The following is a 55,041-nucleotide window of genomic DNA, read 5'->3' on the forward strand; positions in this document are numbered from 1 at the left end:
TCGCCCTGCTTGGCGTCGGCGGGGATGAGCCAGTCGCTTTCCGCCGTGCCGCCGGCGGACCAGCGCAGCGGTAATTGATAGTTCTGGTCGCTGCCCTGGTGCGTGATGACGACGGAGGTGGCGCTGCCGGGACCGTTGTTCTTGTCGACCAGGCCCATGCCTTCGGCCGTGTGCTTGCGGATGAAATGCTTCATGTGCACGGTTTCGCCGGCGCGCAGCAAGGTGCGGTCGAATACCGTGGCCAGCAAGGTGTTGTCGGCGCGCGTGTCATCCGTGGGCAAATTGAAACGCCAGGCTTCGATGCCGCCCACCCAGTCCGACAGGGTGAACGTCATGTCGCCGCCGCTGCGCGCACTGATAAAGTAGCGGCCATTGTTCTTGCAGCTGGAATTGGCCAGCTCGCCGGGAATGTGCGCCACGCCGTCCGCGCCCGTGGCGCCTTGCCACAGCAGCTTGCCGGCGCAGTCGCGCACGGCCACTTGCGCTTTCGCAACAGGCGCGCCCTTGTCCAGCGAGGTCACCCACACGAGCGACGATTGCGCGCCATGCTTGAAGTGGGCGGCCAGGTTCGTCACCAGCGCGGCCGTGCGGATATACGCGGTCGTCGGTTTGCCCAGCAACGCCTTGCCGAGGATGGGGCTGGCCAGCTCGACCACATAAAAGCCCGGCTTCTGCAACGGGATGCCGATCACTTCAAAGGTTTTCCTGCCATCGGGACGCGGCAGGCTGATGGGGCGCGTGCCGGCAGCGCCCGCCAGCACGGATTTGCTCATGTTGCCCGCATACTGGGCATACGGCTGCCAGTACTCTCCCCCGTCGCCATTGCCGGCCAGGCGCTGCATCCACTCGATGATGAACTTGTCGTCATTGTCGGGCACGCGCAAGGTGGCGCCCGTGGCGGCGGCCGAGGCTTGCGCGACTTCCTTGCCCGACAGCACGGGCTCGATATTGCGCACGGTGACGGGCAGCAAGCCGTCGCCCTTCGCTTCGATGATGCCGAACGGGGCCGGGAACTTCAGCAGCGGCGGCTGTTCGCCCGTGCGCACCGTCATGGGGAAGCGCGCGCGGTTGAGCAAGGCGCGGCCCGCATCGTCCTTCAAGCCCGGCGGCAAGTTCAGCACAAAACTGGCCTGCACGGGAAATGGACCATTGAAGGTGGCGCCATACAGGAATTCCGCCTTTTCTTCCTCTTTTGAAATCGTCGGCGCATAGGTCTTGCCGCCGCCCTTCAGGGTCATGGCGCGCACCTGCGCCGCGCTCACGGGCGCGGAAAACTGCACGCGCATGGGCAGGAAGGGAATGCATTGCTCCTTCGGATTGCTGCGCTCGCAGCTGAACTTGGCCGTGAAGTCGGGACGCGTCTTGAACTGCAGGGTTTGCGCCTTGTCCGTGGCGATACCGCCGGCGCTGGCGATGCCCTCGCCCCACACCAGCGACACCTTGGCGTTGGCGGGGAAGCTGCGCTTGCATTGCAGCACGGTGACGGGCAAAGGCGGCGCGCCCTTGCTCGCGACGGGCATGCCCGCTTTCCACACGACGCCCCGCTTCTTGAAGTACACGGTCAGGTAGCGGTCGAGAAAGCTCTTGCGCAAAGTCAATACCTGCTCCAGCTCCTTGCCTACAAGCCGCCGCACGGGAATCTTTTCATTGATGCCATCGGCGCGGCAATACGCATTCGCGGCCACGCTGGCCTCGTTCGGCGCGGCGTCCAGGCCCAGCACGAAGATCTGGTTTTCGTCGATGTAGGGCTGACCGTCATACGGTACGGCCTCGACGATGGCCGGGCCGCCCGTGGAAAAACGGTAGGACGTGCTTCCCTGCAGGGTCTGGCCCGCCAGGTCCTTGAGTCCCGGCTTCAAGGTAAAGCTGCAGGCCACGCCGGCCGGCAAGTCGCGCTCGAAATCGAAGTTCCAGTTGCGCTCGTCGGCCCAGCGCCCCGCGCCCGCCACGACGGCCGGCTCGGCCTTGCCGCAATCGATGGCGAACGGCGCGGGCAAGCCCATGTCGCCGAACGGCACCATCGGCGTGGCGAACTGGGCCCGCACCTGGCGCACGGCCTTGACCGTGCCGCTCGGTGAAAACAGGGACACGCCGCTATCGGCCCAGGCTGGCGCCGCCAGGCCCAGCGACAGCAGCAGGCACAGCGGGCCCAGCTTGCCGGCCAGCGGGGAAGTAAGAACACGGGACAGGTCAGGCACGGATGACTCCTTGAGGAAAAGTGGCGGAGCTGGCTGCGGCGCGCAAAAGTTGCCTGGCGGAAGCCCAGAAAAACAACAGAACGCGGCCGGAATACAACATCAATGTATTATTAGTTATCAAGCTCATCATTGTTGCTAATATACAGTGGCATGCAGGTGACAAGTCGTACGATTGCCTGTCGCTGCGGTGCCAGGAAATGACCGTGCTTGTAAAAGTTTCACCAATAACATTAGTTTTTTTCAACACCACAATCTTTGTCGTGAATCTGCAACACTATTGATATACCGCAATGCTTTGTGCGCCAGCGCACCGACCACCAGAACCTGCAATCGTATTCTCTAGTCCAACAGCAGTGCATTTATCACAAGAATGCGCACCTGGAAGTGTGGTCTATATCTAGCAATAGCACGTGTAGCAAGATGTGTCTTTGATGCCGTAGAGAAAATCTCTTATCAACGTTGGGAGTTACTTGTGAATAATCTAAAAAAAATCGCCGTTGCCGCCGCAGTCCTGTGCTCCGCCCTCGGCGCACAGGCCCAGGAAATCAATCCCTCCTGGTATATTCAACCTAGCATCAACGCACTCAAGCCAGATTCCGACTTCGCCACGGATAAAACCGGTTATGGCGCAGGCTTGCGTTTCGGTAAGCCTGTTTCCCAGGACTGGGATATCCAGCTGGGCACCACGTATGCCCGTTCCAAGGATGGCGGTCAGCGCTACCAGCAAAATACGCTGGGCGTCGACGGCTTGTACATGTTCTCGCGCAAAGCCTTCCGTCCTTTCCTGCTGGTCGGTGCCGGCATGCAGCGCGACAAGGACACCAGCTTCGCCTTCGGTGAACGCACGAAGAGCTCGCCATACGCGAGCGTGGGCCTGGGTTTCCAGTCCAGCATCACCGAGCAGCTGTCCCTGCAGGCTGACGTGCGCAATGTGCACGGTTTCCTGCGCGGCAATACGTTCGACCCGAGCAGCAAGTCCAACAACTACTACGTCACCGTGGGCCTGAACTACGCGTTCGACAAACCGCCTGCACCGCCGCCACCACCGCCACCGCCGCCAGTGCGTGAAGAAGTCGTCGTGGTCGTGCCGCCACCACCACCGCCACCGCCGCCACGCTTTGAAAAAGTGACGATGTCGGCAACGGAACTGTTCGCGTTCGACAGCGCCAAGCTGGGCCCGACGCAAACCAAGCTCGACGAAATCGCACGCGTGCTGAACGCAGCGCCGGACGTCAACAACGTCGTCATCAGTGGTTATGCCGACCGCATCGGTTCGCCCAAGTACAACCTGAAACTGTCGCAGCAGCGTGCTGACGCAGTCAAGGAATACCTGGTCGCCCACGGTGTTGCCGCCAACCGCCTGACGGCTGAAGGCAAGGGTTCGACCAATCCGGTCGTGGAGTGCAACAACAAGAAACGTGCCGACCTGATCAAGTGCCTGGAACCTAACCGCCGCGTTGAAGTGGAACAAATCACCATCGAACGCCGCGTGCAGTAAGCTCGACAGTGGTACGCCACTTGTGAATTAAAAAAAAGGGGCTCGCGCCCCTTTTTTGCATTGAAAGCCATCATGAATTTCTTTACCCGCTATCCCAGACTGGCCGGTCTCGCGCCGTTAAGCAAGCAGATGCGCAGCGTCGTCTACTGCTCCGTCACCGAATGGCTGGAACACCGCGCCTCGAGCAAGGGCGCCGCCCTCGCCTATTACACCCTGTTTTCCATCGCCCCCATCCTCGTACTGGTGATCGCCATCGCCGGCTTTTTCTATGGTCCGGCCGCCGCGCGCGGCGAGCTGATGGGGCAACTGCAGGGCTTGCTGGGCACGCAGGGCGCCGAAGCCATCCAGCTCGTGCTGGCCGGCGCGAAAAACCATGAACAGGGCCGCATCGCCACCCTCATCGCCAGCGCCCTGCTGCTGTTTGGCGCCACCAGCGTATTTGCCGAACTGAAAGCCAGCCTTGATGAAATCTGGCAAGTGCCACCCTTGAAGGAAGCGGGCGCCTGGGACATGGTGCGCACGCGCTTGCTGTCGTTTGGCCTGGTACTGGTGCTGGCCTTCCTGCTGATGGTGTCGCTGGTGGTCAACGCCGCCATGGCCATCCTCGCCAACTTTTGGGAAGGCGTGTGGAAAGACACTGCCGTGCTGTTTACCATCCTGTCGAACCTGATCGGCTTTGCCGTCATCGCCAGCCTGTTTGCCGTCATCTATAAAATGCTGCCGCGCGTGCGCCTGTCCTGGCGCGACGTGCTGATCGGCGCCATCGGCACGGCCTTCATGTTTTCACTAGGGAAATATGCGATTGGCGTGTATATCGGCAATAGCGGCGTGGCCAGCAGCTATGGCGCCGCCGGTTCGCTGGTCGCCCTGCTGCTGTGGGTGTATTACTCGGCGCAAATCTTCTTCCTGGGCGCCGAATTTACACGCCAGTTCGCCTTGCAGCTGGGCAGCATGAAGGATATGCCGAAGACGGAAGACGGCGACGTGCAAGTGAAGATACTGAAACGCCACCAGTCGTAAGGTGTCGCTCCGGATGCAGCAACGGCGCCCGCGGGCGCCGTTGTTCTTGGCCTTGCCGCAAGCTATTCGCCCAGCAGTTCCGCCACCACTTCCATGCCTTGCACGCGCTCGGCCACGACCTTCACCATGACGATGATGGGCACGCCCAGCAGCAATCCCCAGACGCCCCACAGCCAGCCCCAGAACAGCAGGCTGACGAACACGGCAGTAGGATTCATGCGCGCGATACGCCCCGTCATCCAGGTGGTGACAAAGGTGCCCACCAGGGTGGCGATGGCCATCGACGTGCCCGTCACCAGCAAGACCATTTCCAGCGATTCGAACTGCAGGAAGGCGACCAGGCCCGTGGCGATGGTGATGAGCAAGGGGCCGAAATACGGCATGATGTGCAGCAAGCCGGCCACGATGGCCCAGGCGCCCGCGTTTTCCAGCCCGATCACGCGCAGGGCGATCCACATCAGGACGGCCAGCAAGACATTCGTGACGAGCAGCATGAACATATAGTTCTGGATTGAAGTGTTGATGTCTTCCAGGATGTGCACGGTGACCTTCTTGCGGCTCAGCGACGGTCCCGTCAGCTTGACGAGCTTGCGCTTGAAGGTGTCGCCCGACAGCAGCAGGAAGAATACGAGGAAGATGACCATGGTGGCCTGGCTGAGGAAGCCCACCAGGCCCAGCGAACCGGCCCAGACCCAGTCCATGATCTTGAAGTTGGGCGCCTCGGCCGCGGCGGCGCGGCGGTTGTTGCGGCGCGCTTCGGCGCCGGCGGCCACTTGCTCGATTTCATTGGCCACGGCCTGCATCTTCTGGAAGGTGCTGTTCTTGCCGCCCGTATTGGCGGCGATCAGCCGCGACAGTTTATGCGTGGCGGCCGGCAACTCTTCAACGATGGATTCGAATTCGCCCTGCACGCGCTCGACCACGACGATGGAGCCGAACAGGATCAGGGCCGTGACGGCCGTGGCGCCGATGGCGCGCGGCAGGCGCAGCTTTTCCAGCCAGGCGACAACGGGATTGAGGGTGTAGGCAATGAAAATGCCGAAGATGACGGGAATGAGGAATTTCTGTGCCCACTGCAGCGCATAAATAAAGCTGACGGTGGCGATGATGCCCAAGGCCATGCCACGCGCATTGACATGCAGCGGCAAGCGCAAGGTTGAGTCTGGCTGCTCCACGGGCGCGCCGGGAGGTGGCCCGGCAGGCTCGGTGGAGGCAGCCGCCACCGGATCGGGCGGGGTATCTGAAGGCTGGGTATGCATGCGATTCCCGCGACGGTCGGTGGAAGGCCACAGGGCCAGCCGTGAGGCTGGCCGCTGCGGCAGGTCAGGCCATTACTTGACGCGGATGTCGTTTTTCACCGACTTCACGCCCTTGACGCCACGGGCAACTTCACCCGCTTTGGCGGCATCGGCTGGCTGGGCAACGAAGCCGCTCAGCTGAACCACGCCCTTGAAGGTTTCAACGTTGATTTCCGTCGATTTCAGGGTAGGCTCATTGAAGATGCTGGCTTTCACTTTGGTGGTGATCGCGGCGTCGTCGAGGTATTCGCCCGTGCCTTCCTTGGTTGGGGTCGAAGCGCAGCCTGCAACGGCGAACAGGGAAGCGACGAAAAGGCCAGTAGCGATAGATTTAGTGAATTTCATGGTTTTTTCCTTAGGAGTGGTCAATCAATGTGCTCACAATGAGCTTCTTATACCAGTGTGGTGACTGCGCGCCGGAGGGAGCTCAGTAGCCAAACTGGGTTTTTGCAGCCTTGATACAGTCATCCTTGGCTGCGCCGGCCAATGCATCGCATTTTTCTGTCGCGACCTTGTACTCGGCTTTTCTTTTTGCTTCACGCGCATCGCTGCGCGCTTCGATGACTTTCTTGTCCGCCTTGGCGTCGGCCAGGGCCGCCACCTTGGTGGACTTGGCCAGCTTGACGCAGACATCCTTGTCGTTGCCCGTCAGCGCATTGCAGCGGGCCAGATCGACATCGTAATTGGCATCGGCAATCTTGATGCGCGCCTTCGTGTAGGCACGCAGCGTATTCGTGTATTGCGCCTGGGCCACGGCTTCATCGTAGGTGCGCACGGCCTTCGCTTCGGCGATGCAGACATCCTTGGGGTTGCCCGTGATTTTTTCGCACTCGGCATGCGCCAGTTTGTAATTCAGGCCAGCCTGTTCATTGGCCGCCTTGTACGCTGCTTTTGCTTCCGGCGTGGCCGCCACTGCCTGGCCGCCCCATGCGGCGCATGCCAGGCTGACGACGATGGCGGTGAAAAGCTTATTCTTGTTCATGTTGTATTTCTCCCTGGTGGTAGCAAGCATGTCTGCTTGGCATGACTACCGTTTTACGTGGATAGTCGCCGCTCTTCTGTACGCTGCCGTACACAAGTAATTTATTTTGAAAGTGGAAGGGCAATATGGAGAAATAACAACGTTTTTGCCGGATCGCTCCAGCCCGCACTACCCTTTTCGACTGCAAATAAGTACGTGCGGCAGCGTACAGACCGGGGACAGGGGCATGACTAAGATGGCTCTACACCCTCACCTCGTCAGGAGAATAAAATGAAAACCAACGCCACCTTGGCTGCACTGATGCTCGCCGCCACCGCCGTACTGAGCGGTTGTGCCACCGGCCCTACCCAGTCGCAACAATATTACCCGGCCAACCAGCCTGAGTCCGCCATGTACGGCACCGTCGACTCCATCCAGATCGTGCAGGGTGGCGGTCAAACCAGCGGCGCCGGCGCCGTGGTCGGCGGCATCGCCGGCGCCCTGCTGGGCAATACCATCGGTTCGGGCAGCGGACGCACGGCCGCCACCGTGGCGGGCGCCGTCGCCGGCGGCGTCGTGGGCAACCAGGTCGAAGGCCGCAGGCAGCAGGCGCAGGCCTACCAGATCAGCGTGCGTCTCGACAACGGCGAATACCGTACCGTAGTGCAGGACAACGCGAATGATTTGCGCCCGGGCAACCGCGTGCGCGTCGTCGACGGCCGCGTCTACCGCTATTAATTCTCGGCGGAGCTTGTCAGCAGGCATCCGCCATCTCGCATGAGTCGTACCATAACAAGGAGTTGCCATGGGCACCATCATTCTGATCATCTTGATCCTGGCCCTGGTCGGCGTCCTGCCTACCTGGCCGCATAGCCGCAACTGGGGTTACGGCCCCAGCGGCATCGCCGGCCTGGTCGTAGTGATACTGATCCTGCTATTACTGACGGGCAGGTTGTAAAAAAAGGCGCTACGGCGCCTTTTTTATTTCAAGGAGGAAATATCATGACTATCCACAATACACTCTTGGCCACCCTGCTCGCCTGCAGCCTGGCGCCGATGGCACTGGCGCAGACGGCCTCGCCGCAGCCGGGCGACCCGCAACGCTGGTACCAGGAGGACAGCACGGCGCAAGCCCAGCTGCGCACTTTGCGCAAGGAAATCGCCGCCGCCCTGGCCGAGGCCAAAAAAGCGTGCCGCCTGGAGCCATCCGCCACGCGCGCCAGCTGCCTGAAGGACGCGCAGGATACTTACCGGCAAGACATGGCGAATGCGGAAAAACTGCGTGCAGCGGCGCATCCGCAGTGATGCGCCGTGCTGTTGCGACGCTGAACAACATTGCAACACCTGACAAAACCGTCGCGAGCGGAAGGGAGAGGTGGCTAAGAAGCGCAACCGTACGGAAGGTACGGTGAGCATCGCAGGCCGCCTATACCGACGCGCAGCAGGTTTTGACAGGCGTCACTAAGCCGCATCGCGCTCATAGGGCGGGAGTTCGTGCACCACGAGCGGCGTGTCTTCCGTGACGAAGGCCAGCCAGCCGGCCGCCTTGATCGCGCGCAAGCCATCCTGGTAGCCCTGCTCCCAGCGCCACTCGATGGAGCCCTTGGAGAAATTGATATCCTTGGCCGCCATGTGCCAGTCGCGCCCCGCATACGGCAGGCGCACGATGTGCATGGTGCTGTCGCAGCCCAGCGCTACCAGCTCTTCCGTCTGCTGGCGGTTGTGCTTTGTGTCGGGCAGGCCGGCGTACAGCTCGCGCAATTTGCGCTGCAAGGTGTGCGTATTGACATAGTCGGCGATATGGCGTTTCGAGCGCGAGGCGAAGGTGACGTCCTTTTGCCGCGTCTGCACTTCGTCGAGGGTGGTCGGTTCCGGCCCTTCCGAGCTCCACAGGTCGACCATGAAGACCAGGGTGTCGACGTGGGGCGTGTCGTCGAGCACGGTTTCCAGCGGCGTGTTCGAGTACAGGCCGCCATCCCAATATAAATCGCCATCGACACGCACGCCGGCAAAGCCGGGCGGCAAGGCGCCGCTGGCGCGGATATGGTCCGCCGTCAGGGGCTGCTGCTGGCTGTCGAAACTGGTGAGGCTGCCGCATTTGACGCGCAGGGCGTTGACCGTCAGGCGCATGCCGCCGGGCTGGTTCAGGTAATCGAAATCGACCAGTTCCTCGAGGGTGCTGGCCAGCTCACTGGTGTCATAAAAGCTGGCCTCTTCCGGCTTGACGGCGATTCCTGCGGAGAACAGGCTGAAAATGCGCGGCTTGAAGAAGCCGGGCACGCCGCGCAGCACCGTATCGAGCGTGGCCAGCCAGATGTTCGAGCGGCGCTGCTGGTCCGAAACGAGATTCATGTCGACGCTGTCGCGGTGCGCCACGCGCTGCCAGAACTGTTTTAAACGCACGAGCCTGTCCTCGTGCTTGTTGCCGGCCAAAATGGCGGCATTGATGGCGCCGATCGAGGTGCCCACCACCCAGTCGGGTGCCAGGCCATGTTCGTGCAGCGCATGGTAAACGCCGGCCTGGTAGGCGCCCAGTGCGCCGCCGCCCTGCAGCACCAGCACGATGCGCAGGCGCGAGGGATTTAACTGATTGATCGGTGTCTTCGAATTCGTCATCAAGATGGCCCCTCTGTGCGCCGCGCAAAATGCGGCGTGAATCATTGTAAGGGATTGCGCCTGCCCGTGCCGGACGTTGGGTACGGGCAAAAAAAAACGCCGTCAATGACGGCGTTCCTGTGCAACACGGCTGGCGTTCAGCGCTTGCGGCGCAGCCAGCTGGCGGCCACGGCGGCCACGGCCACGAGGACCAGGGCCGGCTTGACCAGCTTCTTGCGCCCGATAAACGATAACGCCGTCAGCACGTAGGGCATGGCGCCCTGCAAACGCATGCCGCCCGGCGCCAGCAAGGACTCGACGCGGTGGCCGGCAAAGCCGACCGCCGTTTCGACCACGCCCTGCAGCAGCGATTCGGGACGCAGGGCATAGCCCACATTGGCGCGCGCATGCACGATGCCCACGCGATACATTTCGCCCTGGGCGATCAGCAGGCGCTTGCGGGCGGCTTGCGCCGCCAGTTTGTCGGTTTCCGACATGAATTCTCCTCGTGAGCCCGCTTACATCAGCATGTCGCGGTCGGCCTTCAATTCCGCCATGGTGGCAGGCATGGACAGCTTTCCTTGACGCAGCATGGCGCGCGCATACATGACCAGCGCGATGGCCAGCATTACGAATACGACCGTCATGATCGCCAGGATCTTCCAGCCCAGGCTATCCCAGGCCAGGAAAACGATCAGTACGCTGCCGTAAGCGATGGCAAACAAGCCCGCCACTGTCGCCAGGGCGAAAATGACCACGAGCTGCAGCATGTGATTGCGCACTTCCGACAGTTCGATGGTGGCCAGTTCCAGCCGCGACAACATCAGGCCGACGGCGTTTTTGGCCAGGCCGGCGACCGAGCCGATCAATCCCGGCCCCTGGTGAGACGAAGCAGACTTGTCCATATCGCTCCTGACAATGGATTACTTGCGGCCCAGGATGAAGCCGACCAGTACGCCGACGCCAGCGGCGACGGCTACCGTGCGCCATGGGTTTTCCTTGACATAACCGTCCGCCTGGGAGGCGAGCTGTTTGGTAGCAACGATGGCCGACGCTTGCGCTTCGTGCGCCTTGGCCAGGGCAGCGTCCAGGGTTTTCATGCCCTTGATGCGCACTTCATCGGCTTTTTCACCGGTCAGGGCGGCAGCGGCGCTGAACAGGGCTTGCGCATCCTTGACCAGGGTTTTGACATCGTTATTGACGGTGGTGATATTGTTTTCCAACATGGTTTAGCTCCTTAGCTGTGGATGAATGTAGTTACTATACCTACTTTACTCAAAAACACTATTCCATTAGATCGCGCATGTCATCGGCGTGCTCTTCTTCGACAGCCATGATTTTGATCAACAAATGGCGTGTGGTCGGGTCCTTGTCGCCAATTTTGACGATCATCTGGCGATACGACTCGATCGCTACCCGTTCCGCGATCAGATTGGCACGCACCATGCTTTGCACGTCTTCGGAGTCATCATACTCGGCATGGCTGCGCGCAAGCAATGTTGCAGGATTAAAATCTGGCTTGCCATTGAGTTGCACGATGCGTTCGGCCAGCCAGTCGGCATGTTCCTGCTCCTGTTGCGCATGCTCAAGGAACTCGGCCTTGATGGTGCCATTGTCGCGCCCGCTCACGGTGTAGTAATGGCGTTTATAGCGCGCAATACACACCAGTTCGGTGGCCAGCGCCCCATTCAACAGGGTGATCAACTCCTGGCGGTCGCCCTGGTAGCCGGCCGTCACGGCGCCGTCATCGAGGTTTTTGGCGGCGGCGCGGATGGCGGCCGTATCGATGCCAGCTGGAATCTCAACAGATGTTTGGGTCATAATGCTTCCTTTCAAGTATTACATGGGTATCCACCGGCCAAGTAGCGGCCGGTGCTGCCTACTAATAAATCAAACGCCAGGCAAAAACCGTAGTTTGGCCTGGTGTTTTAACGGCGGGCGGGAATGGCCGTGTTATCTTCCGACAAGACGATTTCCACACGGCGATTCAGCTGGCGGTTTGCCGCAGTATCGTTGCCGGCGGCCGGATAGGCGGCGCCATAGCCTTTCGTGGCGATGCGGTCACGGCTGATGCCTTGCTCCAGCAGCGCATTGCGCACGGATTCGGCGCGGCGTTGCGACAATTCCAGGTTGTGCGCGGAACCACCCGTGCTATCGGTAAAGCCTTCGATCAGCACGGTGCGCTGCGGGTTGTTTTTCAGCACCTCGGCCAGCTTGCGCGCCGTATTCACGCCATCGGCCGTCAGGTTCGCCTTGTCCGTGCCAAACAGCACGTCGCCCAGGGTAATGACCATGCCGCGTTCGGTTTTCTTGGCGGCCAGGTCGGCCAGCTGCGCTTCGAGTCCGGCGGCGCGCGCTTGCGCATCGCGGGCCGATGCTTCGGCAGCCTGAGCCTGGGCCTTGGCCGCTTCCGCATCCGCTTGCGCCGTCTGGGCGCGGGCCGTGGCCTGGTCAGCCTGCTGCGTGCGCGCATCGAGGCGCAACTGGTCGCGCTGCTTGCCCGCGTTGGCGATATCGGCTTCGGCCGCTTTCTGCTTGGCGACTTCTTGCGCCGTGGCTATCTTTTGCTTGGCCAGGTAGGCCAGCTTGTCGACTTTTTCGCTATCTTCCTGGCGCGTGGCGGCGGCGTTTGCCGCTTCCAGCGCAGCGCTCGCTTCGCGGAATTCGCGTGGCGCATAGGTCGATACCATCGGGTTCGATTGCGCCGCCATGTAGTCGCCGCGGGTCTGGTCGAGCAGGCTGGTGGTGGTCGGTGCGGAACTGCAGGCGGCAACGAGGGCGGCCATGGCCAGCAGGCCGGGAATGGTGGTGTAAGTAGCTTTTTTCATGATGGAATCCTGTTCTTATTCTTGGTTATTGTTTCGGGGCTTGCTGATTGGCACGGTCGAGTTCTTCGCGCATGACGCGGATGTTCTCGTTGATTTCATCGGCGGCGCTGGTGGCCTTGGCCGAGTTGGCCTTGCTTTGCGCCAGCTTGGCATCGGCTTGCGCCTGGTCGGCCAGGTCGCGCGCCGTTTTGTAGTCACGGTCTTTCAGGGCCTGGTTAGCCATGCGCATTTTTTCGCGGGCCGAACGCATTTCATCGGGTGCCAGGTCGGCAGCGCCGGCGCTGGCGGCGTTATCGACGGCGGCGCGCGACACGGCGACATCGGCCGTGGCTGGCGTTTTCAGGCTCGAGCAGCCCGTCATCAGGACAACGGCCGTGGCGCAGGCGGCCAGGGCGGCCAGTGGGGAAATCTTGAAATCTCGGTTTGTCATTTTTTTTCTCCTGGAGAATGTGTAAGCGTTAGGGTTCATACGTCGGTGCATCTGGAATCAGGAACGGCGTTTGATGTAGACGTTATAGGCTCCGGCTCCCCGCATATCCGTTCGGTGCCGCACATAGAGTAAGAAATCGACAATACTTGCATCGGCAACGTGCGCCAGCGCACGTGCCGGACCGTAAAAGCGAGAAACGGGCCCGGCTGAGGAGCGATTCCTGTAGCATCGTGAATACTTGTCCAGAAAGAATCGTCTACCATGCAACTGTCCCGCCGTCAGAAAATCTCCCTCGCCAGCGCCGCCGTGCTCATCGCCCTGCCCGTCACCGCCTCCATCGTCCTGATGAATATGGACTGGAACCGCGCCAAGCCCTGGCTCAATGCGCGCGCCAGCGAAGCGCTGGGGAGACCGTTTGCCATCGAAGGCGACCTGACGCTGACGTGGCAGCAGCCCACGACGGGAGGCAAACAAGGCTGGCGCGACTATTTGCCATGGCCGCACCTGCAGGCAAAGGATGTGCGCCTGGGCAACCCAAGCACCATGTCCGGGACGGACGACGGGGCGCAGCTGGCCACCGTCAGCCAGCTGGCGTTCTCGCTCAATCCCCTGGCCCTGCTGGACAAGAAAATCATCATTCCGCAATTGCGCTTCGACACGCCGCAGGTGCGCTTGCTGCGCAACAAGGACGGCAAGAACAACTGGACCTTCGACAAACAGGAGCAGCCATCGCCGTGGCAGCTGGAATTGCAAGGCGTGGTCTTCAGCAAGGGCACCGTGTATCTGGACGATGCTGTCACGAAAACGGCGATGCGCGCCGATGTCGACACCATCGCGAACGATGCGCGCTACGGCATCGCCTGGACGCTGTCGGGAAAATACCATGGCGAAAGCGTCAAGGGCGGCGGCAAGGCCGGCGGCGTGCTGTCGCTGCAGCAGCAAGGCACGCCCTTCCCCATCCAGGCCGACATGCGCGCGGGCGGCAGCAGCATGGCCATCGAAGGCACCCTGACGCGTCCAGCCAAGCTGGCCGCGCTCGACGTGCGCCTGAAGCTATCGGGACCCAGCATGGCGAGCCTGTATCCATTGACGGGCGTGCTGCTGCCGGAAACGCCGCACTTCAGCACGGAAGGCCATTTGACGGGTACCCTGGCGCCGCGCGGCGGTGAATGGGTGTATGACAAGTTCACCGGCAAGGTGGGTTCCAGCGACATCAGTGGCAAGCTGGCCTTTTCCGCCAGCACGCCGCGCAAGCGCCTGACGGGAGAAGTCCACTCGCGCCTGCTGCAATTTTCCGACCTGGGCCCGCTGGTGGGCGCCGATTCCAGCGCCAGCAAGAAGGAACGGGGCGTGGCATCGACGCAGCCGGCCGGCCGCGTGCTGCCGGTGGAAACGTTCAAGACGGAGCGCTGGACCAGCCTGGACGCCGACGTGCGCTACACGGCCGACAAGATCACGCGCGATGCCGAGCTGCCAATCAGCAAGCTCGACACGCATGTGGTGCTGACGGATGGCGTGCTGTCATTGACGCCGCTCAACTTCAACGTGGCGGGCGGCACCCTGACGTCGCAAATCAAGCTCGACGGCAGCGGCAAGGTCATCGCCAACGGCATCGCGGCCGAACTCAAGGCCAGCGCCCGCCACCTGCACATCCAGCAACTGTTTCCCCGCCTGCCCGCCCTGCAAGCGAGCGTGGGCGAAATCAATGGCGACGCTTCGCTGTCGGCCACGGGCAATTCCGTCGCCACCCTGCTGGGCAGCTCGAACGGCGAAGTGCGCGCGCTGATCAACCGGGGCAGCATCAGCAAGCTGCTGCTGGAAGAAATGGGCTTGAATATCGGCAGTGTCGTGCTGGCCAAACTGTCTGGCGACAAGCAGGTCAAGCTGAACTGCATGGCCGCCGATTTCGCCGTCACCAAAGGATTGATGCAGACGCGCCAGTTTATCGTCGACACGGATGATGCCGTCCTGCATATCGATGGCACGGTGAACCTGGCCGATGAACGGCTGGACCTGACCCTGCGGCCGGACAGCAAGGGCTTGCGCGTCTTTTCGCTGCGCTCGCCCCTGTACGTGCATGGCACTTTCAGCAAGCCCGACGTGAGCGTCGACAAGGGCGTGCTGGCCTTGCGCGCCGGCGGCGCACTGGCGCTGGCCGTGGTGGCGCCCGTGGCGGCGCTGCTGCCGCTGGTCAATACCGGCCCCGTCGAAGATAGCGAGTGCGCGGCCCTGCTGGCCCAGGCGCGCGTGAAACCGGTGGCGCCCAAGCCGGGGAAAGCCGTGCGCAAGGGGCGCTGAGCGCGGCGTGGGCGCCTTTACAATTGTTACACCCCTATGTGCGTTGCCGAACAGACCCTGCCTTGCCGCAATCCTATGCTGTGATCGTGCCTGAAACACACGGCGTCACGAAGTCATCCGGCCCATACCATGCCGGCGCCACGAGGTCTGAATTCATAGGAGAACTATCATGCAAATCATTAAAAAAATCGCCGCTACCACTTCCGTTGCCGCCCTGCTGCTGAGCCTGACGGCTTGCGCCAACATGTCCGGCCAGGATAAAAACACCGCCATCGGCGCTGGCGTCGGCGCCGTTGCCGGTTCCGTGCTGACCGGCGGCAGCGCTGTCGGCGCAGTCGGCGGCGCCGCTGTCGGCGGCGTGATCGGTAACCAGGTCAAGCCGAAGTAATTATTGCTCAAGAAAGCGGGGTGGGTGCGCAGGCGCCCGCCCCGCTTTTTTGCGTCTGCGGCACAAGGATAAAAGCAGGCGGGATGAAGGCAAGCCTGATGCAAGGCAAGCGAGGAAAGTCAGACGAAGACGTTTGCCATGCCGATGGTGCCGCTGTCCTTGACCAGCTCGTAGCAGCGGCAGGAGACAGCTTCCAGGCCGGCGGAATCAAGGATTTCTATATTGCCGCGGCTGTAAGTGATGAGTTTTTGCTGTTGCAGCGCGCTCGCTGCCTTGGTCACGCCGACCCGCCGCACACCCAGGGTATGGGCGAGGAATTCATGCGTGAGGTGAAATTTTTCGGATTGCAGGCGGTCGCGCGTGATCAGCAGCGAACGGGCCAGGCGCGCCTCGAGCACGTGGAAGCGGCTGCACACGGCAATCTGGATGGCTTGCGCCAGCAGGGTATCCGTGTAGCGGTACAGCAAGCGCTGCAGGGACTCGAGCTGGGCGAACTCGGCGCAGAAATCGGCCCGCGCGATGCGGCTGGCCATGCCGGAACGTTGCACCACGGCACGCACTTGCGCCAGCTCATGACCGAGCGCGACGGACGCGCCCAGCACGCCTTCGCGGCCGACCGAGCCCACTTCCAGGGTCATGCGGCCTTCCGCCACGGCCAGCAGCGAGATCAGGCAGTCGCGGGGGAAATAAATGTGGCCGATAGGCTGGCCCGGTTCGTACAGCACCTCGCCTACCTCGACCGTGACCGTATCGAACAACGCCGTCAAGTGCCGCAAATCGTGCTCGGGCAGGCTGGCCAGCAAGCGGTTGCCGGCGTCAGGCGCGCCCACGGACGACCCCAGGCCGGATCGGCCTGTATCGCGGGACAGGGTCATGCTGGCGTTCGTTAGTGGCATTGCTTTTCCTTGGTGTCGTTACAACTCGACATAATTTTTACTTAGCCTACGGTGCAGTACCGCCCATGTATGTACGGTGACGCACGGAAGCGAAGCAAGCGGCACAGCACACTGGCAATACACGCGAATCGCACGGATAACACGCACTACCCATTTCATTATTTTAAAAAACAGGAGCTTTCCATGACCACCACCACCAAATCCCTCCATCCTCTGGTACTTGCCGCCGCCGTCGCCGTCCTGCTGTTCTGCGGCGTGGGCACGGCGGCCCTGATGGGCTGGCTGCCTTCGTCCCAGAGCGACAGCCGGCCACTGGCGGCCGGCACTTCGGCCGAACAGATGGCCAACCTGCAGGCGAACCAGCCGCCAGCGAACCTGCAGCCTGCCGGTGCGCAGCCGCTGGCCGCCCTGCCGCCTCAGCAGCAACAGCAGCAACAGCAGCAACAGCAGCAGCCAGTGCGCCAGCCGCAGCCCCAGCAGCAACCACAACAGCAATACGCGGCTGCCCCGACGCCGCAAGTGTGCAGCAACTGCGGCGTGATCGAAGCCATCCATGAAGTCAATACGCGCGCCGAAGGCAGCGGCGTGGGCGCGGCCGGCGGCGCCGTCGTCGGCGGCTTGCTGGGCAACCAGGTCGGCGGCGGCCACGGCAAGCAGCTGGCCACCGTGCTGGGCGCCGTAGGCGGCGCCGTGGCCGGCAATCAGATCGAAGGCAGCGTGCGCGCCACGCGCAGCTACAACATCGTCGTGCGCCTCGATAACGGCAAGACGCGCACCGTGCACCAGAGCGCCGCGCCGAACTGGCGCCAGGGCGACCGCGTGCGCGTCGTCAACGGCGGCTTGCGCGCCATGGGCTAAGCGGAGCGCGGCGGCGCCGCTGCCGCGATGAGTTGCAAATTCAACACACGCCCGGCCTGTCCGGGCGTTTTCTTTTTGACAATGTTCGTTGGCGTACAGATGAGTTTGCCGTCCCGCGAGATGATGCATTCAAGAAAGTTCAACGAATATCTTCAAGGAGGTGCGATGGAAAACGACAAGACAAACAGTCACCGGATCTGGCTCGGCTTTATCGGTGGCGGCATATTGGCCACGGCGCTGGGCTTTTGCGCGCTGGATCTGGCGCCCGTGCAAACAAGCGCGCCCGTGTTTGGCGTCATGCTGCTGTTGACCGGCGGCATGGTCAGCTGCCTGGCCGGCGCCGTCGGCATGGCCGGCATGCTGGCCTGGATACCGGGCATGGCCGATGAACACGCCGACCGCTCCCGCTAGTTGAGCCTTGTGTACGACAGCGTACAGAACACAATGAAAACAAAGTAGACACTTAGTCATGGCATAAGCGTTCAGCGACCCGGTCGCTGCGCAATGACAAAAACTGATGACGGCGCAAGGCCAAGGCAGCCGCCGTCATCCACACATTACTCTCGGAGGACACATCATGCTGTATACAATCGCCGTCGTACTCATTATTCTTTGGCTGCTGGGCCTGGTAACTTCCTATACCATTGGCGGCTTCATTCACATCCTCCTGGTGGTGGCAGTCATCATGATCCTGTTGCGTCTGATCAGCGGGCGCGGTTTATAGAGGCCAATCCATTGGCCAGACAGGGGCGGCGCGCGTGCAAACGGGCGCCGCCCTTTTTCCGCCTTTTGCGTACAGTGCGCGCGCACTGGCACACTGCGGCATTTTGCAGTAACGTGTGCAGGTAATTCCTGGGTATGTCCCAATAACAAAACAAGGAGAAAATCCATGAAAGAAGCATTCAAAAAAGGCCCTGGCACCACATCCCTGATCGGTATGCTGGTGATCGCACTGGCCGCCACCGGCTGCGCGGATATGTCCTCGACGCAACGTGGCACGGCCACGGGCGCCGGCATCGGCGCGGGCCTGGGCGCCTTGATCGGCGGCACCACCGGTGGCGGCAGCAGCGGCCGCACGGCCGGCGGCGCGCTGATCGGTGCCGCAGCTGGCGCCGTGGTCGGCAATATCTGGTCGAACCGCATGGAAAACCAGAAGCGCGCGATGGAGCAAGCGACACAGGGCACCGGCGTGCAAGTGTCGCAAACGGCCGATAACCGCCTGAAAATGGAAATCCCCAGCGACATTTCCTTCGACACCAACCGCGCCGACATCAAGGGCAACTTCCGCCCCATCCTCGACCGCTTTGCCGCCACCCTGAACGAAAACCCGAACACCACGGTCAGCATCATCGGCCATACGGACAGCACGGGCAGCGATTCCATCAACGAACCGCTGTCGGTGGAACGCGCGGCCCACACGCGCGACTACCTGGCCATGCGCGGCGTCTCGCCGACGCGCGTCGTCACGGAAGGCCGCGGCGCCCGCGAGCCGATCGCCTCGAATGCGGATGCGGCCGGACGCGCACGCAATCGCCGCGTGGAGATCTACGTAGCCGAGCTTGCTCCGCGCTAAGCTGACACGCATCAATAAAAAACCCGCTGGCAAGTGACCTTGCCAGCGGGTTTTTTCTATGTGAAACGGATTATTTCGACGTCGTTGCCTTCGCGCCGCTTTCGCCCTCTTTCGCCACCTTGGCAAAGTCGCCCGCCGTCACGATCGAGACGGCCGATGGCTTCAGGTACTCGCGCAGGCCCTGGTTCACTTGCGCCAGCGTCAAGGCGGCCACTTTCGCTTCCAGGTCCTTGTCGTAAGCCATGGTACGGTCTTGCGCCAGGTAGCTGGCGAGGCCGCTGGCCAGAGCGCTGTCCTGCGTGCGGCTTACTTCTTCCGATTGCAGCCAGCCCTTTTTCGCCTCGGCCAGTTCCGCTTCCGAGAACCCGTCGGCCAGCGCCTTGGCGATTTCCTCGCGCAGGGCCGCTTCCACCTTGACCGTGTTTTGCGGCGCGCTGATGGCATACGCCATCCAGTAGCCGGCCGGCTCGCGCGACGGCACGCTCACTTGCGAACCGACGCCGTACGACAGGCCTTCCTTCTGGCGGATGCGGTCGGCCAGGCGGCTGCGCAAGGCGCCGCCACCGAGCATGTGATTGGCGATCAGCAAGGCCGGATAGCTGGCGGCGTCATCCTTGAGGGGAATCGGCTGGATGGCGAACAGCACGCTGTTGGCCTTGTCCGGCGTTTCCAGCGTGACTTTCTCGCCGCTCACAGGCTTAACGGCATCGGGAATGCGCACATACGGCTGCTGCGTCTTCCAGCTGCCGTACAGGCTGGCCACTTGCGCCTTCAGCGCGGCCGGGTCGAAGTCGCCCACGGCGGCAAACGTGGCGTTCGACGCGCCATAATAGGCGCCATGGAAGGCTTTCACATCGGCAACCTTGATGGCTTTCCATTGTGCCAGTTCGGCCGGCAAGGTGGCCACGTGGCGCACATGGCCTTCCGGCGTGGCGTCGAGCAGGCGGCGGAAGGCGTTCACGGCCAGCGGCTGCGGCTCAGGCAATTCCTGCTCGGCGCGGCCGACGCGCTCGCGCTGCAATTCCAGAAATTCCGTTTCGTTCAAGGCCGGCTTTTGCAGCACTTGCGCCAGCAGGTCCATGGCGGCAGGCAACTTCTCGCGCTTGCCCGTCAGCATGGCGGTCACGCCTTCGGCGCCGCCGGAGATGGCTACTTGCATGCCCAGCTGGTCGAACTTGTCCTTTACTTCCTGGCGCGACAGTTTATCCGTGCCGCGCGACAACAGACTGGCCGTGTAGCTGCCCACTTGCCCCTTGCCGCGCAGGCTCTCTTCGCTGCCGAGCTGCAGTTTCAACACGACGCTGACGGTATTGCCCTTGGTTTTCTTCGGCAGCAAGGCGCCCTTCAAGCCGTTCGGCAAGGTAAAGCGCGTGGTGCGCGCTTCGATATTGTCGGGACTGGGGTCGAACGCTTCGCCCTGCGCCACGACGGCGCGGCCCGTGTAGCCGGCCAGTTGCGGCGCCACGTCGGCATAGGCCGGCACAACGGTACGGTCCGGCGCATCGGTGGGGATGAAGCGGCCCAGGGTGCGGTTCGAGCTCTTCAGGTATTTCTCGGCCGCCGCCTGCACCTGCGCCGTCGTCAGCTTGTCGAGCTGGTCGCGCTGCAGGAAGAACAGACGCCAGTCGCCGGCCGCCAGCGACTCCGTCAGGGCGATCGTCATGCGCGCCGTATTCGACGTGATCAGTTCGACCTGCTTGTTCAGCTGCTGTTTCACGCGCGCCACTTCCGCATCCGTGACCGGCTGCGATTTCAGTTCTTCCAGCACTTTCAGCATGGCCGCTTGCGCCGCGTCGAGGTTGCCATCGACGGGCACCAGGGCGCCGAACAGGTTGTAGCCCGGCTCCAGATTGCTCACCGAGTTGTATTCGATCTTGCTGGCCAGCTTGGTTTCCACCAGCGCCTTGTGCAGGCGGCCGGCGGGCGCGTCCGTCAGCACGTGACCGAGCACCTCGATGGCGACAGCGTCCGGGTTGCCGGACGGCGCCACGTGGTAGCCGGCGCCGACGAACTGCGTGCCGCCGCTGCGGCGCACCGTCACGGCGCGCTCGCCATCCTGCACGGGTTCGGCCGTGTAGGTCGGTTCGATCACGCGCGTCGGTTTCGGGATCTTGCCGAACAGTTCATTGATCTGCTTCAACACCTTCGCTTCATCGAAGCGGCCCGCCACCATCAGCACGGCGTTATCCGGCTGATAATATTTATGGTAGAACGCGCGCAGGCGGGGAATGTTGACCTGTTCGATGTCGGAACGGGCGCCGATGGTCGACTTGCCGTAGTTGTGCCAGTCGTAGGCAACGGCCTGGATGCGTTCGCTGGTCACGCCGATCGGGTCGCTCTCGCCCATTTCGAACTCGTTGCGCACGACCGTCATTTCGCCCTTCTGCGTCTTCGGATTCCACAGATCGTTCTGGTCGATGGCCGCGTTGACCATGCGGTCCGCTTCCATGGCCAGCATCTGGCGCAGGTTGTCGTCGTTGGCGGGGAAGGTGGCGTAGTAATTGGTGCGGTCGTACCAGGTGGTGCCGTTGAAATCTGCTCCTGTCGAGTTCAGGATCTCGACGGGAGTTTTCGTGCCCTTCCTGACGCCGAAGTTGGCGCTGGGCTTGAACAGCAAGTGCTCGAGCAAGTGGGCCATGCCCGTTTCGCCATAGTTTTCATGGCGCGAGCCGACCAAGTAGACGATGTTGGTGGTCAGGGTCGGCTTGCTGGCATCGGGAAACAGCAGCACGCGCAAGCCATTGGCCAGGCGGTATTCGGTGATGCCTTCGACGGACGTGACTTTGACGGCGGCGGCACGGTTCGATGCGGCCTTGCCGGTTTTCTGAATCGGCGCGGCTTCGACCGGGGTGGCGGCCAGGATGAACGACGGCGAGAGGATGCCGGCGGCAAGCAGGAGGGCGGTAATTGGTTTCAAATCGGAGTCCTGGTAGCACTACGTTATTAGACAAGCGCAAAAGCGGGCGCAATGGAATACGAATGCAAGAATTGCCATGGACCCGCGCTGCGTCTTCGCTGCCCAGGGAAATCATTGCTCTCGCAATTTACGTCATGCTTGTCAGTTACGCAAGTGCCTGTCATCGGGCTGTTATGTGCGCGTGTTATACTCCACGGTTCCGGAACTATCTGCCTGTATATGAGACGAGCTCTCGTCCTGCTCTGCCTTTTTGTCTTCATTGCCTTACCCCAGGCGTTCGCCAGCATGGCTGACGCCAGCCCTTCCCCATTCCAGCATGCAGTCGCGGCCGGCACTACTGCCACGCCTGCCTTCGTCGCCGATTGCCTTGACCCCGGCGCCCATGCGGGCTTGACCGGCGACAGCTGCGACGCCGACGAATGCGACAACGACCCCATCACGCTCTACCCGACCTCGCGCCAGGGGGCGCCGTTTTGCGCCATCATTTGGCAAGCGGGACCGGGGGCACTTGCCGAAGCGGACGCGCGGCAGGCCACCCGGCCGCCGCGCGTCCGCCGCCACATCACGCACTCGCAACACGATTCCCTGGGGCACTGGCCGCCAGGCAAGCTTGATACTTACTGACTTTACAAGGTTACACACATGGAATGGTTATTTGACCCGACAATCTGGGTCGGCCTGCTGACGCTGGTCGTACTGGAAATCGTACTGGGTATCGACAACCTGATTTTCATCGCCATCCTGGCCGAAAAGCTGCCGCCGCACCAGCGCGACAAGGCCAGGGTGCTGGGCCTGACCCTGGCCCTCGTCATGCGGCTGGGCCTGCTCTCGCTGATTTCCTGGCTCGTCACCCTGACGACGCCATTGTTTTCCATATGGGCCTTCTCGTTTTCGGGGCGCGACCTGATCCTGCTCATCGGCGGCCTGTTCCTGCTGTTCAAGGCCACCAGCGAGCTGCACGAGCGCCTCGAAGGCGTCACGCATGCGCAGACGGGACCGAAAGTCTACGCCGGCTTCGGCCTCGTGGTGGCGCAGATCGTCGTGCTCGACGCCGTCTTTTCGCTCGACGCCGTCATCACGGCCGTCGGCATGGTGGAAAACCTGTACGTGATGATGGCGGCCGTCGTCATTTCCATCGTCGTCATGATGCTGGCCTCAAAGGTGCTGACGCGCTTCGTCAACGCCCATCCCACCGTCGTCGTGCTGTGCCTGAGCTTTTTGCTGATGATCGGCCTGTCCCTGGTGGCCGAAGGCCTGGGCTTCCACATCCCGAAAGGCTATCTGTACGCCGCCATCGGTTTCTCGATCGTCATCGAGTTCTTCAACCAGCTGGCGCGCCGCAACTTCCTCAAGCTGCAGTCGAATGCGCCGCTGCGCGACCGCACGGCGCAAGCCGTGCTGAGCCTGCTGGGCGGGCGCAAGGGCCGCGAAGCCGTGGAAGAGCACGAAGTCAAGGAATTGCCCGACGTCTCCGCCTTCGGCGTGGAAGAGCGCAACATGGTCAGCGGCGTGCTGACCCTGGCCGAACGCTCGATCCGTTCCGTGATGACGCCGCGCGGCGACGTCTCCTGGGTCAACCTGAACGACAGCAGCGAGAAGATGCTGCAATTGCTGCGCGACACGCCGCACAGCATGATTCCTGTCTGTAATGATGACCTCGACAATGTGGTCGGCATCGCGCGCAGCAAGGACCTGATCGAGGACCTCGTCTCGCGCGGCAAGATCGACCCGGCCAGCATGCGCGAAGCCGTCGTCGTGCCGGAAGCGGCCGGCGTGCTGAAAGCCATGGAGACCTTGAAGCGCTCGCGCGGCCAGCTGGTGCTGGTGGTAGACGAGTTCGGCACCGTGCAAGGCGTGCTCACGCCGATCGATATCCTGGAAGCCATCGCCGGCGAATTCCCCGACGAGGACGAGCAGCCGGACGTGGAAGTGCTCGGTCCCGGCCACTGGCGCATCGACGGCGCGACGGACCTGCATTACCTGGAGCAAGTATTCGAGACGGAAACCCTGGTCAGCGAAGACGGCGAGTACAACTCGCTGGCCGGCTTCCTGCTGGCGCATTTCGAAAACATGCCGGCCGTGGGCGAAGTGCTGGAACTCGACGATCTGCGCTATGAGATCCTCGAGGCCGACGAGCGCCGCATCGCCAGCGTGGACGTGCGCCGCATCGAGCCCGATCACAGTTTGTAACACAATGGCAAGCGTGCCCCGCTTGCCATGCCGTATGCTGGGGTCTGCCTTTTCCGGAGACGCCCACATGAAACATTCTTTGCTACGCCTGACCCTGCTCGCTTGCGCCGCCTTCGGCAGCCAGGCCATGGCCGCCGCGCCATCGGCCACCATCAAGCCTGGCCTGTGGCAAGTCGACAGCAAGATGGCGTCGCCCGACGCCGCCACCGACAACGCCATGTCCATGGTGCTGCAGCAACTGGGCAACCTTCCTCCCGATCAACGCAAGCAGCTGGAAAGCATGGCGGCCAGCCGCGGCATGGCCATGCCCACCGTGGGCGCCGACGGCGCCGTGCGCGTGACGGCGTGCGTGACGCCGGACATGGCGGCGCGCAAGCAGATTCCCACGGGCCAGCCCGGCGATTGCACCTCGAAGAACAAGGACATCGCGGGCGGCATGCAGGTGTCGTTCACGTGCGCGAATCCGAAATCGAGCGGCGAAGGCCAGGTGCTGTTCTCGGGCGACCAGGCGTTCAGCATGCAGCTGGCCGTGACGACGAGCGCGCGCGGCACGCCGGAACAGGTGAATGTGACGAGCAACGGCAAGTGGCTGGGAGCAACGTGCCCTGCCCCATCCGCCGCCGCTCAGAAACCGTGACGGAAGCCCATATTAAAAGCCGCGTCGCCGCGCCCCGCATCGCTGGCATTGCCCACCGTGTAGCGGGCGCCGTTCTTGTTGTGGATCTTCGCGTAGGACGCGTAGAAATCGCTGCGTTTTGACAGGGAATACGTGAGGCCGACGGCCACCTGTTTGGCGTCGCGGTTGGCCAGGTCGCGATCATCCTTGCGCACGTACGAGGCCAGCAGCTTGAAGCCGCCCACGGGCACGGACACGCCCAGCAGAGTGTCGCGGCTGTCCGACGACGACATCGACAGGGCCAGCGAGCTGTAGGCATTGTTCGGGTCCCACGGCGAGCTGCCATAGCCCTTGTTCACGCCCACGGCGGCAAAGGCGGTGGCCACTTTCAGGTCGATGTTCGCCGCGATCAGGGTGTTGCGCGACGACATGTCGATGGCGGGCAAGGTGCCGGAGGCGAGGATGAAGTTGTTCTTGCGCTGGTGCGACACGCTGACATTCACGGCGCCGGACGAATAGCCGAGGGTGGCGCCATACGCGCGGTTGTTGGCGCTGCTGTACGGCGACTCGCCGAAGCTGTAGATGGCGCTGGCCGTCACGCCGCGCAAGGCGGGCGTCACGTATTTGACGGTATTGTCGTAGCGTTTCACGCTGTAGCCGGCCAGGTTGCTGGCGCTGCCGGCCATGCCGCCCTTGAACGGGTCGGCCACGTCGGTGAGCGCCAGGTATTGCAGGTTGTACTGGCGCCCCAGGGTCAGCGCGCCCAGGCGGCTGTCCAGGCCCACGTAGGCTTGCCGGCCGAACAGGCGGCCATCTTCCGACTGGCCCGTGTCGTTCTGGACGCCCGCTTCCAGGGTAAACACGGCGGAAACGTCGTTGCCCAGCGCTTCGCGCCCCTGCACGCCCAGGCGCGAGCCGGAGGCGACGCCGCCGGACACCTTGGTGCCGGCGCAACCGGCGGCGCAGCCCTGCTCGGCCACGATGCCCGCGTCGAGCACGCCGTACACGGCAACGTTGGTGGATGCGGCACTGCCCGCGCCATCGGCAGCCTGGGCCGTCGCGCCCAGCGCGAAAGGCCCCATCCCTATCACAGCAAGCGCAAAATACGAGGTCTTCATGATAAATATCTCGGTGACGTGAAAAGTAAACTACCCGGTATTGATCAGGACATGCGCTGTGTGTCTGATCCAAGTGTTACCTTATCCTCGCTTTTTGTCCAGCCATCCGTGCGTTGTACAACAGAAACTTCAGCTTAGTCCCAAGAAACACGTCGCACACTGACAACACGCAAGTTTGACCATGATTGTGGCAATTTGCGGCAAAATGGCGTGAATTGCAGCCCCTGCCGTAAAGCAATGTTCGGTGGCGAACGTTGCGCGATCTGACGCAGGCGGTACACTACTGGTTTTACCGACAGCGGCTCGCCCGTTTTTTCTGCATGCTAGCTATCCTCGAACGCATTGACCCCAACTCCAGCAATATCGACTTGCTGGTGGAATTATTCAACTCATTGCGTCCCAAGCGCCCCCACGACAGCGCTACCGCGATCGCCAACGTGCGCACCCTGCGCCAGCTTCTCAAAGGTAATCCCGCCCAGGCGCGCGCCCTGCACGAATACGTGCTGCGCGTGCTGGCCGCGCGCCGCCACGCCAGCCTGTACACGGATATCGGCGTGCTGTCGAACAGCGGCTTCTTTACAGAATTAAAACGCCGCATCGCCTACCGCATGCTGCCGCCCGCCCTTGGCGATGAATACCTGAACGACGCGCTCGATCAGGTGCTGTACCTGAAGACCGATTATTTGTGGATCAGCAACGTGCCTGCCACGGACTGGCTGGAACTGTTCGACGTGCTCACCAGCGACGAGGTCGAACTGGCCGTCGGCGACGGCAATATCATGTTGCCAGGGATGCTAGACGCCATCCGCACCTTGTCTTACCGCGTCTGCGCCATGGGCCTGGAGCCGGAACTGACGCGTTTCCACAATGAAATCGAAGTGTTCCAGTCGCCGTTCATGGTGCAGAACACGGAAGTGAACGCCTACCTGGATGCCTATTCGAGCCTGCTGCAAGGCGACATCGAGCACATCGAGGACGCGCGCCATTTGCTGGTGATGCTGGACCAGTGCGACGCCGTCATCGCCAAGATCCGCAAGAAGGCGCTGTACCAGGGCACCAGCATTCCCCTCACGTATTTACTGGTGGCGCTGGCGCAGAGCATCGACCGCCTGCGCAAGCTGCTGTTCCTCGTCGACACGAGCGGCGAGCTGCCCGCATCGAACAACGTGGACATTGACGCCATCACGGTCGACGCCACGCAGGACTTGCTGCACCCGCAGCCCGTCAGCCGCCGCCGCGCGGGCGCCGTGGGGCTGGCGCTGGAACTGATACGCGCGCATAACCACAAATACAAGGTCAGCGACCTGTTTTCCGACAATATCAACTTGCTGGCGCGCAATGTGACGGAAAACGCCAGCCGCACGGGCGAGCACTACATCGCGGAAAACCGCCGCGAAATGGGTGCCATGTTCCTCTCGTCCGCAGGCGCGGGCGTGATCATCGGCTTCATGGCCCTGTTCAAGATATTGATGTCGTATTTGCGCTCGGCGCCGCTGGTCGAAGCGTTCATGTTCAGCATGAATTACTCGATCGGCTTCATGTTCATCCACTTGCTGCACTTCACGGTGGCCACCAAGCAGCCGGCCATGACGGCCTCGCGCATCGCCGCCGGCCTGCACAGCAAGGATGGCCGGAATATCGACCTCGACAGCATGGCGGAACTGATCAACAAGGTCTTCCGCACGCAAAACATGGCCGTGCTGGGCAACCTGGCGACGGCCATCCCCACGGCGTGGCTGATCGCGCTCGGCTACAAGGCGATCACCGGGCACAACCTGGTGTCGCCGGAAAAAGCCATGCATCTGCTGCACGATATCGATCCCATCGGCAGCCCCGCCATCTTTTACGCCATGATCGCCGGCGTGTGCCTGTTCGTGGCCGGCCTGATTTCCGGCTACTACGATAACCAGGCGCTGTACACGCGCTGGGCGCAGCGCATCGCGCAATTGCGCGGCCTGGGCCGGGTGATCGGCCAGGAGCGCTTGCAGCGTCTGGGCCTGTACCTGGAAAACAACCTGGGCGGCCTGATGGGTAACTTCTATTTCGGTATTTTGCTGGGCTCCATCGGCACCCTGGGCTTTTTGATCGGCTTGCCCATCGATATCCGCCACATCACCTTCTCGGCCGCCAACTTTGCGACAGCCCTGGTGGGACTCGACCACAACATGAGCTGGCAACTGGCCGTCAAGTCGCTGTCGGGCATCTTCGCCATCGGCACGGCCAACCTGCTGGTCAGCTTCGGCCTGGCCCTGTGGGTGGCCCTGCGTTCGCGCCAGGTACGCTTCAAGCACGGCATGCAGTTGCTGAAGATTCTGGGCAAGCGTTTCCTGCGCTCCCCCATCGTCTTCTTCTTCGGTTCGAAAAACCCGCCGCCACTGGCACTGGCCGATGATACGGCAAACCTGTCACTGACAAACAAGGCTCAAAAATGACCGCTAGGCGCATGCAACCCTGTCTCACCGCCCTCCTGCTGTGCTGGACCCTGGCTGCATGCGCCTCGCTGCCCAATGTCAAGAACCTCAACACCACCCTCGAACCCGTGGCCAAGCCCAAGGTGATCACGGGCAAGGGCGCCGTGCTGAACGTCAACAGCCGGGCCGCCCTGCTCAACAAGCGCTGGGCCAAGTCCGGCATGGACTTGAAGACCCAGGCCGCGCTGGAAGAGGCGGCCACCGGCGTGCCTCTGATCAAGGGCAACAAGGTAACCCTGCTGTTTGACGGCCCGCAAACCATGGCCGCCATGTTCCAGGCCATCAGCGACGCCAAGACCAGCATCAACCTGGAAACGTACATCTTCGACCAGGACCCGCTGGGCCTGAAGTTTGCCGACATGCTGATCGAAAAGCAGCAGGCGGGCGTGACGGTCAACGTCATCTACGATAGCGTGGGCACCATCGGCGTGCCGCAGGCGTTTTTTGAGCGCATGCGCGCGGCCGGCGTGCGCCTGGTGGCCTTCAACCCCGTCAATCCGGCCAAGCTCAAGGGCGACGACTGGAAGATCAACAACCGCGACCACCGCAAGGTGCTGATCGTCGACGGCAAGACAGCGTTTACGGGCGGCATCAATATCAGCGATACCTATGCGAAAAGCTCGCTGTTCCGCTCGAAATCGAAGCCCACCGACAAGAAGGACGTGGGCTGGCGCGACACGCACGTGAAAGTGGAAGGCCCGGCCGTGGCCGCCTTCCAGTGGCTGTTCATCCGCACCTGGGCCCAGCAAGACCAGGCCGACTTGCCGGATGCCAATTATTTCCCCGTGCTGTCCGAAGTGGGCGACAAGCTGGTGCGCGTGGTGGCCAGCGAGCCGGAAGGCGGCTTTGAAATCTACAAGGCCTACATCCTTGCCATCCAGGAAGCAAAGAAATCGATCCACATCACGTCCGCCTATTTCGTGCCCGACCAGCAGACGGTCGACGCGCTGGTCGCGGCCGCCAAGCGGGGCGTAGACGTCACCGTGGTGCTGCCCGGCGTGTCCGACAGCGGCCTCGTGTTCCATGCGGGACACGCGCTGTACGACCAGCTGCTGGCCGGCGGCATCCGCATTTTTCACTTGAAACTGGCCGTGCTGCACGCCAAGACGGCCGTCATCGACGGCGCCTGGTCGACGGTCGGCTCGACCAACATCGACATGCGCAGCTTCCTGCACAACAGCGAGCTGAACGTGATCGTGCTGGGCGACAGCTTCGGCAGGGAAATGGAAAACGCCTTCCAGGAAGACTTGCGCGACTCGGAAGAGATCACCAAGGCGAAATGGGAAACCCGGCCCATCTCCGACCGCATGAAGGAATGGGCGGCCCGTTTCATGAATTACTGGTTATAAGCACCGATCAGGCGACTGGATATCTGCACAAATATGCACTATATTGCACCAATAGTATGACGATCGTCGTACTGCTCATATCTGGAGTGAACCATCATGGGAACCGTGCGCAAGACCATTACCTTGACGGACCAGCAGGACGACTGGATCAAGGCGCAAATTGACGCCGGGCGCTATACGAACGACAGCGAATACATCCGCGACCTGATCCGGCGTGAACAGGAACGCAGCGCCGAACTCGATGCGATCCGCGCGGCGCTGGTGGAAGGCGAGGCCAGCGGTGAACCCCAGCCTTTCGACGCCAGGGCTTTCAAGCAGAGAATGCTGGCAGCGCATGGCTGAATACCGGCTGACGCCCGCCACCGAGCATGATCTTGAGGCGATCTGGGCGTACACGTCGCAGCGCTGGAGCGTGCAGCAGGCCAGTCTTTATCTTGACAACATGACGGCAGCCTTCGATGACCTGGCACGCGCGCCCGAGACGGCACCGGCATGCGAGCAGATTCGGCCCGGCTACCGGCGCCGCAAAGTGGGACGGCACATGATTTATTTCCGCATCACTCACTATGGCATTGCCATCGTCCGCATTTTGCATGACCGCATGGATGCGGCACGCCATCTGTAATTAAAACATCATCGATCACAGCGGTCGCAAGCTGGCCCACACGCCGCCCTGGCGTTCGAACGCTTCCGTGCTGACCTTTTCAAACTCGGCGCTGTCTTCATTCCAGCTGTAGCGCTCGACCCGGATACAACTGTTTTCCACGCGCAGCACATTGAACGAGTTCGACTCGCCCCTGCCCCGCGTGGACGTGGCCGTGCCCGCCTGCACCATCAGGGCCGCGTAGCCGGCGATCTTGTAGCGCTCGGCCGTGTTGCCCGCCACGCTGGCATGCAAGTGTCCCGCCAGCAATAAATCCACGCCGCATTCGGAAAACATTTGCAGCGCCTGCGGCGCGCGGTCCACCAGGTCATCCTCGTCGAAGTGCTCGGGCAAGTCGAATGGATGGTGCGTGACGATGATGCGCGTCAAACCGGGCGGCAAGCGGCCCAGGCGTTCACGCAGGAAATCGATCTGCTCGTGGCTGATGCGCCCATCCTTGAACGTCAATGAACGGGCCGTGTTGATGCCCAGCACGGCGATTTCCTCGTCCACGTATTCGGGCGACAAATCGTCCGTCACGTGGCGCCGGTACTTCACCAGCGGCGTCAGGAAGCGGGAAAAGACGTTGTACAGGGGTACGTCATGGTTGCCCGGCACCACGATCTGCGGCCCCGGCAAGCTGTCGAGAAAGTGCCGCGCCGCCTGGAACTGGGCGCTGCGGGCCCGCTGGGTGAGGTCGCCCGAGACCACCACCACATCCGGTTCCAGGCGCTCGACCAGCGCGCGCAAGGGCGCCAGCAAATCCCCGTCGACCCGGCCGAAATGCAAATCCGATAAATGCACGATGGTACGCATGGCGTTCTCCTAGCTGGCGGCGGGCACGGACGCCGGCACGATCACTTCGAGCGCGGCCGTGCGGATGCGGTAGCGCAGTGGCGTATTCATGACGGTCACTTCGCCATCGGTGGCCACGCGCAGGCGGCGGTGTTTCGTGGCGATCTCCAGGTCGGTGGCCGTCAGCACATCGAAATCCTTGGCCTGCGACAACTTGCCGAACAGCGCGTGCAGGGCCAGGCGCACGAGGCCCAGGCGGCCCGGACGCTGCGCCACGTACAGGCTCAGCTGGCCACCGTTGAGGCGTTCGCGCTCGCCGATATTCAAGCCTTCCATCAGGTATTCATTATTGCCGATGAAGACGAAGGGCGTGCGCCGCGCATGCACGGCGTCGTTGAGTTTCAATTGCACGCTGAGAAACGGATAGCGGCGCAATGCGGCCACCAGCGCCCAGCTGAAGGCCAGCCACTTGCCCCGTCCCAGGCGGCGCTGCTGCTTTTCGCGGTCGCGCACGATATCGGGATACAGGCCCAGGCTGGAATTATTCAGGAAGATGCGGCCATTGACTTCCCCCACGTCGACCTGGTGCGGCACGCCCTGCGCCACGTTGGCAATCGCCGCATCGAGGTCAAGCGGGATATTCAAATCCTTGGCGAAGTGGTTCAAGGTGCCCAGCGGCAAGACGCCAAACGGCGTGCCGCTGCCGACGACGACGGACGCGACGGCATTGATGGTGCCGTCGCCGCCGCCGGCCACGACGATGGGCGCGCCATCGCGCAGGGCCTGCTCGGCCGTGGCGATCATCTCGGCCCCGCTTTGCGCCAGGGTGATGGCGGCGTCGAGACCCACGGCCAGGAATTGCGCTTCGAGCTGCTGCGCCCAGTCCGGCGCATAGCCGCAGCCGGCGCCCGCGTTGATGATGACGGCGATTTTGCTCAGGATCGTTCCCCTTATTTCGTTTGCCGGATATGCCGGCGGCGGCGCAGGGTCGACACGCCGGCGATGCAGATGGCGAGCCAGCCATAGCTTTCCGCCATGGCCGCCAGCACATCGCTCAGGTAATGCGCGCCCAAATAAATGCGGCTGAAGCCCACGAGCGACGCCATCAGGAATGCGCCCAGCGCGATGCCGATGCGCTTGCCCCAGGCGCCCGGCGCCGTCTGGCAAATCAGGTAGGCGGCCAGCAAGCCGTACAGGGCTGTCGAGGTGGCCGTATGGCCGCTGGGAAAGCTGTACGTGCTCAAGGCCGTCTGCAGGATGGGCTCGTCAAAGCTGGGCCGCGCGCGCACAAAAATGTACTTTAACAGCAGGTTCAAAAACATGACGCCCGGCATGGTGATGACCAGGGTAAACAGCCAATAGTCAGCGCCCTTGCGGTGCAGATACCAGCCCAGCAAGACGGCCAGGGTGATGGCGCCGATCACGCCATGCATATGCGTAACGACCAGCAGCACGCTGGTGATCCACGGCACGGCATGCCGGTTGAACCACTGCGCCACCTGCAAGTCGATCACGGTGATCTGCTCCATGCCCATCACGGCTTCGGCGATCTCGTGGAAGACCACGATGGCCACCAGCATCAGGGCCACACCGACCGTCATATGCAGGCCCAGTTCGCCTTCGGGCGACAGGCGCGCCTCGACGAAGCGGCGCAGTTTCATGGTCCAGCCCGTGGTCACGCCCATGTCATTATTCTCTTGCAAACTGATCTCTCTTTCTTGTTCCTGGCGATGATCAAAAAAACCACACCAGCAAAAAAATACTGTTTATTCATACAGTAGCTGTGTATTCATACAGTAGTTATGCTATTCTGATGACTCGTTCAACACATCTCCCTCAAAGGAATTGTCATGGCAACATTGAATAGCGGTTTTGGCTCACGGTTCGGCCTGGAATACGCCCCAAGCTCTTTCCTCGTCCGCATGGGCAAGCGCGAAATCCTCGTCTGCCGCGACTTCCGCAAGCGCTACTACACCGTCAATCCCTTGATCGAGTGCGGTACGGGCATCGAGCCGGGCTATGTTGAAGTGCTGCTGATGCGCCGTTGGCTCCTCATTTTATCCAAGGCGCATTAAGAATGACTTTAAAACAAGGTGCTTGCACTCTGTTTTGAAGTCTGCTCCGCCCGGCCACGCCGGGAGCGCGCCAGTACCGGCCAGCGGCAACGCTGGCCGACCCCTCATTACTGCGTGCGTTCCGGTGCGGCCGGGCTGGCAGGTGTATTCGCGCTTGTCTTGACAGGCGCCGCCTTGTCGAACACATTCGCCTCGTACCACAAGGTCACGAACAGCACCATCACGACGGGGCCGATGAACAGGCCCACGAGGCCCAGAGTTTCCACGCCGCCCAAAATGCCGAACAGCACGGCCAGGAAAGGCAAGCGGGTAGCGTTGCCGATCATGCCGGGACGCACGAAGTGATCGGCCACGAACAGCACCACGGTGCCCCAGGCGGCCACGCCGATGGCGGCTCCTACATTACCCTGGAACACCAGCAAAGCGGCCGCGCACAGGTAAGCGAGCGGCGCGCCGAACGGGATGATGGCCAAAATACCGGTGGCGAACGCCCACAGGGCCGGCGACGGCAAGCCGGCAATCGCATAGGCGAAGCCGATCAGCACGCCTTCGGCCAGGCCCACGAGCACCAGGCCATTGACGGTGGCGCGGATGGCCGTGGGGATCTTTTGCGCATAGCGGCCCCAGCGTTCAGGACGCAAAAAATGGCTGCCGACGGCCGTGATCTGGCGCGTCAGCGCTTCGCCATCCTTGTAAAAGAAAAACAGGCATAGAAAGGCCAGGCCGAAATCGACCAGGCGGTGGAAGACGTCCGCGCCCAGCACCTTGAGCATGTCGCGCGCGGAATGAAAACCGCCCACGGCGCTGCCCGCAAAGAAGTGACCGAGGCCGTGGGGCTGGCTCAGGGTGGCTTGCCACCAGTCGCCGATGGCGCTGCCGGCCAGCGGAATATGCGCCACCCAGTCCGGCACGGGCAAGCCGTCCGTATTCGCATGGACGACGAAATTGGCCAGCACGGGCACTTCGCGCGCCGCCTGCGCCACGCCGAACAGCACGGGGATGATAAAGATGCAGGCGAACGCCAGGGTCAGCACGGCGGCCGCGATGATGGTGCGCTGGCCCAGCGCCGCGCGCACGCGCAGGTACAGGGGCCAGGTGGCCACGCACAGGATGCCGGCCCACACGAGCGGCAAAAAGAAACGCTGCATGACGAAGGCCGTCACGGCGATCAGGGCCAGGGAAAAGCCTGCGCTGACGATGTCGCGCTGGGTATCGGTCATACCACTCCATTCGTGCCCGGCGCCGGGAAGCGCGACGGGACTTAGCTACGCGCCAGTTGCGCAGGCGTAGCGTAACACGGAGCCATGGCGATTTATACGAGGCCCAGCTCCACCGGTTTGACGCCGGCAAACACGTGCTCGAGTTGCGCCGGCGTCAAACCGAAGGTGCGGCGCAGCAAGCCGCCCAGCACGGCGCGGTATTCATTGAGCACGGGCATGTCGCGGTTCTGGAACAGCGTCGCCTGCGACATCGCCACCTGCTCGCCCGCCACCTGCTTGCCCTTGATGCCGCCGCCGAGCACCCAGAACACGCTGCCGTGGCCATGGTCCGTGCCGCGGTTGCCGTTTTCGCGGAAGGTGCGGCCAAATTCGCTGACGACGACGACGACGGTATTGCGCCACTCGCTGCCCATTTCCTGCGAAAACGCGGCCAGGCCCCGGCCCAGCTCATCGAAGCGCCCCGCCAGGTAGCCATTCGCGCCGCCCTGCCCCACGTGCGTATCCCAGCCGCCCACGTCGACGAAACCGAGGTTGTATTTGTCCTTCATCAAGCGCGCGATGCGCTGCGCTTCCAGTTCAAAGCCCTTGGTACTGATGGCGTTGCGGTTGGCCGCCTGCATTTCTCCCGTCAATTCCCGGCTCACGTCCTCGCGCACGGCAAAGCCCGCGCTGACCGGTTGCTGCAGAGGCGTGCCCTTGTACATCGCCGCGATGAGCTGGCTTTGACGCGCATCGATACCGGACTTGCCCACGGAACGCAGCCCCATGTTCGGCACTTGCACGTCGCCCTGGAAGATCAGGGGCAGCTGGTCCGTGAAGGAAATGGCGTGCTTGCCGCTATTGAGGCTTTGCGCCAGCCGGTTCAAAAAGCCCGAACGGAAATCGCGGCGCCCGCCCAGTTCCTGCCCCAGTTCGATGCTGTCCTGCGTCTCGAAATGGCTGCGCGTCAAATCCGTCGTGCCGGCAAACGGAATGAAGGCCGCCTCGCCGCCCGTGAACATCGGGTAGATGGTCTCGCGCAAGGCCGGATGCAGGGCCCAGTCGGCGTTCAAGGCCAGCGCGCCGTTGTCCGCACCCGGTTTCGCGATGGCGATATTCGGCCGCGATGCATAATAAAAATCGCTGCCGATGGGCACCAGCAGGTTGTTCGCGTCATAGCCGCCGCGCAGGAAGACGAACAGCAGCTTCGCATTCGTGGCGGGCGCGGCCAGCAAGCCGCCCGCGTGCGACAACAGGGGCGCGGCGGCCAGGGCTTTCAACAAGTCACGACGGTTCATGGCGATCCTTTCAATCTAGCGGTGCATCATTTCCGGCGAAGAGAGCAAAAATGTATTCCACTCCTGCGGCGAGGCGGCCTGGTCCAGGGCCTGGCGCGTGGCGGCACTCAAGGTCGGCTGTAGCGACTGGTAGTACAGGGCGCTGGCCAGCTGGGGAAACGCGACCTTTTCCTGTGGCTGCGGGCCGTCCGTCTTGAACAGGCCGGCGCTGCCCGAACCGATGGTGCGGGCGATATCGAAACGCGTCGTCATCTGGCCGGGGCTGGCCCAGGACGCATCCGTCAGCGGATAGCCGTCCGGCGTCTGGCGCCCGTACAGGGGCTGTCCCATGCGCGCGAGCCAGCTCAGCATGGGACCGGCGTTCAGGATGGGCTTGTCGTCATAGCTGAGGCGCACGGCCGACACCACATAATGCATGGGATCCTTGAATTTCTTGCCCAGCGACTGCCTGAACTCGGGACTGCTGAACATGGTCTGCAACACGTCGGCGATCATGCCGTCGCTGTGCTGGAAGGTGGCCGCCATGCGCGCCACCAGCGCTTCGGGAGGGTTATCTCCCACGAAATACTGGGCCAGCTTGCCGCTGATAAAGCGCGCGGTGGCGGGACTGCGGCTCAGGCGGTCCAGCGCTTCATCGAGTTCGGCCAGTCCCCGCCCCTTCACCGTTTGCCCGAGGAATTGTTTATCGCCGTAATCGTGGCGGTTCGGATTGAATTCGAACAGGCCCCGGCGCACGTATTGCGATTGCAGCGCCGGTTTCACCTTCGGCATATCCGTGCCCAGGTTGACGCCCACGCCGGTGAGGATACGCGCCAGTTCCTGCACGTCGGTCTGGCTATAGCCGCCGTTCACGCCCAGGGTGTGCAGCTCCATCAGCTCGCGCGCATAGTTTTCATTGATGCGCTTGACGGCATTGGCTTCATTATCGAGGTAGCGCAGCATGGCCGGGTGGTGGACGGTCGCGCCCAGCAAGTCGCGGAATTTCCCCAGGGCATGCGGCGCGATGGCGTTCGCCTCGTAATCGCCGACCATGGCGCGCAAGTTGTGCTTGCCCTGGTGCACGCTGAAATGGTTGAGCCAGAACCAGCTCAGCTGCTGCTGCAGCTGGTTCGGCGAATACACGTCGAGCAACAGCGAGCGCGTGGCCGCCTCGCGCGCCAGGCGGTTCAGTTCCTGCTGGTACTCCTTTTGCGCTTGCTGCTTCGCCATGTCGTCCATGACGCCGGCCGACTCCTTGCGCTTTTGCTCCACGGACATGACGAGCTGATCGAGCGGCACCTGGCTGATGGTCATGGCGTCGATCTGCGCCTGCACGGCGGGCGGCAGGCTGGCTTTGCCTGGGTGTAACTGCGCCTGCAGGTAAGCGTTCCAGCCTTCCTTTTGCAACTGGCGCACGCTGCCGCCGTTCACGCCCCAGCTGACGCGCTCGAGCATCGCGATGCCTTGCGCGGCATTGTCGGGCGCGGCGATGGCATGCTGCGCGGCCGGCGGCGCCGTCGCGGCACAGCCGGCCAGCAACAGCAGGGACATCAAGGTCGTCGGCAATAATCGGTTCGGGGTCATGGCGGTCCTTCAAGCGGTTTCATGCAGAATGCCTGAGGGTACGCCCAGGTTGACGTGCGCATGATTGCCATTTGCAACGAGTTGTAATCAAACGGGCTTGTTCGCCAGCCGATCGCGCGCGGGCGCGGGCACGTTAGCAATGAACAATCTCGGATAAAATGTTATCGAGAGAATGGCGCACTGCAATGGCAGCTGCGTATTTTCTCTTAAACCAGACATTATCCATACAATACGTCCACATTAAAAAGAAATGAAAATATTATTTATCGCCGCATTGGGAATCTTATCGTTCATTCAAACGCCCTTATCCTTCGCCGAGAATCTGAATGGAAAAACCCTGTATGTGCAGCGATGTGCCGTGTGCCACGGAGCAGAGATCAAGGGAACCGGGCCATTGGCGAATAAAAGCAATCCCCCTACACCGGATCTGACGACGGCCGCTTTTAAAAAACGTCTGAAGGATTATCCGGGTGTGATCGTATCGTCGGTCATACTGCGCCCGAATGGCGATTTGATTCCAAAGACCTTGAAAGAGAATGGCGTCAAGATCGCGCCATACGCCTGGCGGGTAAAGGATTTTCGCGATTTGAATCAATACATGAGTGATGTGATTTTCAAAAACCGCTGATCTTGAAATCAGCGGAGTACACCTCGCGCAGGAATACTCCGAAATCAATTATCCTGTTTGAATAACTCCACGCACTGATCCCGCAGGAAGTCGCGCAACTGCAGCACCAGCGGCGTCACCTGCGCCCGGTGCGTGCAGACCAGGTGCAGGGGCGTCGCCTCGCCCGCCACGTCGGGCAACAGCGCTTGCAGGCGGCCGGTGGCCAGGTCGCCAGCCACGTCGAGCCGCGATTTGTAGGCGATGCCCAGGCCCGCCACGGCCCAGCGGCGCACGAGGTCGGCGTCGTCGGCGCTGCGGTTACCGCTGACGGCAATCGTCACCTGCTCGCGCTGGGGCAGGCGGTAAAAAGTCCAGCGGTCGTGCAAGCCGTCTTCCAGCGCGAAGCGCAGGCAATTGCGCTGCGACAAGTCTTGCAGCGCGAGCAAGGGGCCATGTTCGCGCAGGTAGCCGGGCGAGGCCACCAGCACTCTGTCGTTGGCCGGGGCGATGGGCATGGCGATCATGCTCGAATCATCCTGCTGGCCATAGCGGATGGCCACGTCGACTTGCTGGCGCACCATGTCGGCCACCCGGTCGCTGACGCTGAGCTGGTAGTGCAGTTTCGGATGGCGCGCCTGGAATGCGTCCAGCCAGCCCAGCATCAGGTTGCGGCCCAGGTCGGAAGGCATGGCAATTTTCAAGGTTCCGCCGAAACTGTCCTTGCCGGCCAGCAGTGCGTCATGGCCCGCGCGCAGCAGGCGCAGGGCTTCGCGCGCATGCTCGAGATATTGCGTGCCTTCCGGAGTCAGGCTCAGCGAACGGGTCGTGCGGGCCAGCAGGCGCAAGCCCAATTCCCGTTCCAGGCGCTTGACGGCGGCGCTGGCCAGCGCGGGCGAGATGCCGATCTCGCGCGCGGCCGCCGACAAACTGCCCCGGTCAGCCGTGCGGACAAACACCTGCAAGTCATCGAGTCGCAGCAATTTTCAGCATTCCTTTGAAAGTGTTTCGGTACGCGCCCTCTTTTTCGCTGGCGAGAAAATGGCCATGATACGTCATCAAGCCTGTATGGCGTAGGTCGGATGAGGTCCAAAGGACCGTAATCCGACAACATTGTTGGCGTGGCCGATGGTGGTGTCGGATTACGCGCGGTACAGCCGCGCTAATCCGACCTACCCGACTCCATCACTGTTTTACCAAAGGAAGAATATGAAAGCCATCGCCTACCACCACAGCCTGCCCATCACGGATGCCGACGCCCTGCTCGACATCGAGCTGCCCGTGCCCGCCGCCACCGGACGCGACCTGCTCGTCGCCGTCAAGGCCGTCTCCGTCAATCCCGTCGACACCAAGGTGCGCCAGAACCGCGCGCCGAAAGACGGCCAGCCCGAAGTGCTGGGCTGGGATGCGGCCGGCGTCGTCACGGCCGTCGGCCCCGACGTCACCCTGTTCCAGGTGGGCGACAAGGTCTGGTACGCGGGCGCCATCAACCGCCCCGGCAGCAACAGCGAATTTCAATTAGTCGACGAGCGCATCGTGGGCCACATGCCGGCCAGCCTCGATTTCGCCCCGGCCGCCGCCCTGCCGCTCACGGCGATCACGGCGTGGGAATTGCTGTTCGACCGCCTGCAGATCAGCCGCGACAAGAGCCTGACCGGCAAGTCGCTGCTCGTGATCGGCGCAGCGGGCGGCGTCGGCTCCGTGCTGGTGCAACTGGCGCGGCAGTTGACGGGCGTCACCATCATCGGCACGGCCTCGCGCGCGGAAACGGCCGATTGGGTCAAGCAACTGGGCGCCCACCACGTGATCGACCACAGCCTGCCGCTGGCCACCGAAATCACGCGCCTGGGCTTGCCGCCCGTCGATTACGTGATCAGCCTGAACCAGACGGACAAGCATTTCGAGCAGATCGTCGAACTGATCGCGCCGCAGGGCAAATTCGCCCTGATCGACGACCCCGAGCACATCGACGTGCGCAAGTTCAAGGGCAAGAGCGTGTCCTTGCACTGGGAACTGATGTTTACCCGTTCGCTGTTCCAGACGGCGGACATGGTCCAGCAGCACGCCTTGCTCGAGGAACTGGCGCAGCTGGTGGACGCCGGTATCATCAAGACCACCGTGGCCGAGCGCTTCGGCACGATCAACGCGGCGAATCTGAAGCGCGCGCATGCCCTGCTGGAAAGCAATACGGCCAAAGGCAAGATCGTCCTTGAAGGGTTCTAAACTCAGGTAATCAGAATGGCCCGGAAATCATTGACATTCGTCAATGTCGGGCCCGTGATCACACTATCTCCCAGCGCCTGGAAGAAGCCGTGTCCATCGTTGTTGTCGAGGCTATCGCGGGGCTTGATGCCCTGCGCCCAGGCACGCTGCAGGGTGTCGGGCGCGAGATAAGCGCCGGCGATGTCTTCCTGGCCGTCGACGCCATCCGTGTCGCCGGCCAGCGCGTGGATGCCCGCTTGCCCATCCAGCGCGATGCCCAGCGCCAGCAAAAATTCCACGTTGCGCCCGCCGCGGCCCTTGCCGCGCACGGTGACCGTCGTTTCGCCGCCCGACAGCAGCACGCACGGGGCGGGAAACGGCTGGCCCCGCATCGCCGTTTGCAGCGCGATGCCGGCCATGACTTTGCCCACGTCGCGCGCCTCGCCTTCCAGGCTGTCGCCCAATATATACGGCGTGACGCCGGCCGCGCGCGCCACGGCGGCCGCCGCCTCGAGCGCCATCTGCGGCGTGGCGACCAGGGTCGTGCGCGTGCGCGCCAGCCGTGGGTCACCGGGTTTCACGGATTCGCCGCGCCCGCTTTCCAGCGTTTTTCTTATGCTGTCCGGCAAGTCCATGCCATAGCGGCGCACGATGGCCAGCGCGTCCTCGCACGTCGTCGCGTCGCCCACCGTGGGGCCGGAGGCGATATCGCCGAGCTTGTCGCCAGGCACGTCGGAAATCGCCAACGTCACCACTTGCGCCGGATGGCAGGCAGCCGCCAGCCGGCCGCCCTTGATGGCGGACAAATGGCGGCGCACGCAATTCATTTCGCCGATGGTGGCGCCCGACGCCAGCAGCGCGCGGTTCAACGCTTGCTTGTCTTCCAGGGTGATGCCGTCCAAAGGCAATGCCAGCAGCGACGAGCCGCCGCCCGAGATCAGGCACAGCACCGTGTCGTCCGCCTGCAAGTTGCCCACCAGATCCAGCATGCGCCGCGCGGCCGCCATGCCGGCCGCATCCGGCACGGGGTGCGACGCTTCCACGATCTCGATGCGTTCACAGGGCACGGCATAGCCGTAGCGCGTGACGACCAGCCCCGACAGCGGCCCCGGCCAATGCCGCTCCACGGCTTGCGCCATGGCGGCCGACGCCTTGCCGGCGCCGATGACGATCAGCCGGCCCCTGGGCGCGGGCGGCAGGTGGGGTGGTATGCAGTGCGATGGCTGCGCCGCCTCGACGGCGGCATGGAACATGGCTTGCAGCAAGGCGCGCGGCGCGGGGGGCGTCGTCATGGTGTTCTCCTCGGGTATCCGAACCCGATCATAGCAGGGACGGCGCTGCCCGGAGACTACAATGGCGGCTTGATCACGAACAGGAATGCAATGAGCGACGCCATCGAATGGACCAGTCTTGCCCGCACTTTCGGGCTGTTTACCGTCACGGCCGTGGCTGAACTGCTGGGCTGCTACCTGCCCATGCTGTGGCTGAGCAACAAGGGCAGCGCCTGGCTGCTGTTGCCGGCCGCCCTCAGCCTGCTGATCTTCGTGTGGCTGCTGACCCTGCATCCGGCCGCCAGCGGCCGGGTCTACGCCACGTATGGCGCCGTCTACATCGCCACGGCGCTGGGATGGCTGTGGCTGGTGGACGGCGTCACGCCCGCCTGGACGGATGTGACGGGCGTGGGCCTGGCCCTGGCCGGCGCCGCCGTGATTGCCATGGGACACAAGGCAGCGTAATTACGCCGCGTGCTGGCGGAAATTCGTTTCCGCCGACCACGCCGCGCTGGCGCGGGCCAGCAGTACGGCTTCGCCATCGGCCAGCCAGTCGTCCGCGTCGGCAATCTTCCACATGGCTTGCAGCAGCTTGCGGCGCAAGTCCGGGTCCGTGATTTCATCGAGCAGGCTGTCGATCACGCCATGGGCCAGCTGCACGGCGCCATGCACGGTCGACGTCAGCATGTCGTCGCACAGGTCTTGCAACAGCTGTTGAAAAGCGGCCGGCGCCAGGTCGATATGTTCGAGGATCTTGCTGCGGTGCATGGCTTGCAGCTCGGCGCTGGCCAGGTTGCCGTCGACCACCATCATCAGGGCCAGGATACGTCCCGCTGCCTGGGGACTGTTCGTTTCATAGGTACGCATAGTTTTTACTTTCCATTGTGAGTTTAAAAAGCGCGCCACCGCCTTGCGGGGCGCGCCGTACTGCAGTTTTACTTTTTGTCGCTGCGGGTGATGAATACGCTCGCCACGCAGCTCGACACGATCAGCACCGCCACCACCAGCAGCGACGCTTCCACCGGCACGTGGTACCACGGCATGATCAGCATCTTGGCGCCGATAAACACGAGCACCATCGCCAGGCCATACTTGAGCATGTGGAAGCGGTCAGCCACATCCACCAGCAGGAAGTACAAGGCGCGCAAGCCCATGATGGCGAACAGGTTCGACGTGAAGACGATGAACGGGTCCGTCGTGATGGCGAAGATCGCCGGGATCGAGTCGACCGCGAACACCAGGTCCGTCACCTCGATCAGGATCAGCACGAGGAACAGCGGCGTGACATAGCGCAAACCGCCCTTGGCCACGAAGAAACGCTCACCGTGGTCGCCATCGGCCACCCGCAAGTGGCGGCGGGCAAAGCGCAGCACGGGGTTGTTCGCCACGTCGGGCTCCGCGTCGGCCGCCACCAGCATGCGCATGCCGGTAATCAAGAGGAAGGCGCCGAACAGGTACAGCACCCAGCTGAACTCGCTTACCACCCACGCGCCGGCCATGATCATCACGGCGCGCATGACGATCGCGCCCAGCACGCCATAAATCAACACGCGGCGCTGGTACTGGATCGGCACCTGGAAGGCGCTGAAGATCAGCAGGAAGACGAACACGTTATCGACCGACAGGGCTTTCTCGATCAGGTAGCCGGAGAAAAACTCCAGCGCCTTCTGGTTGGCGATCTCGGGTCCGGCCGTGCCGTTCAGATACCACCACAGGCCGCCGTTGAACAGCAGGGCCAGGCTGACCCACACGAGCGACCACGTCGCCGCTTCCTTGACACTGACCTTGTGCGCCTTGTTGCCGCCGAAGACGAACAGGTCCAGCGCCAGCATGAACAGGACGAATACGATGAAGCCGGCCCACATGGGTGCCGTTGCAATACTCTCCAGGCCGTTCATCGGCGGCCTCCGCAACCGTCTGTCTCTATCCTGATGCCCATGGCACTCTCCTTGCATGAATTGAGCAGTCATCATAGGCTGAATATAAACATCGAACAAATCGAATATAATTTACGAATACATCGAAAAAATCGATGTAGTAATTTTGCCGGGAACAAACATGTCCACACTCAACTTCAAGCACTTGCGCTATTTCTGGATGGTGGCCAAGACGGGCAGCATCGCCCGCGCGGCCGAGCAGCTGCACCTGACGCCGCAATCGATTTCCGGCCAGCTCAGCGACTTTGCCGACACCCTGGGCGTGGAACTGTTCCGCCGCAGCGGGCGCAAGCTGGAATTGACGGAGACGGGCAGGCGCATCCTCAGCCATGCGGAAGAGATTTTCAGCACGGGCGACGAATTGCTGGAAATCGTGCGCGACCAGTCGCGCACGGCGACGACCACGTTTCGCGTCGGCTGCGCCGATTCCGTATCGAAACTGATCGCCTGCCGCCTGGTCGAACCGGCGCTGGGCCTGGCCGAACCGCTGCGCATGATCTGCCGCGAAGGCCGGCTGGCCAGCCTGCTGGCGGACCTGGCCGTGCACCGGCTGGACCTGATCATCGCCGACCGCCCCATGCCGTCCCACTTGAGCGTGCGCGGCTACAACCACCTGCTGGGCGAAAGCGGCATGACCCTGTTCGGCACGCCGGCCCTGGCCGCCACCCTGGAAGGCGGCTTTCCGCTATGCCTGAACGGCGCGCCGCTGCTGCTGCCGGGCGAGGATTTCGCCATCTACGGCCGCCTGCTGCAATGGCTGGGCGACAACCACCTGCACCCGCGCATCGTGGGCGAGTTCGACGACAGCGCCATGATGCAGGCCTTCGGCCAGTCCGGCGCCGGCCTGTTCTTCGCCCCCACCGTGATCGCGCCCCAGGTGTGCGAACAGCATGGCGTGGTGGCGCTGGGCCGGGTCGACAGCCTCGTCGAGCAGGTGTATGCGATCACCACGGAGCGGCGGCTGAGCCACCCCGCCACCATCGCCATCAGCCAGAGCGCGCGGCGCGAGCTGTTCGTGTAGTAGTTCCACAACTGAAGTTCCACAATTAAAACCCCGCAAATACATTTGAGCAAATACATCTATATAATGACAAGCCTCCCCGACGCCCTGCGCGCCCCTTCCTGGACTTGCCGCAATGAAGCACTTGCACGACATCCCCTCTGCCTTCAAGCATGAATTTGCCAACCCGCGCCTGTGGTGGTCGCGTGCCGTCGTCGTCGGCATGGCCGCCGTCGCGGGCCTCGTCGTCGTGGGCTTTACGTGGCTGGCGGAAACAGCGCTCGATTGTTTTCTCTTTTTTAACGGCAAGGCCTGGTGGTTCGCCCTGCTGTGGACACCGGCTTGCGCCGCATTGCTCGTCTGGCTGACGCGCCGCTATGCCGTGGGCGCGGCCGGCTCCGGCATCCCGCAAGTGATGGCCACGCTGGATCCGGCCGTGGCGCCCGAGCAGCGCTCCTTGTTCGTGTCCCTGAAACTCAGTGCCGCGAAGATAGTCCTGACGGCGGGCGGCTTGCTGGGCGGCTTGTCGCTGGGGCGCGAAGGGCCGTCCGTGCAGATCGCCGCCGGCGTGATGCTGGCCGCGCGCCGCTGGCTGCCGCGCCATTCGCAGGTGAGCGCCCATTCGCTGCTGGTGGCGGGCGGCGCGGCCGGCATCGCGGCCGCCTTCAACACGCCGCTGGCGGGCGTCATGTTCGCCATCGAAGAATTGTCGCGCTCGCCCGAGCAGCGCAACAGCGGCCTCATCGTCGCCGGCATCGTGCTGGCCGGTATGATGGCCGTGTCGATCCACGGCAACGCCACCCATTTCGGCATCATCCATCCCGGCCCCATCGGCCTGGCGCTGGCCCTGCCAGGTTTATTGGTCACGTTGGTGGCGGGCGTGGCCGGCGGCCTGTTCGCGCGGCTGCTGCTGGCGTCCGCCCGGGGCAATCCGCTGGGGAAATTGTCCGCGTGGAGAACAGGCCGGCCCGTGCTGTTTGCCGCCGTCTGCGGTTTGCTGGTGGCGGCCATCGGCATCGCCAGCCACGGCGCCACGTTCGGCAGCGGCACCGTGGCCACGCGCGCCATGCTGGAAGGTTCCAGCGACGTGGCGCCGGCCTTTGTGGCCTTCAAATATGTGGCAACGTGGCTGACCGTGTGGTCGGGCGTGCCGGCCGGCATCTTCGCGCCATCCCTGGCCATCGGCGCCGGCATCGGACATGACATTGCGCAATTGCTGCACTATCCGCACGCGCCCGCCCTGATCGCGCTGGGCATGGTGGGCTTCCTGGCCGCCGCCACGCAGGCGCCGCTGACGGCGTTTATCATTGTCATGGAAATGGTCGATGGCCACGGCATGGTGCTGAGCCTGATGGCCTGCGCCGTGGTGGCCAGCACCGTCTCGCGCGTGCTCAGCGAGCCGCTGTACGGGGCGCTGGCGCAACTGCAGCTGCAACGGTTGCCGCAGGCCAGCCGGGACACTACATCGTAAACGGAAACGGCTGCATGCCCGCCTGCCTGTCATCGGGGGAGACGACGGCCAGCAAGGCGTTCAAGCCCTGGTTCAGGTGCGCCAGGCTGTCGGGGTCCAGCTGGGCCAGCGCGCTGGGCAGCAAGCCGCGCGCCGGCTGCGGCGCGCCGGCGATCACGGCTTGCCCTTCCGCCGTCAGGGTGAGCGTGACGACGCGCTGGTCGGGCTGGTCGCGCGCCTTACGCACATAGGTTTTTTTCACCAGCGCCTCGACCAGGTTGCTGGCCGTCGTCTGGTGTATCGACATCTTGCCGGCCAGCTCGCCCATGCGCAGTCCCGGCCGCTCCAGCAATTCCTGCATCACCCACAGTTGCGCGCCAGACACGCCGCATTGCTTCTCGATCTGCGCCGAGTGCCGCTGCGCCGCGCGCATGACGACGCGCATGTTTTGCAAGGCCATGCCCTGCGCTCTGGCCACCGCCGAAATGTCCGCTTCCACCACCATTGCCTCCGTTATCGTACCGGCTGCGCGCCTGCTGGCGGGCCGGAATCCCTGCATGATACCTGCAAAGGCGGGGGGATTCCTAGCGCATGGGGACTGACTCTCCAGCTTGCCAAGCCTGCTCCAGCACCAGCTTGCCAGCCTGGTCCCACTGGCGCTCGATGCCCTGTTTCTTGTCATGTTCATACGGCACGACCTGCTGCGGGCTGCCGTCCGCGTACCAGGTCTGCAGCAAGCCATGGCGCTGGCCGTCGCGCATGGGCGTGACACTGGCGCGCGCGCCGTTGTCATGCCATTGCGTCACGTCGCCCTGCTCGCGCCCTTGGGCATCCTGCTGCCAGGCAACGGTCGGCCGGCCATTGCTGCCCCACTTCTGCATGCTCAGCAGCTTGCCCTTGCGGTACAGCGCTTTCTGCGCCAGCTGGCCATTGTCATGACTGTCGAACGACCAGCCGTCGGGCTCGCCATGGCGCCACATCGTGCTGGCGAGCACCTTGCCGTCCGGCGCCAGGGTGACGGCCTCGCCATCCTGCTCGTCATGGATGAAATGGCTGCGCTGGAACAGCTTGCCGTCGGCGTAAAACACTTGCTGCAGCCCATGCATCCTGCCGCCTTTCAGGAAGGCGCGGCTGCTTACCTTGCCATTCGGGCCATACGACACATACTCGCCATCGGCCATTTGCTGGCCGTGGTAGCGGATGCGGTTCATCAGCTGGCCATTCTCATGGTAAGACTCGACAATACGGTCGCGTCCGTTCGGCAGCCGGGTCACCTTTTGCTTGAGCTGGCCGTTGTCATAGAACGACGTGCCGCGAGCCGGCGCCTGCGCCTGCGCGGCCACCGGCAGCACCGTCATGAGCGCTGCCAGCAGCGCCAGGCGCATTTTCTGTGCATACCGCATGCCGCCCCCCCTACTGCGCGGCCACCGGCTGGCCATCGTGCCACGCCTGCTCCAGCACCAGCTTGCCCGTCTTGTCCCACTGGCGCTCGATGCCGTGCTTCTTGCCGTGTTCGTACGGCACGATCTGCCGCAGGCTGCCATCGCTGTACCAGGTCTGCAGCAAGCCGTGGCGCTGGCCTTCGACAAACGGCGTCACGCTGGCGCGCACGCCGTTGGCATGCCAATCCGTCGTGTCGCCATGGTCGCGCCCCTGCGCGTCTTTTTGCCACGCAAACACGGGCCGGCCATTCGGGCCCCACGTTTGCAAACTGAGCACGGCACCTTTCTGGTACAGCGTCCTGTTCGACACGACGCCATTGCCATGGCTTTCAAACGACCAGCCGTCGGGCTGGCCGTGCACCCAGACGGTCCGGGCCAGCACCTTGCCGTCCTCGGCAAGCATGACAAACTCGCCCTCGCGCTGGCCATCGACGTGCCGTCCCCTTCGGAACAGCTTGCCATCCGGATAAAACGATTCCTCCACGCCATCCATCTGGCCATTGCGGCGATACGAGCGGTTGCTGACGGCGCCATTCGCGCCATACGACACGTGCTCGCCATCGGCCATCTCGTCGCCGTGGTACAGCGTGCGGCTCATCAATTGGCCGTTCTTGTGATACGTTTCCGAGATGCTGTCGCGCCCGTTCGGCAGCGGCGTGACCTTCTGCTGGATCTGGCCATTCTCGAAGTACACGCAGCCGCCCAGCAGCTCCTCGCCCTGGGCATTGAAATAGGTTTCCCGTAACAGCTGGCCATTCTCGTAGTAATACTTGCGAAACTTTACGAACCTGATCTGACTCAGGTCCAGATCCGTGGCATAGGTTTCAAAGGCCAGCACGCCCGGCGTGTCGGGAAATTCGAGCCGCACATGCCAGGCGCCCAACGCCTCGTCGCGCACGGGCGGCGTGCGCAGCGCATACACGGCGCGGCGCTGGTTGCTGGGCATGAAATTTTCATCCAGATACATGGTGTGGTCTTCCTCCTGCAAGGTTGGCGTTGGCATTTGCCCTTCGGGCTGTTCCTGAGCCGCCAATGGCAGGGCTGCGCCCATGCCCAGCGCGGCGGCCAGCAGCCAGCGCATCGTCTGTTGATTCTTCATGTTGCTCCATTGTTCATGTTGCTTTGCGGCCACTATCATAAAGGCAAGCGCCGTTCGCCATGGGCACGATTGCCGCCCCAACAATAAAAAACCGGGACCAGACCTGCTGGTCCGGCCCCGGTCCGGGGACATGCGCTGGCGCGGCAAGCGTGCCACACATCAGCCCATGCCATCCTTGACAGGCGACAACTGGCTCGCATGCAGCCGTGCATACGCGCCGCCCTGCTGCAGCAAGGCGGCATGGCTGCCCGACTCGACCAGGCGGCCGCCCTGCATGACGACGATGCGGTCGGCGCTTTCGATGGTGGATAAGCGGTGGGCGATGACGATGGTGGTGCGGTTGCGCATCAGCACTTCCAGCGCCGCCTGCACGGAGCGCTCCGACTCCGTGTCCAGCGCGCTGGTCGCTTCATCGAGCAGCAGGATCGGCGCATCCTTGTACAGGGCGCGGGCGATGGCCAGGCGCTGGCGTTGCCCGCCCGACAGGCGCGAACCGTTCTGGCCCGCCTGGGTCGCGTAGCCTTGCGGCAGCTGCATGATGAAGTCGTGCGCATACGCGGCGCGCGCCGACGCTTCGATGCGGGCCATGTCCGGCGCCGGGTCGCCATACGCGATATTCGCCGCCATCGTGTCGTTGAAAAGGATCACGTCCTGGCTGACGAGGGCAAACTGGCGCCGCAGGGCCAGCAAGGCGTAGTCGCGCACGTCGACGCCGTCGAGCAGTATCCGGCCGCCGCTGACGTCATAGAAGCGCGGCAGCAAGCCCAGCAAGGTCGTCTTGCCGCCGCCCGAGCCGCCCACCAGGGCCACCGTTTCGCCGGCGCGGATGTCGAGCGTGATATCGCTCAAGGCCGTGGGCGCATCGGGATCGTCGCTGTTGTAGCGGAAGTGCACGTTCTGCAGAGACAGATTGCCTTGCACGGTGGCCGGGGCGATGGTGCCCGGGTCCGGTTCCAGCGGCGTGTCGATCAAACCGAAGACGGACTCGGCCGCAGCCAGGCCCCGCTGCAGCGGCTCATTGATCTTGGTCAGGTTCTTGATCGGCGACTGCATGGCCATCAGCGCGCCCATGAAGGCAACAAAAGCGCCCGGCGTGATGGCGCCGCTTTGCGCTCGCAGCATGGCGAAATAAATCACGGACGACAGGGTAATGCCGACGAGCATCATGATGAAGCCGGAATTCATGGCCGAGGTGGCCGCGTGCTTGACGGCCAGCTGGCGGTTGCGCTTGACGACGTTGCCGAAGCGCGCCTGTTCATAGTCCTGCCCGCCGAAGATTTTCACCACGCGCTGGCCGCCGATGCTTTCATCGAGCACGGATGTCAGCTCGCCCACGGCTTGCTGCGAACTCTTGCTCAGGTGGCGCATGCGCCGTCCCGCCAAGGTCACGACGATGGCGACGATGGGCATCGAGGCCATGCAGAACAGGGCCAGTTTCACGTCGATGCTGAACAATAAAATCAGGTAGCCGACGGTGGCGACGGAATCGCGCACCATCACGTTGAGCACGTTCAAGCCCGCCTGCGACACCTGGCTGGCGTCGAAGGCCACGCGCGACTGCGTCAGGCTGGTGGTGGTGGTATCGAAGAAGCGGCTGGGCAGGCGCATGATGGTGGCGAACATCTTTTCGCGCAAATCGGCCTGCACCCGGCTCGATAGCCAGACGGAACCGTAATCGCCGGCAAAGCTCGACACCATGCGCAGCACGGCCAGGCCCAGGATGGTGGCGGGAATCACCCACAGATCCACCTGTCCCGCCTGTGCCGGCAAGAAACGATCAACCCAGCCCTGCAGCATGCCCATCACGCCGGACACGGGCGCGACCTGCGTGCTGGCCGTCGTGCGCATGGCGTCGACGACGTTTTGCAACTGGCGGATTAACAACACATCGGTGGCGGACGCCACGCCCACGGCCAGCAAAGTGGCGGCAACGATGGCGCCATAGCGGCGAAACTGGCCGGCCAGGCGGAAGAACAGGAGGCGACTTTGCTGCATGCAGGTGAGAAAAGTAAGGGTAAAACGTGATTCTAACCGCTGCCAGACTCACCTATGAGAAAGTCGTCACCTTGCCGGCGCAGGACCGGCAAGGAAAACACGGACGATCAGCTCTTCGCCACTTTCCACGCGGCCGTGCCAGCCTTGCAGACTTTCAGCTTGAGGGTCTGTTCCTGGCCCTTGGCGTTCAAGCCCACCTGCACCTTGCGGCACGTTTGCACGTCCGTCTTTTCCGTGTCGCTGGCCGTGATGTCGGCGGCGATGCGCACGGAATTGCGCAAGCCTTCATTGCTCCATTGCACGGTTTCGCCATCCTTCTTGTCGTTGAGCACGTCGGTGACGGCTTTCACGAAGACGGGCTTGTCGTTCTTGTTCAGGTAAGCCATCGGCGTATCGGCCAGGAAACCCAGGCCGACGGCGGAAGCGGAAGCGCTGAAGACGGCGCTGCCCATTATCAGGGTGGACAGCAGTGTGGCGGGACGAATACGCATGGAAAACTCCTAGTTAAGTAAAAATAGGGGCCGCCGGGGCGGCCCTTAGCCGGGATCCGCCGGCGAAATACCCACGGCCAGCAAGGCGTCGATGCTGGGCACGAAATAGATCGCCGACGACAGCGCCGTGGAAAAATCCAGCAGCCTGTCCGTCTTGGTGACGCCATCATAGCCTACGCCGTACATTTGCCGCAGCATGCCCATGGTCACGGTGATGTCCTTGCAGAAACCGACAAACATGACGCCCGCCTCGGTCGCATTGGCGTAATTGGCATTGCGGCGCACGATGTCGACTTCCTCGCCATCGCGGATAAACTGGTTGCGGCCCACGTGAGAATCGACGGGCAGCGGCGACAATTCGTGGCTGCCGGCCTTGGTGCGGCCCCACACCTGCTCCGCCGCGTGCACGGGCAAGGCGCGCAGGCGCTCCACGTCCATGCGCCATTTCTGCAGCAGCACGGTGGAGCCGCCCGCGCCCGCCTCGCCGTCCGGGATGATGGCCACGCCGTTGGCGCGGAACGGATTCGGATTCGCGACGCCGTCGGCAAAGCCGTCGAAGGTCACGTTATTGTGATACGGAAAACACACCTGCTCGCTGGCCAGATCGGCGTAAGGGCTCAGCAAGGTGAGCGTCGTGCGCATGCTGTCGTACAGGGTGGCCGCGTTCGATTGCGTGATCCAGACCCAGAAATCGTGCTGGGTGGCCGGCGCCGTCTTGCCATTGGCGCCCACGAGGTCTTGCGCGAACGATGCCATGTTGTCCGGCACGCAGCCGGGGCAAGCGGCGCGCCACAGCTCGGGCTTGAATCCCAGCACCACATTGGCCGTGCCGCCTGTTAACTGATGGTGGCGGTTCAGGGTGGGATCCAGGATGCCCGTGACCTGGGATTCCCACAGTTTGCCCAACACCCTGAACAGCTGCTCCGGTTTAACGCCGGCCTTCACATTGAACTGCAAATGCACTTCGTCGCGCGCGACGACAGACAGCATGCTTTGTGGAATTGCCATGACAGATGTTCCTCTTTTAGTTTTCTCTATGAATATTAAACCAGAAGTGCAGCCTGGGAGTTTCATTTAGGCAACATGCGATAACTGTAACTATAGGTCGTCATGAATTGGACGATAATGCAATGACGTAGAGCAAGATTCAAGAATGGATACCAATGAAATTGTATGAAAAGCTCGTCAGCGACATCGAGCAACTGGTGACCAAGGGCGTGCTCTTGCCCGGCGAACGCATACCCTCCGTGCGCCAGACCAGCCAGCAGCACAAGCTGAGCATCACCACGGTGCTGCGCGCCTACGTCAAGCTGGAAAGCATGGGCGTGATCGAAAGCCGGCCCCAGTCCGGCTACTTCGTGCGGCCTCGCGCCGACGGCGATGCACAGCCGGCCGACCTGTGCATGCAAGCCTCCCAGCCAAGCACCGTGCCTGCCGAAGTGCACGTCAGCCGCCTGGTGCTGTCGACCCTGCGCTCGATCGGCTTGCACGACGCCATCCCGCTGGGCTCGCCCTACCCCGACCCTTCGCTGTTTCCCTGGGAACGCATCAACCAATACGCGGGCGCCGTGGCGCGCCGCAACCGCGAGTGGAACATGACGGACGACCTGCCGCCGGGCAACCCGCAGCTGATCCGCGAAATCGCCCGCCGCTACATGGAAAACGGCCTGGCCGTCGATCCCGACGAAATCATCGTCACCGTGGGCGCCACGGAAGCGATCAACCTGTGCCTGCAAGCCGTGGCCAGGCCGGGCGACACCATCGCCGTCGAGTCGCCCACCTTCTATGCCATGCTGATGGCCGTAGAACGGCTGGGCATGAAGGTGGTGGAAATCTCCACCGATCCGTACGACGGCATCAGCATCGAAGCGCTGGCCGACATCATGGCCCGGCAACCGATCGCCGCCGTCATGGTGATGCCGAACTTCCAGAATCCCCTGGGCTTCCAGATGTCCGACCAGCGCAAGCGCGCGCTGTATCAGCTGCTGGAACAGCACGACGTGCCCGCCATCGAAAACGGCGTCTACAACGAGCTGTATTACGGCGACGCCCACCCGTCCTCGCTCAAGTCGTACGACCGCAAGGGCCTGGTGCTGCACTGTTCCTCGTTTTCCAAGAGCCTCAGCTCGGCCCAGCGTGTGGGCTGGGCGCTGGCCGGGCGCTACCGGGGCAAGGTGGAGGAACTCAAATTCCTCAACACCCTGGCCACGTCCTCGTTTCCGCAACTGGCCATCGCCGAATACCTGCAAAACGATGGCTACGAACAGCATCTGCGCCGCACCCGCAAGGCCTACGCCCAGCAGGCGCGCATCATGGCGGCCGCCGTGCTGCGCTTCTTTCCTGCTGGCACCAAAGTCTCGCAACCGCAGGGCGGCTACGTGCTGTGGGTGGAACTGCCCGGCAACGTGGATTCGATGCAACTGTACCGGCGCGCGCTGGAATGCAAGATCACGGTGGGCCCGGGGCGCATGTTTTCCGTCAGCCAGGCTTACAAGCATTGCATCCGCCTCAACTACAGCTATCCGTGGAGCGTGGAGGTCGAGCAAGCCATTATTCTGCTCGGCAAACTGATCACCGAATTCTTGTAGACCATTCACCCACCCACCAGCGACATGCGCACGGTGGGATACTGCTTGCGCTGGGCGCCGCCGGCCTGGGCCAGCGCGCCGCGCACTTCCGAGTAGCGGTCGCCACGGCGCTGCCAGTGCCGGCGCAGCACGGTTTCCAGCCCTTGCTCGGTATCCAGATGGGGCCGCAGGTCGAGGCCGTCGTGGGCGAACAAACAAGTAAACAGCTTGCCATCGGACGACACGCGCACGCGGCTGCAGTCGCCGCAGAACGGCTGCGACACGCTGGAAATGAAACCCACTTCGCCGCCGCCATCGAGGTAACTGTAGCGGCTGGCCGTTTCATGCGAGATCGGCTTGCCTTCGCCCAGCGATACAAGGGGAAATTCTGCCGCGATCAGCGCGCGCGCCGCGTCCGACGTGACGACGTGCGTGCGCGACCAGGCGCCGATGCCGCCCACGTCCATGAATTCGATCAGGCGCAGGATCACGCCCGTGTGGCGGAAGTGGCGCGCCAGCGGCACGATCTGGCTGTCGTTGACGCCTTTCTGCACGACCATGTTGACCTTCACGGGATGCAAGCCCACGGCTTGCGCTACCTCAATCCCGTGCAGCACTTTCTCGACGGGAAAGTCGACGCCGTTCATGCGCTGGAAGATGCCATTATCCAGACTGTCGAGGCTGACGGTGACCCGGTCCAGGCCCGCCTCCTTCAGCGAGCGCGACTTGGCCGCCAGCAAGCTGCCATTCGTCGTCAGCGCGATGCTCACGGCGCGCCCGTCCGGCGTGGTGAGTCTCGCCAGCATCTCGATCAGCTGTTCCAGGTTCTTGCGCAGCAGCGGTTCGCCGCCCGTGATGCGGATTTTATCCACGCCCAGGCGCACGAAGGCGCGCGCCATCGTTTCGATCTGGTCGAAAGACAGGCGCTCGCTCGATGGCAGAAACGGGTAATCGCTGGGGTACAGCTCGGCCGGCATGCAATAGGTGCAGCGGAAGTTGCACTGGTCGATGACGGAAATGCGCAAGTCCGTCAGGGGACGGCCCAGCATGTCCACGCACGGCGCGATATGGTCTGGCTGCCGGAGTGCTGGCTGCGGATACAGGATGGTGTTCATTGTGCTTCCCCCTTGATGTGCATTCGTCAGGACGTAGCATAGGGCGAATGGGGCCAGGCCAGCAGGTACAGTCCGGCGCCGGGCGATAGAGTACAGATGCGGCTTTACTCTGCCGGCGGCGGCGCGAACACGCTGGCGCACAGCTGCGCCCCCGCTTCGCTGAGCAGCGCGCTGCCGCCGCCGCTCTCCGCCGTCGTCACGTTCACCAGTTGCGCGCTGGACAGCGCATTGAGCTGGCGCAACAAAGTGCTCATCTGTACCCCTGCCCGCTTGGCCAGCTTGGCCAGCGACCACGGTTTCTCGGACGCTTCCTGGCGCGCCTCCCACAGCAGCGCCAGCAGGGCTATCAGCGCCGCGTCGACTCCGTCTTCATGTTGCATATTGTTCCTCGTTGAAGGCTGGAAATGCGCAATGCACTTCCCTCGTTTGCATCATAAGTCAGCGGCATGGCGGGTGCGATGCAAATCGGCGCATGCCCATCTGTACTCTGTTTTTTTGTCCGGAACTGTGCGCCTACGGGACGGTCCGCCGCCCCTACCATGTGATTGTCCCATCGCATATCACCAGGAGAGTCATCATGAGCAAGCCAAAGTCCGACGCGCGCATCGCGCCCTATACCCATGCCGCGGCCGGTTGGGGAGCACTCAAGTACGTGGCCATCAATCTGTTCAAGGAAAAAGTCAGCGCGGGCAATTACCGTTCGCTGTTCGAGCAAAACCAGCCCGACGGCTTCGACTGTCCCGGCTGCGCCTGGCCCGACCGCGAACACGCATCGACGTTTGAATTCTGCGAA

The 55,041-nt window shown here is 62.8% G+C and carries 58 protein-coding genes (2 of these 58 only partly in view); 26 read left to right on the plus strand and 32 right to left on the minus strand.

The annotated features are described in order from the left end of the window. Window positions 1-2,198 carry the beginning of an alpha-2-macroglobulin family protein gene (locus OX462_RS19460; protein WP_409026849.1) on the minus strand. The gene continues 3,559 nt to the left of window position 1, outside the view, so 2,198 of the gene's 5,757 nt are visible here — the first part of the coding sequence; the start codon lies at window positions 2,196-2,198; its stop codon lies off the left edge, out of view. Window positions 2,199-2,670: 472 nt separating this feature from the next. Between OX462_RS19460 and OX462_RS19465 the strand changes: the two genes are divergently transcribed. Both OX462_RS19465 and OX462_RS19470 read left to right on the plus strand, forming a co-directional pair. Next, complete coding sequence (locus tag OX462_RS19465; RefSeq protein WP_070224923.1) at window positions 2,671-3,696, plus strand: OmpA family protein; 1,026 nt, start codon at window positions 2,671-2,673, stop codon at window positions 3,694-3,696. Window positions 3,697-3,768: 72 nt separating this feature from the next. Next, the gene (locus tag OX462_RS19470) at window positions 3,769-4,716 is read left to right on the plus strand and encodes a YihY/virulence factor BrkB family protein (RefSeq protein ID WP_070224922.1); all 948 of its coding nucleotides are present in this window, start codon (window positions 3,769-3,771) and stop codon (window positions 4,714-4,716) included. Window positions 4,717-4,778: 62 nt separating this feature from the next. On the opposite strand, the gene OX462_RS19475 is transcribed toward OX462_RS19470, so the two are convergent. The 3 genes from OX462_RS19475 to OX462_RS19485 all read right to left on the minus strand — a co-directional run bounded on the left by OX462_RS19475 (window position 4,779) and on the right by OX462_RS19485 (window position 6,996). Beyond that, window positions 4,779-5,975: an AI-2E family transporter gene (locus OX462_RS19475; RefSeq protein ID WP_409026850.1), complete on the minus strand. Its 1,197-nt coding sequence runs from the start codon at window positions 5,973-5,975 to the stop codon at window positions 4,779-4,781. A gap of 72 nt (window positions 5,976-6,047) precedes the next feature. Further along, entirely contained in the window at window positions 6,048-6,359 is a 312-nt protein-coding gene (locus OX462_RS19480) for a BON domain-containing protein (protein WP_070224920.1), read from the minus strand. Between the two features lie 82 nt (window positions 6,360-6,441). Further along, entirely contained in the window at window positions 6,442-6,996 is a 555-nt protein-coding gene (locus OX462_RS19485) for a hypothetical protein (RefSeq protein ID WP_046682431.1), read from the minus strand. A 270-nt stretch (window positions 6,997-7,266) separates the two neighbouring features. Here OX462_RS19485 and OX462_RS19490 point away from each other — a divergent pair, with 270 nt between their 5' ends. The 3 genes from OX462_RS19490 (at window position 7,267) to OX462_RS19500 (ending at window position 8,280) form a co-directional block, all read left to right on the plus strand. Continuing rightward, a complete protein-coding gene (locus OX462_RS19490) occupies window positions 7,267-7,713 on the plus strand; it encodes an outer membrane lipoprotein (RefSeq protein ID WP_070224919.1) in 447 nt (148 codons plus the stop codon). Window positions 7,714-7,780: 67 nt separating this feature from the next. Further along, on the plus strand, window positions 7,781-7,933 hold the full coding sequence (locus OX462_RS19495; RefSeq protein WP_010396415.1) for a DUF3309 family protein: 153 nt from the start codon (window positions 7,781-7,783) through the stop codon (window positions 7,931-7,933). A 44-nt stretch (window positions 7,934-7,977) separates the two neighbouring features. Beyond that, window positions 7,978-8,280 (plus strand): hypothetical protein, encoded by a 303-nt coding sequence (locus OX462_RS19500; RefSeq protein WP_230505895.1) that lies wholly within the window; start codon window positions 7,978-7,980, stop codon window positions 8,278-8,280. A gap of 156 nt (window positions 8,281-8,436) precedes the next feature. On the opposite strand, the gene OX462_RS19505 is transcribed toward OX462_RS19500, so the two are convergent. From OX462_RS19505 to OX462_RS19535, 7 genes are all read right to left on the minus strand, one after another. Then, window positions 8,437-9,591 (minus strand): patatin-like phospholipase family protein, encoded by a 1,155-nt coding sequence (locus OX462_RS19505; RefSeq protein ID WP_070224917.1) that lies wholly within the window; start codon window positions 9,589-9,591, stop codon window positions 8,437-8,439. A gap of 137 nt (window positions 9,592-9,728) precedes the next feature. Beyond that, entirely contained in the window at window positions 9,729-10,067 is a 339-nt protein-coding gene (locus OX462_RS19510; RefSeq protein ID WP_070224916.1) for a hypothetical protein, read from the minus strand. A 21-nt stretch (window positions 10,068-10,088) separates the two neighbouring features. Beyond that, window positions 10,089-10,475: a phage holin family protein gene (locus OX462_RS19515; protein ID WP_058049427.1), complete on the minus strand. Its 387-nt coding sequence runs from the start codon at window positions 10,473-10,475 to the stop codon at window positions 10,089-10,091. Between the two features lie 18 nt (window positions 10,476-10,493). After that, window positions 10,494-10,796 (minus strand): ElaB/YgaM/YqjD family protein, encoded by a 303-nt coding sequence (locus OX462_RS19520; protein WP_070224914.1) that lies wholly within the window; start codon window positions 10,794-10,796, stop codon window positions 10,494-10,496. Window positions 10,797-10,854: 58 nt separating this feature from the next. Further along, window positions 10,855-11,391, minus strand: a complete 537-nt coding sequence (locus OX462_RS19525) for a ferritin-like domain-containing protein (RefSeq protein ID WP_070224913.1) — start codon at window positions 11,389-11,391, stop codon at window positions 10,855-10,857. Between the two features lie 107 nt (window positions 11,392-11,498). Then, window positions 11,499-12,398 carry an OmpA family protein gene (locus OX462_RS19530; protein WP_070224912.1) on the minus strand — a complete coding sequence of 300 codons (900 nt, stop codon included), beginning with the start codon at window positions 12,396-12,398 and terminating at the stop codon, window positions 11,499-11,501. Between the two features lie 25 nt (window positions 12,399-12,423). Beyond that, window positions 12,424-12,828 (minus strand): DUF4398 domain-containing protein, encoded by a 405-nt coding sequence (locus OX462_RS19535; RefSeq protein ID WP_070224911.1) that lies wholly within the window; start codon window positions 12,826-12,828, stop codon window positions 12,424-12,426. Between the two features lie 261 nt (window positions 12,829-13,089). On the opposite strand from OX462_RS19535, the gene OX462_RS19540 reads away from it, so the two are divergent. Further along, window positions 13,090-15,126, plus strand: coding sequence for an AsmA family protein (locus OX462_RS19540; protein WP_409026851.1), 2,037 nt, complete (start codon window positions 13,090-13,092; stop codon window positions 15,124-15,126). A gap of 169 nt (window positions 15,127-15,295) precedes the next feature. Then, entirely contained in the window at window positions 15,296-15,514 is a 219-nt protein-coding gene (locus OX462_RS19545) for a YMGG-like glycine zipper-containing protein (protein WP_034758955.1), read from the plus strand. Window positions 15,515-15,633: 119 nt separating this feature from the next. Here the strand turns inward: OX462_RS19545 and OX462_RS19550 are convergent, their stop codons facing one another. Beyond that, window positions 15,634-16,410 carry a Crp/Fnr family transcriptional regulator gene (locus OX462_RS19550; RefSeq protein ID WP_083293670.1) on the minus strand — a complete coding sequence of 259 codons (777 nt, stop codon included), beginning with the start codon at window positions 16,408-16,410 and terminating at the stop codon, window positions 15,634-15,636. 183 nt (window positions 16,411-16,593) lie between these two features. Between OX462_RS19550 and OX462_RS19555 the strand changes: the two genes are divergently transcribed. From OX462_RS19555 to OX462_RS19570, 4 genes are all read left to right on the plus strand, one after another. Next, window positions 16,594-17,268, plus strand: a complete 675-nt coding sequence (locus tag OX462_RS19555) for an outer membrane lipoprotein (protein WP_409026852.1) — start codon at window positions 16,594-16,596, stop codon at window positions 17,266-17,268. 165 nt (window positions 17,269-17,433) lie between these two features. Then, window positions 17,434-17,679, plus strand: coding sequence for a hypothetical protein (locus tag OX462_RS19560; protein ID WP_070224908.1), 246 nt, complete (start codon window positions 17,434-17,436; stop codon window positions 17,677-17,679). A gap of 166 nt (window positions 17,680-17,845) precedes the next feature. Then, on the plus strand, window positions 17,846-17,992 hold the full coding sequence (locus OX462_RS19565; protein WP_121670992.1) for a lmo0937 family membrane protein: 147 nt from the start codon (window positions 17,846-17,848) through the stop codon (window positions 17,990-17,992). A 213-nt stretch (window positions 17,993-18,205) separates the two neighbouring features. Then, a complete protein-coding gene (locus OX462_RS19570; protein WP_409028766.1) occupies window positions 18,206-18,841 on the plus strand; it encodes a YiaD family glycine zipper/OmpA-like lipoprotein in 636 nt (211 codons plus the stop codon). A 70-nt stretch (window positions 18,842-18,911) separates the two neighbouring features. Here OX462_RS19570 and OX462_RS19575 read toward each other — a convergent pair whose 3' ends face one another. Continuing rightward, window positions 18,912-21,758 carry a M16 family metallopeptidase gene (locus tag OX462_RS19575; RefSeq protein ID WP_409026853.1) on the minus strand — a complete coding sequence of 949 codons (2,847 nt, stop codon included), beginning with the start codon at window positions 21,756-21,758 and terminating at the stop codon, window positions 18,912-18,914. A gap of 285 nt (window positions 21,759-22,043) precedes the next feature. Here OX462_RS19575 and OX462_RS19580 point away from each other — a divergent pair, with 285 nt between their 5' ends. The 3 genes from OX462_RS19580 (at window position 22,044) to OX462_RS19590 (ending at window position 24,585) form a co-directional block, all read left to right on the plus strand. Then, on the plus strand, window positions 22,044-22,382 hold the full coding sequence (locus OX462_RS19580; protein ID WP_409026854.1) for a hypothetical protein: 339 nt from the start codon (window positions 22,044-22,046) through the stop codon (window positions 22,380-22,382). Window positions 22,383-22,400: 18 nt separating this feature from the next. Next, window positions 22,401-23,948, plus strand: a complete 1,548-nt coding sequence (locus tag OX462_RS19585; RefSeq protein WP_070312973.1) for a TerC family protein — start codon at window positions 22,401-22,403, stop codon at window positions 23,946-23,948. 67 nt (window positions 23,949-24,015) lie between these two features. Further along, entirely contained in the window at window positions 24,016-24,585 is a 570-nt protein-coding gene (locus tag OX462_RS19590; RefSeq protein ID WP_070291349.1) for a DUF3617 domain-containing protein, read from the plus strand. On the opposite strand, the gene OX462_RS19595 is transcribed toward OX462_RS19590, so the two are convergent. Further along, complete coding sequence (locus OX462_RS19595) at window positions 24,573-25,646, minus strand: porin (protein ID WP_409026855.1); 1,074 nt, start codon at window positions 25,644-25,646, stop codon at window positions 24,573-24,575. The genes OX462_RS19590 and OX462_RS19595 overlap by 13 nt on opposite strands. 356 nt (window positions 25,647-26,002) lie before the next feature. Here OX462_RS19595 and OX462_RS19600 point away from each other — a divergent pair, with 356 nt between their 5' ends. From OX462_RS19600 to OX462_RS19615, 4 genes are all read left to right on the plus strand, one after another. Beyond that, window positions 26,003-28,114, plus strand: a complete 2,112-nt coding sequence (locus OX462_RS19600; RefSeq protein ID WP_070225020.1) for a site-specific recombinase — start codon at window positions 26,003-26,005, stop codon at window positions 28,112-28,114. A gap of 11 nt (window positions 28,115-28,125) precedes the next feature. Beyond that, window positions 28,126-29,502 (plus strand): cardiolipin synthase, encoded by a 1,377-nt coding sequence (cls, locus tag OX462_RS19605; RefSeq protein WP_409026856.1) that lies wholly within the window; start codon window positions 28,126-28,128, stop codon window positions 29,500-29,502. Window positions 29,503-29,598: 96 nt separating this feature from the next. Beyond that, window positions 29,599-29,844, plus strand: a complete 246-nt coding sequence (locus OX462_RS19610) for a type II toxin-antitoxin system ParD family antitoxin (RefSeq protein ID WP_070224900.1) — start codon at window positions 29,599-29,601, stop codon at window positions 29,842-29,844. Then, the gene (locus OX462_RS19615) at window positions 29,837-30,127 is read left to right on the plus strand and encodes a type II toxin-antitoxin system RelE/ParE family toxin (RefSeq protein ID WP_070224899.1); all 291 of its coding nucleotides are present in this window, start codon (window positions 29,837-29,839) and stop codon (window positions 30,125-30,127) included. Before OX462_RS19610 ends, OX462_RS19615 begins: the two co-directional genes overlap by 8 nt. Before the next feature lie 15 nt (window positions 30,128-30,142). On the opposite strand, the gene OX462_RS19620 is transcribed toward OX462_RS19615, so the two are convergent. The 3 genes from OX462_RS19620 to OX462_RS19630 are packed head-to-tail and all read right to left on the minus strand — an operon-like array spanning window position 30,143 to window position 32,643. Then, the gene (locus tag OX462_RS19620) at window positions 30,143-30,961 is read right to left on the minus strand and encodes a metallophosphoesterase family protein (RefSeq protein WP_070224898.1); all 819 of its coding nucleotides are present in this window, start codon (window positions 30,959-30,961) and stop codon (window positions 30,143-30,145) included. A 9-nt stretch (window positions 30,962-30,970) separates the two neighbouring features. Beyond that, window positions 30,971-31,879: a diacylglycerol/lipid kinase family protein gene (locus OX462_RS19625; protein ID WP_139143132.1), complete on the minus strand. Its 909-nt coding sequence runs from the start codon at window positions 31,877-31,879 to the stop codon at window positions 30,971-30,973. Between the two features lie 11 nt (window positions 31,880-31,890). After that, a complete protein-coding gene (locus OX462_RS19630; RefSeq protein WP_306798503.1) occupies window positions 31,891-32,643 on the minus strand; it encodes a phosphatase PAP2 family protein in 753 nt (250 codons plus the stop codon). 147 nt (window positions 32,644-32,790) lie between these two features. Here OX462_RS19630 and OX462_RS19635 point away from each other — a divergent pair, with 147 nt between their 5' ends. Then, window positions 32,791-33,015, plus strand: coding sequence for a hypothetical protein (locus OX462_RS19635; RefSeq protein WP_010396348.1), 225 nt, complete (start codon window positions 32,791-32,793; stop codon window positions 33,013-33,015). Between the two features lie 107 nt (window positions 33,016-33,122). Here the strand turns inward: OX462_RS19635 and OX462_RS19640 are convergent, their stop codons facing one another. The 3 genes from OX462_RS19640 to OX462_RS19650 all read right to left on the minus strand — a co-directional run bounded on the left by OX462_RS19640 (window position 33,123) and on the right by OX462_RS19650 (window position 37,075). Further along, window positions 33,123-34,235, minus strand: a complete 1,113-nt coding sequence (locus OX462_RS19640; RefSeq protein ID WP_099409913.1) for an AI-2E family transporter — start codon at window positions 34,233-34,235, stop codon at window positions 33,123-33,125. Window positions 34,236-34,327: 92 nt separating this feature from the next. After that, window positions 34,328-35,512, minus strand: a complete 1,185-nt coding sequence (locus OX462_RS19645) for a DUF1501 domain-containing protein (RefSeq protein ID WP_070224895.1) — start codon at window positions 35,510-35,512, stop codon at window positions 34,328-34,330. Window positions 35,513-35,527: 15 nt separating this feature from the next. Beyond that, complete coding sequence (locus tag OX462_RS19650; protein ID WP_409026857.1) at window positions 35,528-37,075, minus strand: DUF1800 domain-containing protein; 1,548 nt, start codon at window positions 37,073-37,075, stop codon at window positions 35,528-35,530. A 250-nt stretch (window positions 37,076-37,325) separates the two neighbouring features. Between OX462_RS19650 and OX462_RS19655 the strand changes: the two genes are divergently transcribed. Further along, window positions 37,326-37,703: a c-type cytochrome gene (locus OX462_RS19655; protein WP_070291358.1), complete on the plus strand. Its 378-nt coding sequence runs from the start codon at window positions 37,326-37,328 to the stop codon at window positions 37,701-37,703. A 44-nt stretch (window positions 37,704-37,747) separates the two neighbouring features. Here OX462_RS19655 and OX462_RS19660 read toward each other — a convergent pair whose 3' ends face one another. Then, window positions 37,748-38,662, minus strand: coding sequence for a LysR family transcriptional regulator (locus OX462_RS19660; RefSeq protein ID WP_409026858.1), 915 nt, complete (start codon window positions 38,660-38,662; stop codon window positions 37,748-37,750). A 226-nt stretch (window positions 38,663-38,888) separates the two neighbouring features. Here OX462_RS19660 and OX462_RS19665 point away from each other — a divergent pair, with 226 nt between their 5' ends. After that, window positions 38,889-39,902 (plus strand): zinc-binding alcohol dehydrogenase family protein, encoded by a 1,014-nt coding sequence (locus tag OX462_RS19665; RefSeq protein WP_409026859.1) that lies wholly within the window; start codon window positions 38,889-38,891, stop codon window positions 39,900-39,902. A 2-nt stretch (window positions 39,903-39,904) separates the two neighbouring features. Here OX462_RS19665 and OX462_RS19670 read toward each other — a convergent pair whose 3' ends face one another. Further along, window positions 39,905-41,173 carry a glycerate kinase type-2 family protein gene (locus tag OX462_RS19670; protein ID WP_409026860.1) on the minus strand — a complete coding sequence of 423 codons (1,269 nt, stop codon included), beginning with the start codon at window positions 41,171-41,173 and terminating at the stop codon, window positions 39,905-39,907. A gap of 90 nt (window positions 41,174-41,263) precedes the next feature. On the opposite strand from OX462_RS19670, the gene OX462_RS19675 reads away from it, so the two are divergent. Then, a complete protein-coding gene (locus tag OX462_RS19675; protein ID WP_070291362.1) occupies window positions 41,264-41,617 on the plus strand; it encodes a YnfA family protein in 354 nt (117 codons plus the stop codon). Here OX462_RS19675 and OX462_RS19680 read toward each other — a convergent pair whose 3' ends face one another. Both OX462_RS19680 and OX462_RS19685 read right to left on the minus strand, forming a co-directional pair. Beyond that, entirely contained in the window at window positions 41,618-42,019 is a 402-nt protein-coding gene (locus OX462_RS19680; RefSeq protein ID WP_121668895.1) for a TerB family tellurite resistance protein, read from the minus strand. It lies immediately after the preceding gene. Window positions 42,020-42,087: 68 nt separating this feature from the next. After that, the gene (locus OX462_RS19685) at window positions 42,088-43,050 is read right to left on the minus strand and encodes a TerC family protein (protein ID WP_099409921.1); all 963 of its coding nucleotides are present in this window, start codon (window positions 43,048-43,050) and stop codon (window positions 42,088-42,090) included. 160 nt (window positions 43,051-43,210) lie between these two features. Between OX462_RS19685 and nhaR the strand changes: the two genes are divergently transcribed. Continuing rightward, window positions 43,211-44,110, plus strand: coding sequence for a transcriptional activator NhaR (gene nhaR, locus OX462_RS19690; protein ID WP_099409922.1), 900 nt, complete (start codon window positions 43,211-43,213; stop codon window positions 44,108-44,110). 115 nt (window positions 44,111-44,225) lie between these two features. Next, complete coding sequence (locus tag OX462_RS19695; protein WP_230505879.1) at window positions 44,226-45,560, plus strand: chloride channel protein; 1,335 nt, start codon at window positions 44,226-44,228, stop codon at window positions 45,558-45,560. On the opposite strand, the gene OX462_RS19700 is transcribed toward OX462_RS19695, so the two are convergent. The 6 genes from OX462_RS19700 to OX462_RS19725 all read right to left on the minus strand — a co-directional run bounded on the left by OX462_RS19700 (window position 45,550) and on the right by OX462_RS19725 (window position 51,574). After that, on the minus strand, window positions 45,550-46,044 hold the full coding sequence (locus tag OX462_RS19700) for a MarR family winged helix-turn-helix transcriptional regulator (RefSeq protein WP_409028767.1): 495 nt from the start codon (window positions 46,042-46,044) through the stop codon (window positions 45,550-45,552). The genes OX462_RS19695 and OX462_RS19700 overlap by 11 nt on opposite strands. 79 nt (window positions 46,045-46,123) lie before the next feature. Continuing rightward, the gene (locus OX462_RS19705; protein WP_409026861.1) at window positions 46,124-46,942 is read right to left on the minus strand and encodes a toxin-antitoxin system YwqK family antitoxin; all 819 of its coding nucleotides are present in this window, start codon (window positions 46,940-46,942) and stop codon (window positions 46,124-46,126) included. 10 nt (window positions 46,943-46,952) lie between these two features. Next, a complete protein-coding gene (locus tag OX462_RS19710) occupies window positions 46,953-48,080 on the minus strand; it encodes a toxin-antitoxin system YwqK family antitoxin (RefSeq protein ID WP_409026862.1) in 1,128 nt (375 codons plus the stop codon). Between the two features lie 159 nt (window positions 48,081-48,239). Beyond that, window positions 48,240-50,075, minus strand: a complete 1,836-nt coding sequence (gene msbA, locus OX462_RS19715) for a lipid A export permease/ATP-binding protein MsbA (protein WP_409026863.1) — start codon at window positions 50,073-50,075, stop codon at window positions 48,240-48,242. 107 nt (window positions 50,076-50,182) lie between these two features. Beyond that, window positions 50,183-50,566, minus strand: coding sequence for a hypothetical protein (locus OX462_RS19720; protein ID WP_143449971.1), 384 nt, complete (start codon window positions 50,564-50,566; stop codon window positions 50,183-50,185). 45 nt (window positions 50,567-50,611) lie between these two features. Continuing rightward, window positions 50,612-51,574, minus strand: coding sequence for a Dyp-type peroxidase (locus tag OX462_RS19725; protein WP_180279053.1), 963 nt, complete (start codon window positions 51,572-51,574; stop codon window positions 50,612-50,614). Window positions 51,575-51,729: 155 nt separating this feature from the next. On the opposite strand from OX462_RS19725, the gene OX462_RS19730 reads away from it, so the two are divergent. Further along, a complete protein-coding gene (locus tag OX462_RS19730) occupies window positions 51,730-53,154 on the plus strand; it encodes an aminotransferase-like domain-containing protein (RefSeq protein WP_409026864.1) in 1,425 nt (474 codons plus the stop codon). 5 nt (window positions 53,155-53,159) lie between these two features. On the opposite strand, the gene moaA is transcribed toward OX462_RS19730, so the two are convergent. Both moaA and OX462_RS19740 read right to left on the minus strand, forming a co-directional pair. Then, window positions 53,160-54,248: a GTP 3',8-cyclase MoaA gene (gene moaA / locus OX462_RS19735; protein ID WP_409026865.1), complete on the minus strand. Its 1,089-nt coding sequence runs from the start codon at window positions 54,246-54,248 to the stop codon at window positions 53,160-53,162. Window positions 54,249-54,352: 104 nt separating this feature from the next. Beyond that, window positions 54,353-54,628 carry a helix-turn-helix domain-containing protein gene (locus OX462_RS19740; protein ID WP_409026866.1) on the minus strand — a complete coding sequence of 92 codons (276 nt, stop codon included), beginning with the start codon at window positions 54,626-54,628 and terminating at the stop codon, window positions 54,353-54,355. A 197-nt stretch (window positions 54,629-54,825) separates the two neighbouring features. Here OX462_RS19740 and OX462_RS19745 point away from each other — a divergent pair, with 197 nt between their 5' ends. Continuing rightward, window positions 54,826-55,041, plus strand: the start of a protein-coding gene (locus tag OX462_RS19745; protein WP_409026867.1) for an FdhF/YdeP family oxidoreductase. It continues 2,097 nt past the right edge of the window; 216 of the gene's 2,313 nt are visible here — the first part of the coding sequence; it begins with the start codon at window positions 54,826-54,828; its stop codon lies off the right edge, out of view.

Origin of the sequence: Janthinobacterium aestuarii, from assembly GCF_046113285.1 — a bacterium.
Classification (GTDB): Bacteria; Pseudomonadota; Gammaproteobacteria; order Burkholderiales; family Burkholderiaceae_D; genus Janthinobacterium.

What these genes read in the sequence shown, in the direction of transcription:
- OX462_RS19470 (WP_070224922.1), top strand. Translation starts at nt 3,769, where the DNA reads ATGAATTTCTTTACCCGCTATCCCAGACTGGCCGGTCTCGCGCCGTTA.
- OX462_RS19475 (WP_409026850.1), bottom strand. Translation starts at nt 5,975, where the DNA reads ATGCATACCCAGCCTTCAGATACCCCGCCCGATCCGGTGGCGGCTGCC.
- OX462_RS19480 (WP_070224920.1), bottom strand. Translation starts at nt 6,359, where the DNA reads ATGAAATTCACTAAATCTATCGCTACTGGCCTTTTCGTCGCTTCCCTG.
- OX462_RS19485 (WP_046682431.1), bottom strand. Translation starts at nt 6,996, where the DNA reads ATGAACAAGAATAAGCTTTTCACCGCCATCGTCGTCAGCCTGGCATGC.
- OX462_RS19490 (WP_070224919.1), top strand. Translation starts at nt 7,267, where the DNA reads ATGAAAACCAACGCCACCTTGGCTGCACTGATGCTCGCCGCCACCGCC.
- OX462_RS19495 (WP_010396415.1), top strand. Translation starts at nt 7,781, where the DNA reads ATGGGCACCATCATTCTGATCATCTTGATCCTGGCCCTGGTCGGCGTC.
- OX462_RS19500 (WP_230505895.1), top strand. Translation starts at nt 7,978, where the DNA reads ATGACTATCCACAATACACTCTTGGCCACCCTGCTCGCCTGCAGCCTG.
- OX462_RS19505 (WP_070224917.1), bottom strand. Translation starts at nt 9,591, where the DNA reads ATGACGAATTCGAAGACACCGATCAATCAGTTAAATCCCTCGCGCCTG.
- OX462_RS19510 (WP_070224916.1), bottom strand. Translation starts at nt 10,067, where the DNA reads ATGTCGGAAACCGACAAACTGGCGGCGCAAGCCGCCCGCAAGCGCCTG.
- OX462_RS19515 (WP_058049427.1), bottom strand. Translation starts at nt 10,475, where the DNA reads ATGGACAAGTCTGCTTCGTCTCACCAGGGGCCGGGATTGATCGGCTCG.
- OX462_RS19520 (WP_070224914.1), bottom strand. Translation starts at nt 10,796, where the DNA reads ATGTTGGAAAACAATATCACCACCGTCAATAACGATGTCAAAACCCTG.
- OX462_RS19525 (WP_070224913.1), bottom strand. Translation starts at nt 11,391, where the DNA reads ATGACCCAAACATCTGTTGAGATTCCAGCTGGCATCGATACGGCCGCC.
- OX462_RS19530 (WP_070224912.1), bottom strand. Translation starts at nt 12,398, where the DNA reads ATGAAAAAAGCTACTTACACCACCATTCCCGGCCTGCTGGCCATGGCC.
- OX462_RS19535 (WP_070224911.1), bottom strand. Translation starts at nt 12,828, where the DNA reads ATGACAAACCGAGATTTCAAGATTTCCCCACTGGCCGCCCTGGCCGCC.
- OX462_RS19540 (WP_409026851.1), top strand. Translation starts at nt 13,090, where the DNA reads ATGCAACTGTCCCGCCGTCAGAAAATCTCCCTCGCCAGCGCCGCCGTG.
- OX462_RS19545 (WP_034758955.1), top strand. Translation starts at nt 15,296, where the DNA reads ATGCAAATCATTAAAAAAATCGCCGCTACCACTTCCGTTGCCGCCCTG.
- OX462_RS19550 (WP_083293670.1), bottom strand. Translation starts at nt 16,410, where the DNA reads ATGCCACTAACGAACGCCAGCATGACCCTGTCCCGCGATACAGGCCGA.
- OX462_RS19555 (WP_409026852.1), top strand. Translation starts at nt 16,594, where the DNA reads ATGACCACCACCACCAAATCCCTCCATCCTCTGGTACTTGCCGCCGCC.
- OX462_RS19560 (WP_070224908.1), top strand. Translation starts at nt 17,434, where the DNA reads ATGGAAAACGACAAGACAAACAGTCACCGGATCTGGCTCGGCTTTATC.
- OX462_RS19565 (WP_121670992.1), top strand. Translation starts at nt 17,846, where the DNA reads ATGCTGTATACAATCGCCGTCGTACTCATTATTCTTTGGCTGCTGGGC.
- OX462_RS19570 (WP_409028766.1), top strand. Translation starts at nt 18,206, where the DNA reads ATGCTGGTGATCGCACTGGCCGCCACCGGCTGCGCGGATATGTCCTCG.
- OX462_RS19580 (WP_409026854.1), top strand. Translation starts at nt 22,044, where the DNA reads ATGGCTGACGCCAGCCCTTCCCCATTCCAGCATGCAGTCGCGGCCGGC.
- OX462_RS19585 (WP_070312973.1), top strand. Translation starts at nt 22,401, where the DNA reads ATGGAATGGTTATTTGACCCGACAATCTGGGTCGGCCTGCTGACGCTG.
- OX462_RS19590 (WP_070291349.1), top strand. Translation starts at nt 24,016, where the DNA reads ATGAAACATTCTTTGCTACGCCTGACCCTGCTCGCTTGCGCCGCCTTC.
- OX462_RS19595 (WP_409026855.1), bottom strand. Translation starts at nt 25,646, where the DNA reads ATGGGGCCTTTCGCGCTGGGCGCGACGGCCCAGGCTGCCGATGGCGCG.
- OX462_RS19600 (WP_070225020.1), top strand. Translation starts at nt 26,003, where the DNA reads ATGCTAGCTATCCTCGAACGCATTGACCCCAACTCCAGCAATATCGAC.
- cls (WP_409026856.1), top strand. Translation starts at nt 28,126, where the DNA reads ATGCAACCCTGTCTCACCGCCCTCCTGCTGTGCTGGACCCTGGCTGCA.
- OX462_RS19610 (WP_070224900.1), top strand. Translation starts at nt 29,599, where the DNA reads ATGGGAACCGTGCGCAAGACCATTACCTTGACGGACCAGCAGGACGAC.
- OX462_RS19615 (WP_070224899.1), top strand. Translation starts at nt 29,837, where the DNA reads ATGGCTGAATACCGGCTGACGCCCGCCACCGAGCATGATCTTGAGGCG.
- OX462_RS19620 (WP_070224898.1), bottom strand. Translation starts at nt 30,961, where the DNA reads ATGCGTACCATCGTGCATTTATCGGATTTGCATTTCGGCCGGGTCGAC.
- OX462_RS19635 (WP_010396348.1), top strand. Translation starts at nt 32,791, where the DNA reads ATGGCAACATTGAATAGCGGTTTTGGCTCACGGTTCGGCCTGGAATAC.
- OX462_RS19640 (WP_099409913.1), bottom strand. Translation starts at nt 34,235, where the DNA reads ATGACCGATACCCAGCGCGACATCGTCAGCGCAGGCTTTTCCCTGGCC.
- OX462_RS19645 (WP_070224895.1), bottom strand. Translation starts at nt 35,512, where the DNA reads ATGAACCGTCGTGACTTGTTGAAAGCCCTGGCCGCCGCGCCCCTGTTG.
- OX462_RS19650 (WP_409026857.1), bottom strand. Translation starts at nt 37,075, where the DNA reads ATGACCCCGAACCGATTATTGCCGACGACCTTGATGTCCCTGCTGTTG.
- OX462_RS19655 (WP_070291358.1), top strand. Translation starts at nt 37,326, where the DNA reads ATGAAAATATTATTTATCGCCGCATTGGGAATCTTATCGTTCATTCAA.
- OX462_RS19665 (WP_409026859.1), top strand. Translation starts at nt 38,889, where the DNA reads ATGAAAGCCATCGCCTACCACCACAGCCTGCCCATCACGGATGCCGAC.
- OX462_RS19670 (WP_409026860.1), bottom strand. Translation starts at nt 41,173, where the DNA reads ATGACGACGCCCCCCGCGCCGCGCGCCTTGCTGCAAGCCATGTTCCAT.
- OX462_RS19675 (WP_070291362.1), top strand. Translation starts at nt 41,264, where the DNA reads ATGAGCGACGCCATCGAATGGACCAGTCTTGCCCGCACTTTCGGGCTG.
- OX462_RS19680 (WP_121668895.1), bottom strand. Translation starts at nt 42,019, where the DNA reads ATGCGTACCTATGAAACGAACAGTCCCCAGGCAGCGGGACGTATCCTG.
- OX462_RS19685 (WP_099409921.1), bottom strand. Translation starts at nt 43,050, where the DNA reads ATGAACGGCCTGGAGAGTATTGCAACGGCACCCATGTGGGCCGGCTTC.
- nhaR (WP_099409922.1), top strand. Translation starts at nt 43,211, where the DNA reads ATGTCCACACTCAACTTCAAGCACTTGCGCTATTTCTGGATGGTGGCC.
- OX462_RS19695 (WP_230505879.1), top strand. Translation starts at nt 44,226, where the DNA reads ATGAAGCACTTGCACGACATCCCCTCTGCCTTCAAGCATGAATTTGCC.
- OX462_RS19700 (WP_409028767.1), bottom strand. Translation starts at nt 46,044, where the DNA reads ATGGTGGTGGAAGCGGACATTTCGGCGGTGGCCAGAGCGCAGGGCATG.
- OX462_RS19705 (WP_409026861.1), bottom strand. Translation starts at nt 46,942, where the DNA reads ATGCGGTATGCACAGAAAATGCGCCTGGCGCTGCTGGCAGCGCTCATG.
- OX462_RS19710 (WP_409026862.1), bottom strand. Translation starts at nt 48,080, where the DNA reads ATGAAGAATCAACAGACGATGCGCTGGCTGCTGGCCGCCGCGCTGGGC.
- msbA (WP_409026863.1), bottom strand. Translation starts at nt 50,075, where the DNA reads ATGCAGCAAAGTCGCCTCCTGTTCTTCCGCCTGGCCGGCCAGTTTCGC.
- OX462_RS19720 (WP_143449971.1), bottom strand. Translation starts at nt 50,566, where the DNA reads ATGCGTATTCGTCCCGCCACACTGCTGTCCACCCTGATAATGGGCAGC.
- OX462_RS19725 (WP_180279053.1), bottom strand. Translation starts at nt 51,574, where the DNA reads ATGGCAATTCCACAAAGCATGCTGTCTGTCGTCGCGCGCGACGAAGTG.
- OX462_RS19730 (WP_409026864.1), top strand. Translation starts at nt 51,730, where the DNA reads ATGAAATTGTATGAAAAGCTCGTCAGCGACATCGAGCAACTGGTGACC.
- moaA (WP_409026865.1), bottom strand. Translation starts at nt 54,248, where the DNA reads ATGAACACCATCCTGTATCCGCAGCCAGCACTCCGGCAGCCAGACCAT.
- OX462_RS19740 (WP_409026866.1), bottom strand. Translation starts at nt 54,628, where the DNA reads ATGCAACATGAAGACGGAGTCGACGCGGCGCTGATAGCCCTGCTGGCG.